Here is a 47,212-nt window from a genome sequence, read left to right as displayed (position 1 = left end):
ACAGAACCCGGAGGTCCCTCCTCACATCAAGATCAGCCTCGAACAGAGACCGTGCACCAACCTGTCCGGGCAGTACACCTAGCACGCCGAGCCCCGGATCGTGCGGACCTCGTCGAGCGGGACCCTCGATGCCTGCGCTGCGACCGCATGACACCGCCCGAACTGGTTGACGTACTGGAGGAAAACCGAAGACGCGCCGGAGCAGGTCAGGAGACCGAGCAACTCGACGACCGTCGGCCCCAGGTGATCAGGAGCTCGGACAGCAGGGACTGGAGAAAAACAGAAGCTCGGCCCGGCACTGTCACCAATGGGCCGGGATTGGCGCCTTCTCCAGGTAGGCGTGAGGCGCCGGCCGTCGCCGGCGCACGAGGCCACGCGCCGAGGAGGGCGAGATGAGCGACGCGCAGCGACCTCAGGAGCCGGTCTCCAGCAACCCGCTGCTCCTAACACCCGAGGAGGCCGCCACGGTGCTCCGCCTCGGGCGCACGACGGTCTACGCGCTGATGAAGGCTGGCGACCTGCGCCCCGTCCACATCGGCCGGAGCTGCCGCCTCTCCCGCAGCGAGCTCGAACGCTACGTTCGCGGCCTGGAAGCCCCCCGCACGCTGCGCCGGGCCCGGACCACCACGGACCAGCGTGAACTCTTCGAACTCGGCCCGACGTCGCCCGATGCCGCGTGAGTCCACAACCGCTCCGCCGGTGTCGGATCGCTCGGCCAGACTGACACTCCAGCCCACGACCCAGGGGTAACCGATGGCGGGACGCGCCTCGAACGGCGAGTCGACGATCTACCAGGACGCCGACGGGCGGTGGCATGGCTACGTCTCCGTCGGCTTCACCCTGACCGGCAAGGCCGACCGCCGGCACGTCACCGGCAAGACCCGGGCCGTGGTCGTCGCGAAGGTCCGCGACCTGGAACGCAAGCGCGACGCCGGGACCCTCAGCGCCGTCTCCACCCCGACCGTCGCTGACTGGCTGGAGCACTGGCTCACCACCATCGCCCCGCGCCGGGTGCGGCAGCGGACCCTGGAGAGCTACGAGTCCGCTGTCCGCAAGCACCTGATCCCCGGACTCGGACGGCACCGCCTCGACCGGCTGCGCCCCGAGCACCTCGACCAGCTCTACACCGCGCTCCTCGACGCCGGCTACTCCCCCGCCACCGTGCTGCGCCATCACCGCATCCTGTCCCGAGCGCTCACCGTCGCCATGCAACGGGGCCACGTCGCGCGCAACGTGGCCGGGCTCGTCGACCCACCAGCTCAGAAACAGAGCGACCTCGCCACCGCCCTCGACCTCGGCGAGGCCCGCGCCGTCCTGGGAGCCGCGGCTCATGTGCGCAACTCCGCGCGCTGGACCGTCGCCCTCGCCCTCGGCCTGCGACAGTCCGAGGCCCTGGCCCTGCAGTGGAAGGACATCGACCTGCTCACCGGCACGTTGACGGTCCGGCGGAGCATCCACCGGGTCCGCGGCGGCGGACTGATCTACGAGGAGCCCAAGACCCGCCGCAGCCAGCGCACGCTCGCCCTGCCGCTGCCTCTCGTCGACGAGCTGCACCGCCACAAGGCCGCGCAGCTCGGCGAGCAGATGCTGGCCGGCTCCGAGTGGCACGACGAGGACCTGGTGTTCGCCCAGCCCAACGGCCGGCCGATCGACAAGAAGACCGACCACGACGACTGGACCCGGCTGCTCCAGGCCGCCGGCGTGCGGCACGTCCGGCTGCACGACGGCCGGCACACCGCCGCGACGCTGCTGCTGAGCGAGAACGTCCACCCGAGGGTCGTCATGGAGCTGCTCGGCCACAGCCAGATGCGCACCACCATGGACATCTACAGCCACGTCATGCCGGCGCTGGCCCGTGAGGCCGCCGACCGGATGAGCGCCCTGCTGCTGCCAGGTAAGGGTGGGCAAACTGCAACCAGAACTGCAACCAGAGACGACTCAGGCCGTCCTCCAGATGGAGAACGGCCTGGTCATCGGGGTGGAGCTGAGGGGACTCGAACCCCTGACCCCCACACTGCCAGTGTGGTGCGCTACCAGCTGCGCCACAGCCCCTTGCGACCCGGTCTGGTGTGTCCGAGCCGTGGACAACCATACAGTCCCCGCGCGGCCTCCCCGGAGGGGGGTCCTGTCCACCTGCGTGTCGCCGAGTGACGGCCGAGGGGGCGCCGGGGCGTGCCGCACGCCCCCTCGGCCGTCGGTCAGTCGAAGGCCCGGTCCAGGGCGACGTTGAGCTCCAGCACGTCCACGTGCGGCGCGCCGATGAAACCCAGGTCACGGCCGTGGGTGGCCTCGGCGAGCAGGTCGGCCACCTCGGAGACGGGCACCCCGCGGGCCTCGGCGACCCGGGCCACCTGCAGCTGGGCGTAGGCCGGGGAGATGTGCGGGTCCAGCCCGGACGCCGACGTCGTCACCGCGTCGTCGGGCACGGCCGACTCGGGGACGCCGTTGAACGCGGCGACCTCGGCCCGGCGGGTGGCGACCGCCTCGGCCAGCTCCGGGGACGACGGCCCCAGGTTCGACCCGCCCGACGCCCGGCCGTCCCAGTCGCCTGCCGAGGGCCGGGACTGGAAGTACCGGGGCAGCGGGTCGCCGTCCGCGGACACGAAGCCCTGCCCGATGAGCGCGGACCCCACGACGGTCCCGTCGACGGTCACCAGCGAGCCGTCGGCCCGGGCCGGGGCGACCACCTGGGCCAGGCCGGTCATCAGCAGCGGGTACGCCAGGCCGAGGACCACGGTGGCCACCAACACGGCACGGACGGCGGCGAGGAGCTGTCGGAGCATCACGCGATCCCGGGGATGGAGGAGACGAGCAGGTCGATGGCCTTGATCCCGACGAAGGGCAGCACCACGCCGCCGACGCCGTAGACCAGCAGGTTGCGGGACAGCAGGGCCGAGGCCGTCCCGGGTCGGTAGCGCACGCCCCGCAGAGCCAGCGGCACCAGCGCCACGATGATCAGCGCGTTGAACACGACGGCCGACAGGATCGCCGACTCCGGCGAGGACAGCCGCATCACGTTGAGGGTGTCCAGGCCCGGGAAGGCCGGGGCGAACATCGCCGGCAGGATCGCGAAGTACTTGGCCAGGTCGTTGGCGATGGAGAACGTGGTCAGCGAGCCGCGGGTGATGAGCAGCTGCTTGCCGATAGCGACGATCTCGATCAGCTTGGTCGGGTCGGAGTCCAGGTCGACCATGTTGCCGGCCTCCTTGGCCGCCGACGTCCCGGTGTTCATCGCCACCCCGACGTCGGCCTGCGCCAGCGCGGGGGCGTCGTTGGTCCCGTCGCCGGTCATCGCGACCAGCCGGCCACCCTCCTGCTCGCGGGCGATGAGGGCCAGCTTGTCCTCCGGCGTCGCCTCCGCCAGGACGTCGTCCACCCCGGCCTCGGCGGCGATGGCCCGCGCCGTCGCCTCGTTGTCCCCGGTGATCATCACGGTGCGGATGCCCATCCGGCGCAGCTCGTCGAAGCGCTCGCGCATGCCGGGCTTGACGACGTCCTTGAGCTCGATGACGCCGAGCACCCGCGCGCCGTCCGGGCCGGCGGAGGCCAGCAGCAGCGGCGTCCCGCCGGCCGTCGAGACCTCGGCGACGACGCCGGGCACCTCGGTGGGCACCGCACCGCCCAGCGAGCGCACCCAGGCCTGCACCGCACCTGCCGCGCCCTTGCGCAGCTGCCGGCCGTCGGGCAGGTCGACCCCGCTCATCCGGGTCTGCGCGGTGAACTCCACGAAAAAGGCACCCTCGGGTCGCGGCACCGCTCCTCCACCGAGGACGACGACCGACCGGCCCTCCGGCGTCTCGTCGGCCAGCGACGCCAGCACCGCCGCAGCAGCGACGTCCTCGGGGGACGCGTCGCCGACGGGGCGGAACGACGCCGCCTGCCGGTTGCCCAGCGTGATGGTGCCGGTCTTGTCCAGCAGCAGCGTGCCGACGTCGCCGGCGGCCTCCACGGCCCGCCCGCTCATCGCCAGCACGTTGCGCTGCACCAGCCGGTCCATCCCGGCGATGCCGATGGCCGACAGCAGCGCCCCGATCGTCGTGGGGATGAGGCAGACCACCAGCGCGATGAGCACGGTCAGCGACTGCCCGGCGCCCGACCAGGCGGCGATCGGCTGCAGCGTCACCACGGCCAGGACGAAGACGATGGTCAGCGAGGACAGCAGGATGTCCAGCGCCGTCTCGTTCGGGGTCTTCTGCCGCGAGGCGCCCTCGACCAGGGCGATCATCCGGTCGACGAAGGTCTCCCCCGGCTTGCTGGTGATCTGCACGACCACCCGGTCCGAGAGCACCGTCGTCCCGCCGGTCACCGCACAGCGGTCGCCGCCGGACTCCCGGATCACCGGCGCGGACTCCCCGGTGATCGCCGACTCGTCGACGCTGGCGATGCCCTCGACGACGTCGCCGTCCCCGGGGACCACCTGGCCGGCGACCACCACCACCCGGTCCCCCGGGGTCAGCGAGGCCGCCGGCACCTCACGGCCGTCCTCCAGCACCGCGACCGCGGTGGTCTTGGCCTTCCGCAGGGACGCCGCCTGCGCCTTCCCGCGCCCCTCGGCGACGGCCTCGGCGACGTTGGCGAACAGCACGGTCAGCCACAGCCACACCGCGATCGCCCAGCCGAACACCGAGGGGTCGGCCACGGCGAGCACGGTGGAGAACACCGAGCCGACCCAGACGGTGAACACCACGGGCTGGCGGACCAGGCCCCGGGGGTCCAGCTTGCGGACGGCGCCGGCCAGCGCCGGCCCCCACTCGATGGTGGGCCGGGGCGCCTGCTCGGGAGCAGGTCGGTCCAGCACGACGGCGGTCATGAGAGTCCTTCGGCGAGAGGCCCGAGCGCGAGCACGGGGAAGTAGGTGAGACCGACGACCACGAGGACGACGGCGGTGAGCAGGCCGGCGAACAGCGGCCGGTGCGTGGGGAGGGTGCCGGCGGTGACCGGCGTGCGGCCCTGCTCGCCCAGGCGGCCGGCCAGGGCGAGGACCAGCACGATCGGCACGAAGCGGCCCAGCAGCATGGCCAGCCCGAGCGCGGTGTTGTAGAAGGTCGTGTTCGCGCTGAGCCCGGCGAACGCGGAGCCGTTGTTGTTGCCGGCGGAGGTGAAGGCGTAGAGCACCTCGGAGAGACCGTGCGGCCCGTCGTTGAGCATCCCGGCCTGCCCGGCCGGCAGGCTGACCGCGACCGCCGTCCCGACCAGCACGATCGCCGGGGTGGTGAGGATGTAGAGGGAGGCCAGGGTCATCTCCCGGCGGCCGAGCTTCTTGCCCAGGTACTCCGGCGTCCGGCCGACCATGAGGCCCGCGACGAAGACGGCGACGACGGCGAGCACCAGCATCCCGTAGAGCCCGGAGCCCACCCCGCCGGGCGCGACCTCGCCCAGCATCATGTCGAACAACGTGACCATGCCGCCGAGCGGGCTCAGCGAGTCGTGCTGGGCGTTGACCGCCCCGGTCGAGGTCAGCGTGGTGGACGCCGCGAAGAGCGCGGACAGCGGTCCGCCGAAGCGGACCTCCTGGCCCTCCGGGAGCGCCCCGGCCTGGAACCCGCTCAACAGCGACACCGAGATCGTGGCCAGCGTGGCCATCACGCCGAGGATCGCGTACCCCTGCTTCCGGTCGCCGACCATCGCGCCGAACGTGCGGGGCAGCGAGAACGGGATCAGCAGCATGAGGAAGACCTGGAAGAGCGACACCCAGGCGGTCGGCCCCTCGAAGGGGTGCGCGGAGTTGGCGTTGAAGAACCCGCCGCCGTTGGTGCCCAGCTCCTTGATCGCCTCCTGCGAGGCCACCGGCCCGCCGGGCACCCACTGGGTGCCCCCGGCCAGCGTCGACACGTCGGTGCCGGCCCGCAGGCTCTGCACGACACCGCCGAGGACCAGCACCACCGTGGCGAGCACGGCCAGCGGCAGCAGCAGCCGGACCACCGAGCGGGTGACGTCGACCCACGCGTTGCCCAGCCGGTCGGTGCCGGCCCGGGCGAACCCGCGGACCAGGGCCGCGAGCACCGCCAGCCCGACCGCGGCGGACACGAAGTTCTGCACGGCGAGGCCGGCCATCTGGACCAGGTGGCCCATCGTCGACTCACCCGCGTAGCCCTGCCAGTTCGTGTTGGTCACGAAGCTGACCGCGGTGTTCCAGGCACTGGAGGGCTCGACCCCGGCCATCCCGTTGCCCAGGGGCAGCAGCCCCTGCACCCGCTGCAGCGCGTACAGCGCCAGCACCCCGACCAGGGAGAACGCCAGCACGCTGCGCAGGAAGGTGGGCCAGCGCTGCTCGGAGTCGGCGTCCACGCCGACCGCCCGGTAGACCAGCTCCTCCACCCGCCAGTGCGCCGGGCTGGTGTACACCCGCGCCATCCAGTCACCCAGCGGCCTGTGGACGACGGCCAGCGCCACCACGAGCAGCCCGACCTGCAGCCAGCCGGTCATCAGAACCGGTCCGGGAACAGCAGCGTCGCCAGCAGGTAGGCGACCAGCCCCACGGCGACCGCCAACCCGACCCAGGTCTCGGTCACAGCCGCTCCACCCCGCGCACGGCCAGCGCCAGCAGCCCGAAGACCGCCAGCGTCAGGAGCACGTAGACCACATCGGTCACCTGAGTCGCACCTCTTCCTCCCGCGGGGCCGACCCGTCGTCGGGCCCTCGCGGTCGGCGACGTTAGGAGCGCCGGAGGCCCCCGAACGGCCTCTTGACGGGTCCTTGACGCCGCGGTGCCCGGCCCTTGACGCCGTCCTGACGGCGGGCGCGGGCGGGGAGCCGGGTCAGGCCACCAGGTCGGCGTAGACGACGACGTCGTCCAGGTAGTCCCCGGTGGAGCCGTCGAACTCCCCGCCGCAGGTGATCAGCCGCAGCCCGGCGTGCCCGAGGTCGCCGTACACCTCCTCGGTCGGGAAGTCGGCCTTGGCGACCTGGTCGACCAGGGTCACCACGAAGGTGGCGGTGCTGCCGTCGGTCCGGTCGACGAGCACGGCGTCCCCGGGTGCCAGCTGCGCGAGCTCGGCGAAGACGCCGGGCGACCCGGCCCAGTCGACGTGCCCGGCCAGCACGGCCGGGCCGCGCTCGCCCGGGGTCGGGGAGCCGGTGAACCAGCCCGCGGGGAAGCCCTCCGCGGGCACCTCCAGGGAGCCGTCGGCCTGCAGGCCCAGGTCCACCAGCCCGGAGTCGACGCCGATGGCCGGCACCCGGACCCGCAGCGGCCTCGACGCGGTGAGCACCACGGGCGCGGCGACCGTCGGGGCGGCTGCGGCCGCGGACACGGCCGCGGGCGCCGGTGCCGGGTCCGGGGCTGCCGCAGCCGACCCGCAGCCGGCCAGCAGCAGGGCGGCCAGCGCGGACAGGGAGGTCCGCCGAGCCCGGCCGTACCGGGTCACGGACGGACGGCGGAACCGTCGCCGGTGTCCACCGAGCCACGCGGGACCACGTCGACCTGCGAGTACCCACCGGAGCCGGTCGTGCCGCCGTCACCACGGCCGCCCGTGCCGCCACTCCCGCCGTTCCCGCCGTTCCCGCCCGGACGCGTCGCCGGGCCGGGTGCGGGAGTCGCGGTGGCGGTGGCCGCCGGGGTCGGCGCCGGGGAGGTCGCGGTCGGCGGGGTGACCACCGGCGGCGTCGTCGTCGGGCCGGCGCTGGTGGTCGGGGTGGTCGTCGGCGTGGTGGTCGGCGTGGTGGTCGGCGTGGTGGTCGGCGTGGTGGTCGGGGTCGTCACGCACGCCGGCCGGGTGATCGTGTTCGAGTCCAGGGTGACCGCGCCGTTGCGGGCCAGCAGCCGCCCCTCGACGACCGCCGAGGTCTGTGCGGTGATCGAGGTCAGCGCCAGCACCGTGCCGCGCAGCAGGCTGCCGGTGCCCAGCGTCGTGGAGGCCCCGACCTGCCAGAACACGTTGCAGGCCTGCGCGCCGTTCACCAGGTCGATGCGGCTGTTGCTGGCGGTCAGCAGGTCGCGACCGGCCTGGAAGACGAACACCGCCGACGGCGTCCCCCCGGCGTCCAGGGTGAGGACGCCGGACAGGTCGATGTCGACCGCCTGGGTGTAGACGCCGGGCACGAGGGTCAGCCCGGTGGGGTCGGCGGGCAGCGCCGTCGGCGGCTGCTGGGCGGCCGCGCTGTCGTAGGCGGTCACCAGGTCGGTCTTGGCCTGCTGGGTGACGGCGTCCCCGCCGTGCGCCGTCCCGGTCTGGGTGATCGAGGCGCCGCCGGTGACCGACGTCGTCGGGAAGGTGCCGGTGTCCCCGGTCAGCGTGGTCGGGCCGGTGTTGGTGATGCCGGCGCCGGCGAGCACGGCGAAGGAGTCCGCCGCACCCAGCCCGACGGCGGTCGCCGCCCGCGCCGGGGTGGCGGTGCCCAGCGAGCCCACGGTGACCAGCAGCAGCGCGGCGGCGAGGCTGCCGGCCACGGTGAGCCGCCGGCCGCGGGTGGACAGGGTGGGGTGGTCGAGGACCGACGTCACGTCGGCGCTCCCGTCTCCGGTCCGCGGGGGACCGGGTGCGTCGTTCACAGAAGACGACGCCGGCACGGTTGCCGAGGCTCGAGGGACCTTCGTCCCCCGCGAGTGCTCCGGAACCGGACCGTCCAGTCCTCGCGCGCCGTGGGTCGCACCGTCGGGGCGCGCCTGCCACCCGTCCGAGGACGCCGGTCGCCACGACGTGACCCGGAGTCACCCCCGCGGGGCAGATCCTGACGCGACCTTGACGCCGGGAGCACCGGCGCGGCCCGCGGCGGGGTGATCATGGAGCACATGGGCCGGGGCACGTTGCGCGTCTACCTGGGCGCCGCACCAGGCGTCGGGAAGACCTTCGCCGCCCTGGGCGAGGCGCACCGGCGCGCGGCCCGGGGCACCGACGTCGTCGTCGGTGTCGTGGAGACCCACGGCCGGGACCGCACCCGGGCCCAGCTCGAGGGTCTCGAGGTCCTCCCCCGCGCGACCGTCACCCACCGCGGCGTCACGCTGTCCGAGCTCGACGTCGACGGCGTGCTCGCCCGGCACCCCGAGGTCGTCGTCGTCGACGAGCTCGCGCACACCAACGCCCCCGGCTCCCGCAACCGGTTCCGCTGGCAGGACGTCGAGGAGTTCGTCGCGGCCGGCATCTGCGTGCTGACCACGGTGAACGTGCAGCACCTGGCCAGCCTCACCGACGTCGTCGCCCAGATCACCGGCGTCACCCAGGGCGAGACGGTGCCCGACGAGGTGGTCCGGCGGGCCGACCAGGTCGAGCTGGTCGACATGTCGCCGGAGTCGCTGCGCCGGCGGCTGGCGCACGGCAACGTCTACCCGGCCGAGCGCGTCGACGCCGCCATGGGCGCCTGGTTCCGGGTCGGCAACCTGACCGCGTTGCGCGAGCTGGCCCTGCTGTGGCTGGCCGACCGGGTCGACGAGGGACTGCGCCGCTACCGCGCCGAGCACGACATCGACCACGTCTGGGAGACCCGCGAGCGGGTCGTCGTCGCCCTCACCGGCGGCCCGGAGGGCGAGACGCTGGTGCGCCGCGCCGCCCGGGTCGCCCGCCGCGGTGGGGACGGCGTGCTGCTGGCCGTGCACGTGCTGCGCTCCGACGGCCTCACCGGGGCCTCCCCCGCGGCGCTGCGCGCCCAGCGCGCGCTCGTCGAGTCCCTCGGCGGCACGTACCACCAGGTCGTCGGGGACGACGTCGCCGGCGCCCTGCTGGAGTTCGCGCGTGGGGTGGACGCCACCCAGCTCGTCGTCGGCACCTCACGGCGCAGCCGCTGGGCGCGCGCCCTCCGGGGCGGCGTGGGCGGGGCGGTGGTCGCCCGGTCCGGCGAGATCGACGTGCACACCGTCACCCACGCCGCCGCCGGGTCCCGAGGGCTGCGACTGCCCCCGCTGACCGGCGCGCTCACCGCCCGCCGCCGCTGGGCCGGCCTCGCCGTCGCGCTGCTGGGCGTCCCGGCGGTCACCGCGCTGTGCCTGGCCGCCGGCCCCGCCCTGTCACTCGCCAGCGTGCTGCTGGTCTTCCTGCTGCTCGTCGTCGCCGTCGCCCTGGTCGGCGGGCTGTACCCCGCCCTGGTGGCGGCCGTCGTCGGTGGGCTGGCCGAGAACTGGTACTTCACCCAGCCCACCGGCCGGCTCACCGTCGACCAGCTCGACGACGTCGTCGCCCTCGGCGGGTACCTGGTCGTCGCGGTCGCCGTGGCCACCGTCGTGGACCGCTCCGCCCGCCGGGCCACCGCGGCCGCCCGGTCGCGCGCCGAGACCGCGCTGCTGGCCTCACTGTCACGCTCCGTGCTGGCCGGGGCCCAGGCGCTGCCCAGCCTGCTCGAGCAGGTCCGCGAGGCGTTCGGGCTGCACTCGGTCGCCCTCGTCGAGGACGGTGCGGTGGTCGGCTCCTGCGGCACCCCGGTCGGGGACGTCGACTCCCTGACCGTCACCGACACCCTGGACCTGCAGCTCACCGGCCGGGTGCTGACCCCCGGGGACCGCCGGGTGCTGGTCGCCTTCGCCGAGCAGGCCGCGGTCGCGCTGCAGCAGGGCCGGCTCGCCGTCGCCGCCGCCGAGGCCGACCGGCTGGCCGCCGGCAACAGCATGCGCACGGCCCTGCTGGCCGCCGTCAGCCACGACCTGCGCACCCCGCTGGCCGGCATCAAGGCCGCGTCCTCCGCGCTGCGCTCCACCCAGCTGGCGCTCACCGACGCCGACCGCGAGGAGCTCGTCGAGACCGTGGACGTCTCGGCCGACCGGCTCACCGGGCTGGTGGACAACCTGCTGGACATGAGCCGGCTGCAGGCCGGCGCCGTCACCCCGGTCACCGCACCCGCCGACCTGGTGGGCGTCGTGCACCGTGCCCTGACCTGGCTGGAAGACCCCGCCAGGGTCGCCGTCACCGCCCCCGACGACCTGCCGCCGGTGCTCGCCGACCCCGGCCTGCTGGAGCGCGTGGTCGCCAACCTGGTGGACAACGCCGCCCGGCACGCCCCCGCCGGGGCACTCGCCGTCACCGCCGGCACCGTCGGCGACCGGGTCGAGCTGCGGGTCGTCGACCGCGGTCCGGGCGTGCCCGCCGCCGACCGGGAGCGGGTCTTCGCCCCGTTCCAGCGGCTCGGCGACGCCCCGTCCGGGCACGGCGTCGGGCTGGGGCTGGCCGTGGCCCGCGGGCTCACCGAGGCCATGGGCGGCACGCTGGACGCCGAGGACACCCCCGGCGGCGGGCTGACCATGGTGCTGTCGCTGCAGGTCGCGGCATGAGCCGGGTGCTGGTCGTCGACGACGACCCCCAGCTGCTGCGCGCCCTGCGGATCACCCTGCGCGCCGCCGGGCACGAGGTCGTCGTGGCCCCCGACGGCGCCACCGCGCTCCGCGAGGCCGCCGCGTCGCACCCCGACGTCGTCGTCCTGGACCTGGGCCTGCCCGACCTGGACGGCACGGAGGTGCTCGCCGGGCTCCGGCCCTGGTTCACCGGCCCCGTGCTGGTGCTCACCGCCCGCACCGCCAGCGCGGACGCCGTCGCCGCGCTGGACGCCGGCGCCGACGACTACGTGACCAAGCCCTTCGACATGGACGAGCTGCTGGCCCGGCTGCGCGCGGTGCTGCGCCGGCGGTCCACCGAGACCACCGACCCCGTCGTCGTCACCGACCACTTCACCGTGGACCTGGCCGCCCGGCAGGTCACCGTCGACGGCGTCCCGGTGCGGCTGACCCCGACCGAGTGGGCGCTGCTGTCGGAGCTGGTGCGCGCGCCGGGCCGGCTGGTCGGCCAGCGGCAGCTGCTGCAGTCGGTGTGGGGCCCGGCGTACGAGACCGAGACCAACTACCTGCGGGTCTACCTGGCCCAGCTGCGCCGCAAGCTGGAACCCGACCCCGCCCACCCGCGGTACCTGCACACCGAACCCGGGATGGGCTACCGCTTCCGCCCCTAGGCGGGGGCGTCGGTCAGAGCTCGACGCCGCGCTCGCGGAGCCACTCGACCGGGTCGGTGGGCGGGCCGTTCATGCCGCCCACGTGCACCTCGAAGTGCAGGTGCGGTCCGGTGGACTGCCCGCGGCTGCCCAGCAGCGCGATCGTGTCGCCGGCCTGCACCGTGTCGCCGGCGGAGACCTCGATCTCCTCCATGTGGCCGTAGACGGTCACGTCGCCGCTGACGCCCAGGACGTAGACGGCCTGGCCGTAGCCGCTGGCCGCACCGGCCCGGACGACGACGCCGTCCTCCGCCGCGTACTCGGGGGTGAGCATCGGGGCGGCGAGGTCGATGCCCCAGTGCATGGTGCCCCAGCGCTGACAGAAGCAGGTCGTCATCCGGGCGCCGTCGACGGGCGCCACCGCGTCGGGCCGGGCGGCCTCGGCGGCAGCGACCGCGTCGGCCTCGCGCTGCGCCCGGGACGCCGCGACCTCGACCAGCCGCTCCTGCGCCTCGGCCTCGGTGATCGCCATCTGCGGCATGACCTCGTCGGCGAACGCCGCGTCCTCCGAGGCCAGCAGGACCTCGGCGACGCTGCTGTCGGCGGTCGCGGCGGGGACGGCGGGCAGTCCGACGACCCCGGCGAGGACACCGCCCAGGGCGAGTGCGACGAGCAGGGCGGCCGGTCGGCGGCGGAGCGCGCGTGCGCCGGTGGTGGCCCGTCCCGCGCTGCGACCTGCCGCCATGCTGCGTCCCCCGGTGTGTGCGTCCCCCGACCGCGCACCGCGACCGATGCCGCACAACGTAACGAGCCGTGACCTGCCTGTGACCCCCTGGACGGCGCGTCTCCCGAGACACGCCGTGTGCCAAATGACATCGCTGTCATTCGGGCCGATCCGGTCGGGAGGGTCAGCCCCGCCGGCGGGGGTGCGGGTGCGGGGCCGGTGCCGGTGCCGGGACGGCCAGCGGCACGCCCGTGGTCTCCCGGGCCGCGGTCCGCCGGGCCAGCACGGCCACCCCGACCACCAGCCCGACCACCCCGACGACCTGCCCGGTGGTCGCCAGGAACCCGGGTGCGAGCTGCTCGCCGTACACCGGCGCCGCCAGCCCGACCGCGACCAGCGGCTCCAGCACGGCCATCACCGGCAGGCATTCGATGAGCGCCCCGGACTGGTAGGCCCACTGGGCGAAGACGATGGAGGCCGCACCGGAGACCAGCAGCAGGTAGGTGGTCCAGCTGGTGAGCAGCTCCGCCGGCGGGTGCGCGACGACGTCCTTGAGCACCAGTCCGGTGATGCCGAAACCGCCACCGGCCGCCACCCCCAGGGCCAGCGCCTTGTGCGGGGCGTCCGGACGCAGCGCCCACAGGGCCGCGCCCACCATCAACAGGGCCGCTCCCCCGGCGCACGCCAGCAACGCGGTCGGGTCGGCGTAGGACGAGCCGTGCCGCGGCATGGCGGAGACGACGAAGAGACCGAGGGTCACCGCGACCACGCCGGCGGCGATCCACTGACCCCGCTCGGGCAGCACCCGGTCGGCGTGCCGGCGGTCCACCACTGCACCCAGGGCCAGGGAGATGACCAGCCCACCGCTGAGCAGCGGCTGCACGACGACGACCGGCCCGAACTTCAGCGCGGCGGCGTGCAGCAGGAACCCCGCCAGCGCGGCGCCCTGCCCGGCGATCCAGGCCCGGTTGCGGACCAGCTTGCCGACCAGCCGGAGGACCGCGCCCTGCGGCAGGTCCTCACCGGCCGCGGTGGCGGCCCGGTGCTGGACGACGGTGGAGACGGCGAAGGCGCACGCCGACAGCAGCGCCAGCAGGACGGCCAGGCCCAGGTTGGGCGCGGCGCCCGGCGGGGGACCCTGGGCTGCCAGCAGCTGCACCTGCGCGACCCCGCCCACGTCCCCGAGCCTGCCACGACCGGCGCTGATCCGCGGGGCGGGACCCCCGGCGGGTCAGCCCTCGTAGGGCACGGTCAGCGTCACGTCGCCGGAACGCTCGAAGACGAACGTGACCTGCAGGGCGTCCCCGACCGGCAGACCCGCGAGGAGCCCGGGGAGGGTGAGCGTGTCCGCCCCCGGACCACCGGCGGTCAGCTCGCCCCCGGCCGGCACCGTCCACGGGCCACCCAGGACAGCGCCGAAGCCGGTCCCCGTGACCGACACCAGCTCGTCGTCGGACCCGCCGGTGTTGCTCACCGTCAGCCCGAGGACGACGTCGTCACCGGCGGCCAGGTCGCCGTCGGCCGGGCGCTGCAGTCGCGCGGCGGTGACCGTGACGTCCTTGCTCACCTCGACCTGGGCAGCAGACTCGTGCCCGGGCCGCTCCTGGGCGGCGGTCTGCCCCAGGTCGTTCTCCGCAGCGCAGCCACCGAGCAGGGCCGTCGACGCGAGGACGGCGGACAGCACGCGGAGAGGTGTCACAGGTGGAGGGTGTGCCCACGCCGAAGGTGGTTGAACCCGTGACCATCCTCTCGGCGGGTCAGGCCGGGACGGTCTCGACCGCCCGCCACCGGCGGGCCGCCAGCGCACCGCCGACGACCAGGCCGAGTCCACCGGCCAGCAGCACCGCCACCGCGGCCCGGGCCAGCAGCGCGGGCCCGGTGCCCAGCACGTTCGCCGTCCAGAGCACGTCGACGTCGGGCAGTCCCTGAACCAGCAGCAGCCACCCGGCGACGACGGCGAGCACCCCGGTCAGCGAGCCGCGCCCGCGCGACGCGGCCCGGACACCCAGCAGCGCCACGGCCCCGACCAGCAGCGCAGGCAGCAGGGCGGAGGCCACGGCTGCCAGGTGCGAGCTCACGCTCACCGCCGGGGCCGGCGTGCTGAGCGCGTGCCACAGCGAGGCGGCGGCGCCGACGGCCAGGGCGGCGGCGAGGGCGCGGGGTGCGCGCAGGCCGGCGGCCACCACCAGCCCGAGGAGCAGCAGGTACACCGGCCACACCAGCCAGGCCGGTGGCGGCGGGGACCAGGTGAGCACCCCCTCGACGTCGACCGGGGCGCCGCCGAGGGACATCGGCACGGTCCAGGCGAAGACGGTGTGCTCGCTGGTCGGGTCCGCGGCCACCTCCGGGGGCAGCAGGCCCTCGCTCATCCAGTGCGTGCGGTGGTCGTGCCACACGTACTGCGGCTGGGTGGAGACCTGCTCCCAGACCGGGGTCGCCTGCGCGTCGGCGTCCTCGGGCAGCTCGGTGCGGGCGAAGCGGTCCAGGTTGATCGTGGTGGCCGGGCTGCGGCTGTTGCGCCAGACGCCGTCCGGGCCGATCCGCAGGTAGGGCTCACCGGAGTAGCCCGGCACGGAGAGCTCGGTGTCGGTGGTGTTGACCACCTCGATCTCGTCGCCGAACTGGAGCACCCGCACGGTGAGCCCCGGCACCGCGGGAGACACCGAGGTGACCCGGCCGTCGAAGTCGCTGCCCGCAGCGCCGCTGCCCACGTGCGCGACCGCCGGACCGGCCAGCGCGAGCACGGCGACGAGGCCGAGCAGCACGGTCAGCGCCCGCGCACCGGCCCGCCGCACCGCCCCGTCGCCCACGGCGCTCAGTCTGCCGTCACTCGGCGGCCACGAGGGACAGGTCGTGCGCGATGTCCCGGGAGGTGTTGCCGGCGTCGAAGGCGACGTCGGCCTCGCCGTCCGTGCCGTACAGCAGCAGCAGCGAGCTGTGCTGCTGGCCCATCTCCTCGGCCAGCGGCACGCCCGCGGACAGCTGGGCCGCGTCGACCTGCGACTGGTCACCGGTCAGACCGACGATCTCCGGGGCGATCCCGGTGGAGAACCGGCCCAGGTACTCCCCCAGCACCTCGGGGCTGTCCCGCGTCGGGTCGGTGGTCACGAACACCACGCGGGTCGCCTCGGCCACCGCCGGGTCGACGCTCTGCAGCGCGATGGCGACGTCGGCCATCGTCGTGGGGCAGATGTCGGGGCAGTTGGTGTAGCCGAAGAACAACAGCGTCGGCCCGTCCGCCGTCTGGGCGGCGAAGTCGTAGGGCGCACCCGTCTGGTCGGTGAGCGTGAAGTCCGGCTTCTGGTAGGCGTCGCGCAGGAACAGGCCGTCGTAGGGGTTCGACGGCCCGGACACGGTCGCCGGGGCCTCGCCCGCGGCGTGGTCGTGCCCGGAGCCCGCGGCACCACTGCCGCCCTCACCGCCGCTGCAGCCGGCCAGCAGGAGCAGTGCCCCCACCGCCGTCGCGGCCAGTCCGGTCCGGTGTCCGTGCACTGGTGCCCTCACGACCCCACGGTACGACGGCGCGCGGTGAGCCCCAGGGCGAGTCCGGCCAGGCCGGCGACCAGGCCGAGCCCACCCAGCACCAGCGCGGTGACCGCCAGGCCGTTGCCGTCCTCGTCGCCCGACGCCGCCTCGGTGGTGGTGCCGGCGTCGGCGTCCGCGGACCCCGAGCCGTGCGCGTCCCCGGCCGCCTCGGTCCCGGCGGCGAGCTCCAGCACCGGCGCGGGGTACTGCGGCTCGTCCTGGCCCTCCACGGTCGGCTCGATCCAGGCCGCCTCGCTGCCGTCGCTGTAGGTCTGCACCGCGGCGAAGGAGACGCTGTCGGCGTCCGGGAAGGGGCCGCCCAGCAGCGAGAACTCCTGGAACTGGCCGGGGGCGATCCCCCCGCCGGTCTCGGCGGTGAACTGCACGACGGTGACGGCCTGGGTGATCTCCTCGCCGTCGGACTCCACCGGCGGGTCCAGCTGGGTGGTGGTGGGGGTGATGGTCCAGCCGGCGACCGGCTCGGCCTGCACGAAGGTCAGCGGGGTGTCGGTGGGCAGCTGGATGCGCAGCGAGGTGGTGCTGGCCGTGTCGCTCTCGTTGGGCACCCGGAAGGTGAAGACGCCGTAGCCGCCCGGCGCGGCGTCGGCCGAGGAGACGTTGACGTGGGCGGACGCGACACCGCTGCCGGCGACCACGGCGATGCCGGTGGCCAACGTCAGGACGGCGAGACGGCGGGGTGCGGTGGACATGGTTCTCCTGTCGATCGGGTGTGCGCCGGTCAGCGCACGGGGAAGGTGGTGGCCGCCGTGAGGGCGGTGAACTCGTCGAGCCGCACGGTGACGGTGAGCGTCCAGGTGCCGGCAGTGGGCACCTGCGCGTCGCCGATGGTGTGGCCGGGCCCGGCCGGCTCGAGGTCGACGTCGAGCGGGCCGATCTGCTGCTGGGCCTCCGTCAGCGTGACCCGCAGCGCCTGCGGCTGGGTCAGCTGGCCGGTGTCGTCGAAGAGGTAGACGTGCAGCGTGTTCGGGCCCGGCGAGGCCGGGTCCAGCGACAGCTGCACGCTGCCGTCGGTCCCGGTGGCGCTCTCCAGCGGCAGGGTGACGTCGACCGGGTCCGCGACGGCGGCCTTGGCCGGCGGGGTGCCCACGAGCACCGCCGACAGCGCCAGCACGACGGCGGCGACGGCGAGCTCGATCAGCACCGACCGGCGGAACGGACCGACCTCGGCGACGGCGGCCTCGGCGCGACCGCGGGCGGCGGGGTCCTCGTCGTCGGCGTCCTCGCTGTAGGCGTGCGCGACCACCCGGCGCGAGCTGGTGCGCGGGGCGCCCAGGCGCTGCTGCACCCACACCCGGCTGACCCCGGCGACGGCGAGCAGGCCCAGGACGAGCACCAGCTTGGCGACCAGCACCCAGCCGTAGGTGGTCGAGAGCAGGGCGCCGAGGGTGCCGACCTCGCGGACGGACTGCACGACCCCGGTCACCACCAGCGCGGCCACCGACCCGGCGGCCAGCCGGCTGTACCGGGGCAGCGCGGTCGCCAGCCCCCCGGCGGCCACGCCGGGCCGCAGCACCACCGCCAGCAACACCGCCAGGCCGCCCAGCCAGGCGGTCATCGCGGCCACGTGCACGGTGGTGACGACGACGGCCAGCCCGGGCAGCGCCCCGGCGACCGGGTGCCCGACGGCCGCGGTGCTCAGCACGAGCCCGGACCCCAGCACCCCGCCCCCGGCCAGCAGCGGGACGGTGGGGCGGCCACGGAACGCCAGCACGGCCACCGCGGCCAGACCGGCGGCGAGCACGACCCGGACCAGCAGGGTCGCGCCGTACGCCGACCCGGCGGTGGTCGACAACAGCTGCGGGTCGACCACCCCGGTGAGCCCGACGGCGGCCGCGTACGGGCCCTGCAGCAGGAAGGACAGCAGCCCGCCGACGCCGACGGCGGCCAGCCCGGCCAGCGTCATCCTCCGGGCCCGGGGCGCGGCCCACCCGGCCGGCCAGCAGGCGACCAGGAACACCGGGACACCCACGCCCAGCGCGAGCCCGGCGAACCCGACCCAGCGGGCGACCGGCAGCAGTGCACCGACCACCGGGTCGACGTCGCTGCCGGCGTCGACGTCGGTGGCCGCGACCAGTTCGCCGTCCCCGACGACGAAGGCGTAGGCACCGGAGACGGGGTGCGAGTCCGCCGACACGACCCGGTAGGTGACGACGTAGCTGGCGTCGGGGAGGTCGGCGCGCAGCGGCACGGTGATCGTGGTGTCGGAGACCGTGGCCGCGCCGGTGTCGACCCGATCGCCGCCGGCGCCCAGCACCCGGGCGTAGCCGGCACCGAGCGAGATGCCCTCGTCGAAGGTCAGGGTCACCTCGTCGGGGGCGGCCTCCAGCCGGGCCCCCTCACCGGGCGAGGTGGTGACGACGGTGGCGTGCGCGCTGGCCGGACGGGCGGTGCCGACGTCGACGAGCAGCCCGCACGCGACCAGGCCGAGCAGCAGGAGGGCGACCCGCCTCACGCGAGCACCCGGAACCCGGCACCGACCGCGCGGCGCCGCCGCCCGCGCCAGGCCAGCACGGCGGTGACGACGAGCCCGGCCAGCAGCAGCAGGTGCCCGGTGGCCCGGTCGGCGGTGACGTGGCCGGCACCCAGGTCGGCGACGGTCATGACGGTGAGCACGCCGGTGAAGGTGGCCAGGAAGGGCAGTGCACCGGCGGCCAGCCGCGGCGCGGCGGCACAGGCCAGGAAGGCCACGGCCAGACCCAGGTTCCAGGCGCCGGTCTCGTGCGCCATGTGCACCGGGGCGCTCATCGCACCCTCGCCGAACACCAGCGACGGCGTGGCCAGCCCCACCTGGGCGACGCCGACGGCCAGCAGCAGCAGCCGCAGCGCCGTCGTCACCAGCCGGGAGCGGGCTGCGGCGGCGGCACCCGGCAGCCGGGCCGGCAGGGCGCCGAGGACGGCCGCGGTCAGGTCCGGGACGGCGGGGGCCGGGGCCAGCCGGGCGCGGCGGGTCACCAGTCCGGCGGCGGCCAGCCACCCGGTGCAGGCCGGGCAGCCGGCGAGGTGGGCGTCCAGGGCGGACGCGGGGACGGGTGAGCCCTCCCCGTCCATCCGGGCGGAGGCGGCCTCGCGGTAGACGTCGCAGTGCACGTCCTCCTAGTCGCCGCCGGGGCGTCCCGGGTTCCCGCAGCGACCACATGGGCTGGGTCACAGGTCAGACTGGGTGTGTGGACACCCCCTACGACGAGCTGGCGCGGGTCGCCGCGGCCGCCGTCGCAGGGGACCCGGTGGCCGCGGCGACGCTGGTCCGGGAGACCCAGACCGACGTCTGGCGGCTGTGCGCGCACCTCGGGGACCGGCAGTCCGCCGACGACCTGACCCAGGAGACCTACCTGCGGGCGTTCGGCTCGCTGCACCGCTTTGCCGGCCGCTCCACCGTGCGCACCTGGCTGCTCTCGATCGCCCGGCGGGTCTGCGCCGACGCCATCCGCAGCCGGAAGCGGCGACGGCTCACCCTGGTCGGGGACGACGAGCTGCTCGACCGCGCCGACGGCACCACCGACCGGGTCGGGGAGGGCGCGGTCGTGGAGGACCTGCTGGCCCGGTTGCACCCCGACCGGCGCGAGGCCTTCGTGCTCACCCAGCTGATGGGCCTGCCCTACGCCGAGGCCGCCGAGGTCGCGGGCGTGCCGGTGGGCACCATCCGGTCGCGGGTCGCCCGGGCGCGGGGCGACCTGGTGCAGGCAGTGGCCGACGAGCAGCGGGACGACCGCCACGACGGGCAGGGCGACGCCGGCGTCAGGTGACGCAGAGGTGAACGGTTGGTGGACGCAAGGGGTCGTAGGCTCTCCGCGGTCGTCCGACCGACACCCCACCTCCCCCGGAGTCGTCTCCCGTGGCCTTCAGCCTCAAGCCCAAGGACTCGCGCTTCTACGACATGTTCACCGCCTCGGCGACGAACCTCGTCGAGGCCACCGCCGTACTGGGCGACTTCGTGCACGACATCACCCGCCGCGAGGAGCTCGGCCGCGTCCTGCGCGACCTGGAGCACGCCGGCGACAACGCCACGCACGCGGTCTTCCGGCAGCTGAACTCCAGCTTCGTGACCCCGTTCGACCGCGAGGACATCTACAACCTGGCCAGCGACCTGGACGACGTCATGGACGCCATCGAGGCCGCCGCCGACCTCGTCGTCCTCACCGGGCTGGGCACGCTGCCCGCCGAGATGGGCCAGCAGGTCGCGCTGCTGCAGCGCTGCGCGCAGGTCACCGCCGACGCGATGCCCCGGCTGCGCTCGATGAAGGACCTCTCCGACTACTGGATCGAGGTCAACAGCCTGGAGAACGAGGCGGACAAGCTGTACCGCCGGCTGCTGTCCCGGCTGTACTCCGGGGAGTTCGACGCCCTGGAGATCCTCAAGCTCAAGGAGGTCGCCGACCAGCTCGAGGAGGCCGCCGACGCCTTCGAGCACGTGGCGAACGTGGTCGAGACCATCGCCGTCAAGGAGTCCTGAGCCCGCCGTGGACGGGTTGTTCCTCGCCCTCGTCGTCATCGTCGTCGTCGCCCTGGCCTTCGACTACACCAACGGCTTCCACGACGCGGCCAACTCCATCGCCGTCGCCGTCTCCACCAAGGCGCTCACCCCCAAGGTCGCGCTGGCCCTCGCCGCGGTGATGAACCTGGTCGGGGCGCTGATCTCCACCGAGGTCGCGCAGACCGTGGGTGCCGGCATCATCGACACCCCCTCGGGCGCCGGTGGCCTGCAGATCGTCTTCGCCGCCCTCGTCGGCGCGATCACCTGGAACCTGATCACCTGGTACTTCGGGCTGCCCAGCTCCTCCTCGCACGCCCTCATCGGCGGGCTGGTCGGCGCCGCGCTGGCCGCCGTCCACTCGGTGCAGTGGCTGGGCATCGTGGAGAAGGTCGTCATCCCGATGGTGCTCTCGCCGCTGGTCGGCTTCGGCCTGGGCTACCTGGTGATGCTCGCGGTGCTGTGGTCCTTCCGCGGCGCCAACGTCACCCGGGCCAACCGCGGCTTCCGGTACGCCCAGATCGTCAGCTCCGCGACCATGGCGCTGGGCCACGGCCTGCAGGACGCCCAGAAGACGATGGGCATCATCACCCTCGCGCTGGTCACCTCCGGCCAGATCGACACCTTCGAGGTCCCGCTCTGGGTGGTGATCGCGGCCGCCCTGGCGATCAGCGCGGGCACCTACGCCGGCGGCTTCCGGATCATGCGCACGCTGGGGCGGCGGATCATCCAGCTCACCCCGGCCGGCGGCTTCTCCGCCCAGACGGTGGCGTCGGGCGTCATGATCACCACGGCCACCGTGTTCGCGGTGCCGGTGTCCACCACGCACATCACCACCACATCGATCATGGGCGTGGGCTCCACCCGGCGGCTGTCGGCGGTGCGCTGGGGCGTGGCCGGGAACATCGTCGTGGCCTGGGTGTTGACGCTGCCGGCAGCGGGCGCCGTCGCCGCCGGGGTCTACTGGCTCACGCACGCGATCGTCGGATGAGGAACGGGGGCCCGGTGGCCAGGGACGACGCCCCGCCCGCTCCCCCGCCGACCGCCCTCGCGCTCGGCACGCCGCCGGCCCGCTGGGTGCTGCTGGCCACCGTGCTCGCCTCGGCGATGGCGTTCCTGGACTCCACCGCGGTCAACGTCGCCCTGCCCAGCATCGGGGCGGAGCTGGGCTCCTCGCTGTCGGGGCTGCAGTGGACCGTCACCGGCTACACCCTGGCGCTGGCCTCGCTGATCCTGCTCGGCGGCGCGCTCGGGGACCGGTACGGCCGGCGGAAGGTCTTCCTGGTCGGCGTCGTCTGGTTCGCCACCACCTCGCTGCTGTGCGGGCTGGCCCCCTCCACCGAGCTGCTGGTCGCCGCGCGGGTGCTGCAGGGCGTCGGCGGCGCCCTCCTGACGCCGGGCTCGCTGTCGCTGATCCAGTCCTCCTTCCGGCACGCCGACCGGGCCCGGGCGATCGGGCTGTGGTCCGGGCTCGGCGGCATCGCCGGGCTGGGTGGCCCGTTCCTGGGCGGGTTCCTGGTGGACGCCGTCAGCTGGCGGTGGGTCTTCCTGGTCAACGTGCCGCTGGCGATCGCCGTCGTCGTGGTGTCGGTCCGGCACGTGCCCGAGAGCCGGGACCCCGCCCACCACGGCCGCTTCGACGTCCCCGGGGCGGTGCTGACCGCGCTGGCGCTGGGCGGGGTCACCTACGCCCTCATCGACGCCGGCTCGGGGCCGGGCACCTGGGTCGCACTGGCCGTGGGCCTGGCCGCCGGCGTCGGGTTCGTCGTCCAGGAGCGGCGGACGGCGGACCCGATGCTCCCGCTGGGGGTCTTCGCCGACCGCCAGTTCACCGGCGCCAACCTCACGACGCTGGCCGTCTACGGCGCCCTGGGCGGGTTCTCCTTCTTCCTGGTGCTGCAGCTGCAGACCGTGCTGGGCTACGACGCACTGGAGTCCGGGGCGGCGATGGTGCCCTCGATCCTGGTGATCTCGCTGCTGTCCTCCCGGGCCGGCGCGCTGGCCACCCGGTTCGGGCCCCGGCTGCCGATGACCGTGGGCCCGCTGGTCGCCGCGTCCGGGGTCCTCTGGCTGTCCTTCGTCGGTGCCGGGACGTCGTGGCCCACCGGGGTGCTGCCGGGCTCGCTGCTGTTCGGGCTGGGGATGGCGCTCACCGTCGCGCCGCTGACCGCCACCGTGCTCGGTGCCGCACCCGACCACCTGGCCGGGGTGGCCAGCGGGGTGAACAACGCCGTCGCCCGCGCCGCCCAGCTGCTCTCGGTGGCCGCGCTGCCGCTGCTGGTGGGGTTGTCCGGCGACGACTACGCCGACGCCGGGGCCTTCACCGACGGCTACGCGCTGGCGATGCGGCTGTGCGCCGGCCTCGTCGCGCTGGGCGGTCTGGTGGCCCTGGTGACCATCCGGGCCGACGTCCTGGAACCCGATCCCACCTGACGGGACGGGGGTTTCCCCCCTTCTGCATCGGACTGGTAGACATTGCCCCGTGTCGGCGACCGGTGTGCTCCCAGGTGACCTCCTGGTGACCCGCATCCACGTCGACCTGGTGCGCGTCACCACCGCAGCCTGTCTGGCTCGCTGAACTCCCCCGGGGCCGTCTCCCTCTGCTGAGACGCCCTGCCCGACGCGGGTGCGCGGTCGGGCCCCTCCCCCAGCCAGACCCTCTTCCTGGAGCACCCCTGTGCGCACCCTGATCCTCTTCGCCCTCGTGGGCCTCGGCGCCCAGCTCGTCGACGGCAGCCTGGGCATGGCCTACGGCGTCACCTCCACGACGCTGCTGCTGGCTGTCGGCGCCAGCCCGGCCGCGGCGTCGGCCACCGTCCACCTCGCCGAGATCGGCACCACGCTGGTGTCGGGCGCCTCGCACTGGCGCTTCGGCAACGTCGACTGGAAGGTCGTCGCCAAGATCGGCATCCCCGGTGGCATCGGCGCCTTCGCCGGCGCGACCTTCCTGGCCTCGCTGGACACCTCGGTCGCCGCTCCGCTGATGAGCGCGATCCTGCTGGTCCTGGGCCTCTACGTGCTGATCCGCTTCACCTTCCGCGGGCTGAACAAGCAGAACCTCGGCAAGCCCATGCGCAAGCGCTTCCTGGGCCCGCTGGGCCTGGTCGCCGGCTTCGTCGACGCCACCGGCGGCGGCGGCTGGGGCCCGGTCGGCACCCCCGCCATCCTGGCCAGCGGCCGGATGGAGCCCCGCAAGGTGATCGGCTCCATCGACACCTCGGAGTTCATCGTCGCGCTCGCCGCCTCGCTGGGCTTCCTGCTCTCCCTGGGCTCCCAGGGCATCGACGCCACCTGGGTCGCCGGTCTGCTCATCGGTGGCGTCATCGCCGCCCCGATCGCCGCCTGGCTGGTCCGGCACGTGCCGCCTCGCCTGCTGGGCTCCGCGGTCGGCGGGATCATCGTGTTCACCAACACCCGGTCGCTGTTCAACGCCTTCGAGGTCGCCGACGCCGTCCGCTGGCCGGTCTACGCGGTCATCGTGCTCGGCTGGGTCGCCGCCGTCGTCCACTCGTGGCGGGTCTACCGGGCCGACACCGAGGCCGAGTCGGTCGAGGCCGCCGCCCGCCTGGAGCAGGAGCGCCGCGACGCCCTGGTCGCCGAGCTGTCGCGCGAGGACTCCGTCACCGCCGGCCGCCCGCAGGACCCGCGCGACTAGGAGGAGGACCACGGGTCGCGGCGCCGGGCGCGGGTAGGACCACCGGGACGGCGTCGCTCCCCGCGGCGCGCTCTACCCCGAGGTGGTCCCCCCGCATGTCCGTTCTCGCCATCGTCGGTGCCGGTCGCGGCCTCGGCGCGGCCGTCGCCCGCCGCTTCGGCGCCCAGGGCTTCGACGTCGCCCTGATCGCCCGCAACCAGACGCGCGTCTCCGGGCTCGCCGCCGACCTCGCCGCGGAGGGCATCACCACCGGCGGCTTCGTGGCCGACGTCCGTGACCCGGAGTCGATCACCCACACCCTCGCCCGGATCGGCGAGACGATGGGGCCCATCGAGGTGCTGCAGTACAGCCCGCTGCCGGACAAGACCTTCCTGCGCCCGGTGCTGGAGACCACCGCAGCCGACCTCGTCGGTCCGGTCGAGTTCTCCGTCTACGGGCCGGTCGCTGCGGTCCGGCAGGTGCTGCCGGGCATGCGCTACCTGCCCGAGGGCAGCAACCCCTCGATCCTCTTCGTCAACGGCGGCTCGGCCGTCGTCCCGAACTCGGCGGTGGCGGGGACCAGCATCGCCTTCGCCGGGCTCAGCGCCTACGCGCAGCTCCTGCACGAGGTGCTGGGAGCCGAGGGCATCCAGGTGTCCCAGCTGGTCATCCCGGGGGCCATCGTCGACGGGGACCCGGTCAAGGGACCCGAGGCGATGGCCGGGCACCTGTGGGACCTGCACAGCCGCCGGGACCGCTTCCGCCACCAGGTGCAGGGCAGCGACTGACCCGCCCCGTCCCGGGCGGCCACGTGCCGCCCGGGACCCGGGTCAGACCGCCAGGACCGCGCCGTCCTCCGTGGGGAGGGCGGTGCCGCGGGTGAGCGGGGTCTTCTCCCCCGCCTCCACCGCCACCGGCAGCCGGTTCTCCGCCGGCGGCAGCGGGCAGGTGGCCAGGTCGGTGTAGGCGCACGGCAGGTTGGCGGCGCGGTTGAGGTCCACGACCACCTCGCCGTCGGCACCCGGCGCCTCCAGGGTCAGCGACCGGAAGGCGTAGGTGCTCCGGCCCGACGTGGCGTCGGAGAACAGCACCATCAGCCGGCCCTCGCCGTGGCCGGGGAAGGCGCGCAGGGAGTACGTCTGCCCGTCGAGGGTGAACTCGACCGTGCCCGGGGCGTCGTAGACGTGCTCGACGCCCTCGAACGCGCCGCCGACGGTCGTCGGCACGGGTGCGTCGAAGGCGGTGAAGCGGCCGGTGACCGCCCAGCGCGGGTCGGCCGGGAAGACCGGCGTGCCGGGGTGGCCCAGGCGCAGCGGCGACCGGGGGTCACGCAGCCGGACGACGTACCGGCCACCGCGCTCGGCCAGCTCCACGGCGGTGTCCCCGGCGGTGGCCAGCACGCTCTCCCGCAGGGACAGGTGGCCGAACACGTGCTCACCGGCGACGGCGGACCCGTCGACCTCCAGGTGCTCACCCTGGGTGAGGGTGACCACGACGCCGCGGTCGCCCACCACCCAGGTGCCCGGCACCCCGGGGACGACGACCGGCCGGTCGGACAGCCAGGCCAGCGAGGTGACCGAGAGGAAGCCGTGCGGTGAGGTCAGCGTCGCCTCCTTGGCCTGGTGCCAGGTGGCGTGCTCGCGGGCGAAGGCGCCCACGTCGGGCAGGGTGCTGGTCATCGGGTCCTCCGGCGGGTCGGTGGTGCGGGCCTCCCCCGGCCCAGCGACGGGCACCGCCGCGGCATTCCCCACCGGGACGGTGGGGTTCAGCCGGCGGTCGGGAGCGGCAGCGACGCCACCCGGAGTGCCGGGTGCCGACCGGCGGCGGTGAGCACGGCCCGGGGACTGCGGGCCGTGCCCGGGCAGGAGGCCAGCCGCATGGCCCGGGCGCTGAAGAGCGCCTCGGTGTCCGGCGGGACGACCAGCAGCTCCAGCTGCAGAGCGCCGGGGCCGCAGGTCACGGTGACCAGCTGCGGGTCGCCGGTGCTGAACCCGCCGACCCGGACCACCCGGTCACCGACGGCGAGCTTGCGCGGGACGGCGTGCCAGGTGGCGAAGGGGTAGGTGAAGCGCTGCACCGCGACGCCACGCCGGTCCAGCGCGGCGACCAGCTCGGGCAGCTCGACGGCGAGGTCGGTCGAGCGCGGCCACCAGGCCCCGTGCAGCCCCTCCCCGGCGTCCGTGCGCAGGCTGACCCGCACGTCGATGCCACCGCGGAAGCCGGGGAGCTCCTGCTCCCCGACCCATGCTGCACGGTTCGTCGTCACCCGCACCGCCTCTCGTCCACCGGGGCCGGCGACCTGCTGCCGGACGACCCCGGGGACGACGCTAGGCAGCCCGTGCGCGTCGTCCCACCGGACACGCCGTGCCCCAGCGGACCCGTCCGTCACACGGCTCGTCCTCACCCAGCGTGACGGGTCCTCACACCGACGGCGGGGGCACGAACCGGCCGGTGACGAGGTCGGTCCACAGCCGCCGGATGGCCAGGGAGTTCCGGTCGGCCCGGGCGTGCGCGTTGAGGTGCGGGGCCAGCGGGAAGTCCGCGGGCAGGGACTCCAGCAGGTCGCGGTCCTCCCCCTCCACCTCGTCGTCGAAGGCGAGGATCTCCGCCGCCGGCCGGTCGGCCTCGGAGTCGGTGCGCAGCACCGTCTGGGTCAGCAGGCAGCGCCGGTCGTCCACCGGGGTGATCGCCTTGACCATGACGTGGCCCAGCCCGTCGGGGTAGGTGATGTGGATGTGGCCGAAGAAGGGGGACCACAGCTGGGAGACCGTCCGGCGCACCGTCGTCCCGACCTCCCCGGGGCGCCCCTCGACCGGGATCTCGCCGTAGGTCGACAGACCCCACGGGGTGCGGGTGACCTCGGTGTCGGTCACCTCCGGCTTGTCGATGTTGCCGAACGTGTTGCGGTGCACGAAGGCGACGTGGCCGGGGTCGAAGTTGTTCTCCAGCAGGTGCATGGCGGTGCAGTCGAAGGCCCACTCGTACTCCGGCACCACCCGCCAGGCCGGGTCGTCGAACTGCGGGACCTCCGGCAGGCCGGTGATCGGGCCGCCCTCGGCCTCGCTCGCGAGGCACACCCAGACCATCCCGTAGCGCTCCTGGCTGGCCACCATGGTGAGCCCGGACTTCGTGGGGTGCGGGGAGTCCGGGAACTGCGGGATGCGCTGGGTCCGGCCCTGGGCGTCCCACTCCCAGCCGTGGTACGGGCAGACCAGGTGGCAGTCGGTGACCCAACCGCGGGACAGCGGGGCGTCCCGGTGCGCGCAGCGGTCCAGGGCCACGCTCACCGGACGGCCCGGCGCCGGCCGCCACAGCACCAGGTCCACGCCCAGCACCGTGCGCTTGACCGGACTGCCGTCGACGGCGGCGGCGAAGCCGGTGGCGTACCAGAACCGGCGGAGGACCGGGTGCTCGGACAGCACCAGGTGGTCGGGGCCCGCGTGGCGGGTGGATCGGGTGGTCTGCTCCAGGGTGGTCACGGTGGCTCCACAGCCCGGCCCGTCGCGGAGGCGGGTCGGACCCCACCGGCTGCCCGCGACGCCGTCGCCGACCACACCACCACGCGACGACGACGCCCCCGTCACCTGCAGGTGACGGGGGCGTGACACCGCAGCCCGGTGGAACGGCCTCGTCCCAGGGGCCCGCGACGCGCGGAGCGTGTCGTGGGGTGGGACGAGGTCCTCCCTCAGACGGGCTTGGGCTTGCGGTTCTTGCTCTTGCCGCGCTCGGTCTGGTCCAGCACGACCTTGCGCACCCGCACGGTCGCGGGGGTGACCTCGACGCACTCGTCCTCGGCGCAGAACTCCAGCGCCTGCTCCAGGTTGAGGATGCGCGGCGGGATGAGCCGCTCCAGCTCCTCGGAGGTGGACTTGCGCATGTTGGTGAGCTTCTTCTCCTTGGTGATGTTCACGTCCATGTCGTCGGGACGCGAGTTCTCACCCACGAGCATGCCCTCGTAGACCTCGGTGCCGGGCTCGACCATCATCTGGCCGCGCTCCTGCAGGGAGAACATCGAGTAGGTGGTCGCGACGCCGGAGCGGTCGGCGACCAGCGAGCCGGTGGGCCGGGCGCGCATGTCGCCCAGCCACGGCTCGTAGCCCTCGAGGACGTGGTTGAACACGCCGGTGCCGCGGGTCTCGGTGAGGAACTCGGTGCGGAACCCGATCAGGCCGCGGGAGGGGGCGACGTACTCCATCCGCGCCCAGCCGGTGTCGTGGTGCACCAGGTTCTCCAGCCGGCCACGACGCACGGCCAGGGCCTGGGTCAGCGTGCCGACGTACTCACCGGGGGTGTCGATGGTGACCCGCTCGACGGGCTCGTGCAGCGTGCCGTCGATCATCTTGGTGACGACCTGCGGGCGGCCGACGGTGAGCTCGAAGTCCTCGCGGCGCAGCTGCTCGACCAGGATGGCCAGGGCGAGCTCGCCACGGCCCTGCATCTCCCAGGTGTCGGGGCGCTCGGTGGGCAGCATGCGCACCGAGACGTTGCCGACCAGCTCCTGGTCCAGGCGGTTCTTGATCAGGCGGGCGGTGACCTTCTTGCCCGACTTGCCCGACAGCGGCGAGGTGTTGATGCCGATGGTGATCGAGATCGAGGGCTCGTCGACGGTCAGCGCCGGCAGCGGGCGCGGGTCGTCGGGGTCGGCCAGCGTGTCGCCGATGCCGATGTCCTCGATGCCGGCGATGGCGACGAGGTCGCCGGGGCCGGCGCTCTCGGCCGGCACGCGGGTCAGGCCCTCGGTCGACAGCAGCTCGGTGATCTTGACCTTGGTGATGGTGCCGTCGACCTTGCACCAGGCGACCTGCTGGCCGCGCTTCATCTCACCGGAGTGGATGCGCAGCAGCGCGAGGCGGCCCAGGAACGGGGAGGCGTCGAGGTTGGTGACCTGCGCGCGCAGCGGCTCCTCGGCGTCGTACTCCGGCGCCGGGATGGTGTCCAGCAGCGTCTGCACGAGGGGGCCCAGGTCCGGGCTGTCCGGGACGGTGCCGTTCTCGGGCTTGTTCAGCGAGGCCTGACCGGTGCGGCCGTTGCAGTAGACGATCGGGAACTCGAGGGTCTCCGCGGGCAGGCCGGCGTCCTCGAGGAGCTCCATGAAGAGCTCGTAGCACTCGTCGACGACCTCCTCGATGCGCGCGTCGCCACGGTCGGTCTTGTTCACCGCGAGGATGACCGGCATCCCCTTGGCCAGCGCCTTGCGCAGCACGAAGCGGGTCTGCGGCAGCGGCCCCTCGGAGGCGTCCACGAGGAGCACGACGCCGTCGACCATGGACAGGCCGCGCTCGACCTCGCCACCGAAGTCGGCGTGGCCGGGGGTGTCGACGATGTTGACGACGACGGGGTTGCCCTCGGCGTCGGCCAGCCGGATGGCGGTGTTCTTGGCCAGGATGGTGATGCCGCGCTCGCGCTCCAGGTCCATCGAGTCCATGACCCGGTCCTGGGTGGAGTCGTTGTCGGTCCCCTCGCCCTTGGAGCGACCGAGGGCACCGGCCTGGCGGAGCAGGGCGTCGACCAGCGTGGTCTTGCCGTGGTCGACGTGGGCGACGATCGCCACGTTGCGCAGGTCATTGCGGGTGGGCATGCGGAGAGGCACCTCAGGAGATCGGGGTTCGCGGCGCTGGTGGGATCCCCCGAGCACCGCCCGTCGCCGACCGGCGACCCTCCCATGGTAGGCGCTCCTGGGGCAGCTCAGTGCCGCTGTGACCGGTCAGCCACCCCGGAGGAGATGCCGGCGGCCACGATCGTGACGACGCCCACAGCCAGCCACGCCGGCCAGCCCACCCCGATGGCCAGCACGTGGGCCAGCACGAAGGCCACCAGGTAGACCGCGGCGAGCCCGGCGGTGACCGCCCAGCCGCGCCGGCGCTGCCACAGCCAGCCGGCGGCCACCCCACCGGCGAGGAAGACCGCGCCACCCAGCGCACGGACGCCGGTGCCCTGGGCGATGCCGAAGCCGGCGGCCAGGCCGACCGCGACGGGCAGCGCGCTCGGGAGCCCGGCGAGCCGGGTGGTGCCACGGGAGAGGGTGCTGGTCGACATGGCCCCCAGTGTCCCCGCTCAGCCCGTCGACAGGGCCCAGGGGGCGACCTCCCAGGTGCCGCCGTCGGCGATGTCGAAGGGCGCCGAGCCGTACGCAGAGACGACGGGGACGTCGACCGACCCGTCCCCCAGGTCGACCGTCACCGACTGCGGGGTCTCGGCGTCGGCCCACCCCGCGTAGGTGCGCCAGCCGAGCAGGACGAAGGCGGAGTCACCGGGTGCCAGGCCGATCGGGGCCACCACGCCGGGCAGGCCGGAGGGGTCGCGCCCGGGCTCCACCACCAGGGTCAGCGGCGTGCCGCCCTGCAGGAGCGTGACCGTGGGCGTCCCGGTCAGCAGGCAGGCCGCGGCGCCGGTGTTCGTGGCCGTCACCGCGGCGGCGCGGGCACCCATCGCGGCGTCGAAGCCGCCGACGGTGAGTGCCAGGTCGGCCGTGGCGCAGGGCACCTCCGCCGCCACCCCGGTCGGCGCGGCCGTGGGAGCGGGCTCCGGGACCACCGTCGGCGGAGGCGACGGGGTGCTGGGGGTCGGCGGTGGGGCGCTGGTCGGCGCGGCCTGGGTGACGGCGCTGGGCACCGTGGCGTCCTCGGCGGGCAGCACGGCCGACAGGCCCGCCGCCAGCAGCGCGACGACCGCGGTCACCCCGAAGCCGGCGGTGGCCCACCGCGAGGCGCGGTGCCGGTCCCGGACCGCCCAGCCGACGGCCACACCGGTGAGCGTGACCAGCCCGGTGACAGCACTGCCCCGGGCGACCGCGTCGACGCCGTCCGCAGCGCCCAGCAGCACGACCGCAGCACCTGCGGCCAGGCCGAGCGCGGCCACCACCAGGGCGTCCACGGCGCGCCCGCGGGGCGAGGTCACCGCCGGCCCGCCCAGCGACGACGTCCCGGCCAGGAACCACGCGGTCAGCACCCAGAGGAGGAGCGCAGCGGGCAGGACGGCGTGCTGGGAGAAGAAGCTGGCGACCAGGACCACCGGCGCCGCGACGGCCCCCAGCACCCCCGCGCCGGCGCCGGCGACGAGGAGGTCCAGCCACGGCCGTCGGCCACGCGCCACGGCAGCGGCCGTCCCCTCCCCGTCGGTCGCCGTCGACAGGCCGGACACGACGGTGCCCACCCCGACGAGCACGACCAGGGACGTCAGGCCCACCCACCACCAGAGGCCGGCCGAGGCCGCGGCGAGGTCGGCGGGGCAGGTGCCCGAGGACGCGCAGGGCAGCGGGTCGTCGGGGTCGAACCAGCTGGGACGCCACGGTCCGCTCCGCAGGGAGGTCACGACCGTGGCCACCCACCCCGCCAGGGCGAGGACCACCCCGACGGTCGCGCGCGACGTGCCTCGCGGTCCCTCTACCTCCTCCACGACCCCAGCCTGCCGGTGGTCGACCCCGCGGTGGACCACCGACACCCGCGGGTGTCGCTGCGCGACGCGGACGAGGGGCCCCGGGGTGTGGTCACCCGGGGCCCCTCCTCGCGTGCAGTCCCCGCCGTGCGGCGGGGCGGTGGATCAGGCGGTGCGGAGCACGGCCTCGATCTCGAGCTCGACGGAGATCTTGTCGCCGACGACGACGCCGCCACCGTCCATGGGCATGTCGATGTCCACGCCGAACTCCTTGCGGGAGATGTCGGTCTTGCCGGAGAAGCCGGCGCGCGTGCCGCCGTAGGCGTCCGGACCGAAGCCGTTGAGCTCCAGGTGCAGCGTGGTGGGCTTGGTGATGCCCTTGATGGTGAGCTCGCCCTCGACGGTCCAGTCGTCGCCCTTGGGCTTGATCGTGGTCGACCGGAAGGTCATGACGGTGTGGTTGCCGGTGTCGAAGAAGTCGGCGGACTTGATGTGCGCGTCGCGCTGCTCCTGGCGGGTGTCGATCGAGTCCATGTCGACGGTGGCCTCGACGGTGGAGGCGGCCGGGTCCTGCGCGGTGATGACGACGCCCTCGAACTTCGTGAAGTAGCCGCGGACCTTGCTGACCATCATGTGGCGGACGGAGAAGCCGACCGTGGAGTGGGTGGCGTCGATGTCCCAGGTGCCGACGACGTAGCCGGGGATCTGCGTGGTGCTGCTCATGGTCTCTCCAAGTGGTTGAGCGCTTGACTGCTTCGCTGGACCGTAGCGTAGTTGAAGCCTTGAGCATTCCGCCAGTACCCTGAGCACATGACATCAGAGGTGTCGTCCCCACCACCCGCCGACGGCGGGACCCGGTGGTTGGACGAGGGTGAGCAGCAGGCCTGGCGGGCCTGGCTGTACAGCACGCAGCTGCTGGCCGACCGGCTCGACCGGGAGCTGACCCGGGAGACCGGCATCTCCCACGCCTACTACGAGATCCTGGTCCAGCTGTCGGAGACGCCGGGCCGGTCGCTGCGCATGAGCGAGCTGGCCGAGCGGTGCCTGTCCTCGCGCAGCCGGCTCTCCCACGCCGTCTCCCGGCTGGAGGAGCGCGGCTGGGTGCGCCGGCAGGTCTGCGAGTCCGACGGCCGCGGGCAGCTCGCCGTCCTCACCGACGACGGGTTCGCCGCCCTGGAGAAGGCCGCCCCGGTGCACGTGGAGAGCGTCCGCACGCACCTGTTCGACCAGCTCACGCCCGAGCAGGTCGCCGCGATGCAGGACCTGGGACAGACGCTGCTGGCCCACCTGGGCCAGCAGCGCTGATCCTCACTCCCCCCGGAAGAACGCCTCCGGGGTGATCGGCAGGTCGCGCACCCGCCGTCCGGTGGCGTGCCAGTAGGCGTTGCCGATCGCGGCGGCGGCACCGACGATGCCGATCTCCCCGATGCCCTTGGCACCGAGGGGGTTGACGTGTTCGTCGACCTCGTCGAGCCAGCTGATGTCCATCTCGCCGACGTCGGCGTTGGTGGCCACGTGGTACTCGGCGAGGTCGTGGTTGGCGAAGTGCCCGTGGACGGCGTCGAGCACCGACTCCTCGTGCAGCGCCATCGACAGCCCCATCGTCATCCCGCCCAGGAACTGCGAGCGGGCGGTGGTGGCGTTGACGATCCGGCCGGCGGCGAACACGCTGGTCATCCGGGGCACCCGCACCTCACCGGTGTCCCGGTCGACCCGGACCTCGGCGAAGTGCGCCCCGAAGGCGTGCATGGAGAACCGCTCGACCTCCTCCCCCGGCCCGGACGAGCCGGTGACCACCACGCCGCCGGCGGGCAGCTGCCCGCCGTGCTCGGCGTCCACCCGCTCACGCAGCGCCTGCGCGGCGGCCTGGATCGCCGGGCCCCAGGACGTGGTGCCGGTCGAGCCGCCCGCACCGGAGGCCTTCGGCAGCCGGCTGTCCCCGATCCGCAGGTCGACCTCGGCCATCGCGACGCCGAGGGCGTCGGCCGCGATCTGGGTCAGCGCCGTCCACGCGCCGGTGCCGATGTCGGAGGCGTCGATGGAGACCACCGTCGCCTTCCCGGGCACGGCCTCGATCCGGCACTGCGAGGGGCGCCGCCGGGTCGGGTACGTCGACGCGGCGACCCCGGTGCCGACCAGCCGGCGGCCGACCTCGCGGACCCGCGGGCGGGGGTCCCGGCCGGCCCAGCCGAACCGCTCCGCCCCCTGGCGCAGGCAGGCCACCAGGTTGCGGCTGCTCCAGGGCACGTCCCGCTCGGGGTCACGGGCGGGCTCGTTGTGCACCCGCAGCTCGACCGGGTCCATGCCCAGGGCCACGGCCAGCTCGTCCATCGCCGACTCCAGCGCGTAGACCCCCGGGGTCTCCCCCGGGGCCCGCATGATCGTCGGCGCCGAGACGTCGAGGCGCGCCAGCCGGTGCGTCGTCCGGCGGGCGGGCGCGGCGTAGAGCAGCCGGGTCGCGGTCGCCGTCTGCTCGGCGAACTCCGCGTTGCGCGAGGTGTGCTCGACGACCTCGTGGCTGATCGCGGTCAGCGTCCCGTCGGCCTCGGCGCCCAGGCGCAGTCGCTGGATCGTCGGGGTGCGGTGCCCGACCAGGCTGGACATCTGCTGCCGGGTCAGCTCCAGCTTCACCGTCCGCCCGGTCACCCGGGCGGCCATGCCGGCCAGCAGCTGGTGCACGTGGGTGAAGGCCTTGGAGCCGAACGCGCCGCCCACGTAGGGGGACACGACGTGCAGCTGGTCCTCGGTGATGCCGAACGCCGAGGTGAGCACCGGGACCAGGTTGTGCGGGCCCTGGTTGGCGTCCCACATCCGCAGCACGTCGCCGTCCCAGCGGGCGACGGTCGCGTGCATCTCGATGGGCTGGTTGTGCTGCACGGGCGTGGCGTAGGTGACGTCGACGGCCACCGGGGCCGCGGCCAGGGCGGCGTCGACGTCGCCGATGACGGAGTCGGTCTCGAAGCCGGCCATCAGCTGCTCGGGGGCGTACAGGTCGTCCCGGTCGACGGACAGCACGACGTCGGGGGCCTCGCTGTCGTAGCGGACCACCACCCGGCCGATCGCGTCCCGGGCGACCTCGGAGGTCTCGGCGACGACGGCGGCCACCGGTTCCCCGGCGTACTGCACGGTCGCCGACTGCAGGACCCGGATCTCCTCCACGACCTCGCCGAGCCGGGGCGCGTTCTCGTGGGTGAGCACGGCCAGCACGCCGGGCAGCGCCTCGGCGGCCGAGGCGTCGATCGACACCACCCGGCCCCGCGCGACCGGGGACTGCACGATCGCCACGAACGCCGGGGAGCTGTCCAGCTCGTGCTCGTAGGCGTAGGGCGCGCGGCCACGGACCTTGGCCGGGCCGTCGATGCGCCGCACGTCGCTGCCCACCGCGGGCGCGTGCGTCGTGGGCCGGTCGCTGAGCGCAGTCACGCGCGGGCCTCCCCGGAGATCTGCAGCAGGGTGCGGGTGACCAGGTTGGTCGCCATCGGCAGCTTGAAGGCGTTCTCCGGCAGCGGGTCCGCCGCCGCCAGCTCCGCGGCCGCCGCGGCCGCGAAGGCCTCCTCGGTGGCCGGTCCGCCGCGCAGCGCGTCCTCCGCGACCGTGGCCCGCCACGGCACGTGCGCGACCCCGCCCAGCGCGATCCGCACGTCGGCGACGACGGCGTCCGGGCCGGTGCCCCGCAGGTCCATCGCCGCCGCGACGCTGACCAGGGCGAAGGCGTAGGAGGCCCGGTCGCGGACCTTGCGGTAGCGCGAGCGGGTCGCCCACGGCAGCGCCGGGACGTCGATCGCGGTGATCAGCTCGCCGTGGGCCAACGTCGTGTCCCGGGAGGGGTCCTCGCCGGGCAGCCGGTGCAGCTCACCGATCGGGACGGCCCGCTCGCCCTCGGCACCGAGCACCCGGACGGTGGCGTCCAGGGCGCGCAGCGCCACGGCCATGTCCGAGGGGTGCGTGGCGATGCAGGTGTGCCCGTCGTCCCCACCCCGGTTCGTGGCTCCCAGCACCGCGAGGTTGCGGTGGTACCCGGCGACCGCGCCGCAGCCCGAGCCCGGCGCCCGCTTGTTGCACGGCATGGTCACGTCGGTGAAGTACGTGCAACGGGTGCGCTGGAGCAGGTTGCCGCCGGTGGTGGCCCGGTTGCGCAGCTGCCCGGACGCCCCGGCCAGCAGCGCCTGGGCCAGCAGCGGGAAGCGCTCGCGCACCCGGGGCTCGGCCGCCAGGTCGGCGTTGGGGACGGCAGCCCCGATCCGCAGGCCGCCGTCGGGGAGGTCCTCGACCTCGGTGGAGGTCAGCTGCCGGACGTCGACCAGCACGTCGGGGGTGGCCACCCCCAGCCGCATCAGGTCGACCAGGTTGGTGCCACCGCCCAGGTAGGCACCCTCGGGGGCCGCGGTCAGCGTGGCCACGGCCCCGGCGGGGTCGGTGGCCTTCTCGTAGCGGAACTCCCTCACGCGCGCACTCCCTGCTCGGTGGCGTACTCGGCGACTGCCGGGACGATGTTCGCGTACGCGGCGCAGCGGCACAGGTTCCCGCTCATCCGCTCCCGGATCTCGTCGTCGGTCAGGTCCACCTGGTCGCCGACCAGGTCCTCGGTGACGGCGCTGGGCCAGCCCGCCCGCGCCTCGGCGACGACGCCCGCGGCGGAGGTGATCTGCCCCGGCGTGCAGTAGCCGCACTGGTAGGCGTCGTGGTCGACGAAGGCCTCGTGCAGGGCGTGCGGCTGCCCGTCCACCGCGAGCCCGTCCGACGTCGTCACCTCCTGCCCCTGTGCGGTGACGGCGAGGACCAGACAGCTGTTGACCCGGCGGCCGTCCAGCAGCACCGTGCAGGCCCCGCACTGGCCGTGGTCGCAGCCCTTCTTGGCACTCGTCGCGCCGAGGCGCTCGCGCATCGCGTCCAGCAGGGAGGTGCGGGTGTCGACGATCAGCGGCCGGTCGGCCCCGTCGACCCGCAGGGTGATCTGGGTGTCCACCGTCCGGTGGTCCCCGTCCTCCCCCCGGCCGAAACCGCCCCCCGCTCAGGCCAGGTCCTCCGGTGGTGCCGGCCAGCCCTGCCCGACGCCGTCCAGCGGGGCGGTGAAGACCGCCGGGCGCTTCTCCAGGAAGGAGGCCACCCCCTCCGCGGCGTCCGGACCGCTGCCCAGCTCCACCAGCGCCCGGGACTCCGCGCGGTGGGCGTCCCACGGGCTGGCCGCCGAGAGCATCGACCACAGCAGCTGCCGGGACGCGGCCACCGAGACCCCGGAGGTGTTGTCGGCGATCTCGTGGGCGAGGGCGTAGGCGGTGTCCAGCAGCTCGGCGTCGGGGACGACGCGGGACACCAGCCGCCCGCGCAGCGCCTCCGCGGCGTCGAACACGCGGCCGGTGGCCACCCACTCCATCGCCTGGCTGATGCCCACGACCCTGGGCAGGAACCAGCTCGACGCCGCCTCCGGCACGATGCCGCGACGGGCGAACACGTAGCCGAAGCGCGCGGACTCCGCGGCGATGCGGATGTCCATCGGCAGGATCATCGTGGCCCCGATGCCGACCGCCACGCCGTTGACCGCGGCGATCACCGGCTTGCGCAGCGCCGCGAACGGCAGCGCCCCGATGCCGCCCCAGTCCCGGGCGACGCCGTCGATGGTCCCGGCGTCGGCAGCGGAGGCGCTGCGGTCGAAGGTCCCCGCGCGCTGCAGGTCGGCGCCGACGCAGAAGTCCCGCCCCTGCCCGGTCACCACGACCACCCGGACGGCGGCGTCGGAGTCGGCGACCGCGGCCACCTCGCCGAGCTCGCGGGCCATCTGCGGGGTGTAGGCGTTGCGCCGGTCGGGCCGGTCCAGGGTCAGCGTGCCGACCCCGCCGTCGACGACCCAGGAGACCTGCTCCCACTGCCTCACGACAGCGCCCCGGCCAGCACGAGCCCGGCGACGACGTCGTGGTGCCCGGCCGCGTCGCCCAGCACCAGCCGGTCGACCTTGGCCCGCCGCCAGTACAGGTGGGCGTCGTGCTCCCAGGTGAACCCGATGCCGCCGTGCACCTGGATGCAGGTCTCGGCGGCCCGCTCCAGGGTCTCCGCGGCGAACGCGGCCACCGAGGCGGCGGCCAGCGGCAGCTCCTCGGGCGCCCGGTCGGCGGCCCAGGCCGCCCACCAGACCAGCGACCGCAGCTGCTCGACGCCGACCCAGGCGTCCACCAGGGAGTGCTTGACCGCCTGGTAGGAGCCGATCGGCCGGCCGAAGGCGTGCCGCTCCTTGGCGTAGGCGACGCCGACCTCGACCGCGCGGCCGGCGGTGCCCAGGTCCTCGGCGGCCAGCGCGACCAGCGCGACGTCCCGGGCCCGCGCCCAGAGCGCACCGGCGTCGGGCGTGAGCACCCGGGTGTCGGTCGGCGTGACGACGCCGAGGCCGCGGGTGGCGTCCATCGGCTGCCCGGTGACCACCGCTCCCCCGCCGACGACCAGGTCGCCGTCGACCAGGGCCAGGAAGGTGTCTGCACCGACCGCGTCCAGGGCCGGCCGGTCGCCGTCGACGACCGCGAAGGCCCGCGACCCGTCGGCCAGCGCCTGCGCCAGCTCGGGGTGGTCGGCCAGCAGCACCGCGGCCCGCGCAGCGGTGACCAGCGACGGCCCGGCCAGCACCCGGCCGGCCTGCTCGGCGACGACGGCGAGGTCCAGCAGCGACCCGCCCGCCCCGCCCGCGGACTCGGCGACCGTGATGCCGGTGAACCCGATGTCGGCGAGCGCCCGCCGCCCGGGCGCCACCGGCCCCTCCTCCAGCGCGGCCCGCGCCTGTGCCGGGGACGCCTGGCCGGTGAAGAACTGCTCCGCCCCGGCCGCGGCGTCGAGCTGGTCGGTGTCGAGGTCGAAGTTCACCGGGTGCTCCCCGCGGCGTTGAAGGGACGGTGCTTGTCCTCACGCGGCTCCGGCGGCAGCCCCAGCACCCGCTCGCCGATGATGTTGCGCAGCACCTCGTCGGTGCCGCCGGCGATGGCGATGCCCGGCAGCCAGGCCTGGTTGCGCTGCCAGCGGCCGGCTCCGCCCTCCCTGCCGTCGTCCCCGGGGCCGACGGCGAACACCGCGTCGTCGCCGAGCAGCCGGACCCCGGCGTCGGAGACCAGCTTGGCCGCGGCCGTGCCGGCGAGCTTGCCGGCGCTGGCCTCGGGGCCGGGCAGCCCGCCCTGGCTGATCGCGGTGAGCCGCCGGTAGCCGGTGTACCGGTTGGCCAGCGCGGCGACCGCGGCCCGGCCGACCGCCTGGCGGGCCAGTACCTGCCGCTCGGCCGGCAGTGCCGGCACCGCCTCCCGGGCCAGCCGGGCCAGCGACTCGACCGACAGGCCCAGGTCGTTGCCGCCGCCGCCGACCGCGACCCGCTCGTTGAGCAGCGTGGTCAGCGCGACCCGCCAGCCCTCACCGGGCTCGCCCAGCCGCTCGGAGTCCGGGATGCGGACGTCGTCGAAGAACACCTCGTTGAAGTCCGACTGCCCGCCCATCTGGCGCAGCGGTCGGACCGTCACCCCCGGGGCGTGCATGTCGACGACGAACATGGTCAGCCCGCCGTGCTTGGGGCGGTCGGGGTCGGTGCGGGTCAGCAGGATGCCGAAGTCGGCGACGTGGGCCAGCGTCGTCCAGACCTTCTGCCCGTTGACCACCCAGTCCTCGCCGTCCCGGACGGCGGTGGTGCGCAGCGCGGCCAGGTCCGACCCGCTGGCCGGCTCGCTGAACAGCTGGCACCACACGTCGTCGGCCCGCAGCAGCCGGGCCAGGTACCGCTCGTGCTGCTCGGGGGTGCCGTGCGCGACGACGGTCGGCCCGCACATGCCCAGGCCGATGTGGTTGATCAGGCTGGGCACCCGGGCGCGGGCCAGCTCCTGGCCGACGATCGCCTGCTGGGCCAGCGTGCCGGCCTGCCCGCCGTGCTCGGCGGCCCAGGCGACGCCGACCAGGCCGGCGTCGGCGAGCACCCGCTGGGTCCGGCGCAGCGCCTGCTCCTGCTGGCGGGCGTCGGCGGCCTCCTCGCCGGCGTCCAGGTGCACCAGGTCGGCCGCGTGCTCGGCCAGCATGTCCCGGACGCGCGCCCGGTAGGCGGCCTCGTCCGGTGTGTCGTCGAAGTCCACGCGGGACACCTCTCCTCGTCGAGTGGTGGTGCTGGTGCGCATCCTCCGGTCGGGTCAGGGAACGGTCAACCCTGACTGTCGCTGCGTAGGCTGGTCCCCGTGGAGACCCGCAGCCGGAGTGAACGCAGCGCCGACAGCCGTGCGCTGATCCTCGACGCCGCCGTGGCCTGCCTGGTGTCCGACGGCTACGCCGGGGCCTCGACGCTGGCCGTCCAGGCCCGCGCCGGGGTGTCCCGCGGCCGGCTGCTGCACCACTTCCCCTCACGCGAGGAGCTGCTGGTCGCGGCCACCTCGCACCTGGCCGAGACGATGCTGACCGAGGCCGCCGACCACGCCGTCGCGGTCGGGGCGGGCATCGCCGACGAGGCCGAGCGGGTCGACCGGTGCGTCGAGCTGATCTGGGCGACGTTCTTCGAGCCGCCGTTCTGGGCGGCGATGGAGCTGTGGAACGCCGCCCGCACCGACGAGGCGCTGCGGGCGGCGCTGCGGCCCCAGGAACGCCGGCTGCGGATCGCGATCCGCGGCGTGGCCGACCGCATCTGGGGGCCGACCGTCACCGCGCACCCGCGCTACCCGGTGGTCTCCGAGCTGCTGTTCACCTCGATGCGCGGCGTGGCGATGGCCTACGCCTTCGAGGACCGCCCGCCGGCCACCGACCCCCACGTCGCGCTGTGGCAGTCGCTGGCCCGCGAGCTGGTCCCCGGCTGAGTCAGCGGGGCGCCATCCGGATGGCGCCGTCGAGCCGGATGACCTCGCCGTTGAGCATCGGGTTCGCCACGACGTGCGCGACCAGCGAGCCGTACTCGTCGGGCTCGCCGAGCCGGGCCGGGTGCGGCACCTGGGCACCGAGGGAGGCCTTGGCCTCCTCGGGCAGCCCGGCCAGCAGCGGGGTGTTGAACAGGCCCGGGGCGATGGTGACCACCCGGATGGCCTCGCTGGCCAGGTCGCGGGCGATCGGCAGGGTCATGCCGACGATGCCGCCCTTGGAGGCCGAGTAGGCCGCCTGCCCGATCTGGCCGTCGAAGGCCGCGACCGAGGCGGTGTTGACGATGACACCGCGCTCCTCGCCCAGCAGGTCCACCGACAGCATCCGCTGGGCGGCCAGCCGGATGACGTTGAAGGTGCCGACCAGGTTGACCTGGATGACCTTCTGGAACGCCTCGAGCGGGAAGGCGCCCTTCTTGCCGGCGGTCTTGATGCCGTTGCCGATGCCGGCGCAGTTGACGGCCACGCGCAGCGGGCCCAGCTCCACGGCCTGGTCCAGGGCGGCCTCGACCTGCTCGGGCGAGGTGACGTCGGCGGCGACGAAGTGCCCGCCGATCTCCCCGGCGACCTGCTCGCCGGCCGAGCTGGGCAGGTCCAGCAGCACGACCTGCGCACCGGCCGCACGCAGCCGCTTCGCGGTGGCCAGGCCCAGGCCCGAGGCCCCTCCGGTGATGACTGCTACGGCATCGGTGACGTCCACGGGCGTTCCTCTCGATCGATGACAGTCAGGGTTGACCGTCCACGGCGGTGCCGACAGCATGACCCACGCCACCCACCCGCCGCGCAGCAGGGAGCCCCCGATGACCACCGACCAGCAGACCTGGCGCGGCATGACGATCTCCGACCAGCTGGCCCGGCACGCCCGCTCCACCCCCGACGCCGCGGCCCTCCGGTTCGCCGGCACCGGGCGCACCTACCGCGAGCTGGAGGACCGGGTGACCCGGCTGGCCGCGGTCCTCGCCGACCGCGGGGTCGGCCACGGCGACCGGGTCGCCGTCCTGGCGCTGAACGGCCTGGAGGTGGTGGAGACCTTCCTGGCCACGGTCCGGCTGGGCGCGATCGCCGTCCCGGTGAACTTCCGGCTGGTCGCCGACGAGGTGGCCTACGTGCTGGCCGACTCCGGCGCCGTCGCCCTCGTGGTGGACCCCGCCACCGCCGGGACCGCCGCGAAGGCCCGGGACCGTGCCCCGGCCCTGACGACGGTGCTGACCGTGGGTGCCGACTACGAGGCCGCCCTGGCCGGCGCCGACCCCACCCCGGTCGAGCGCGCCGTCGAGGAGTCCGACCCGGCGTTCCTGATGTACACCTCGGGCACCACCGGCAAGCCCAAGGGCGCCGTCCTCACCCACCGGAACCTGCTGATGCACGCCTTCAGCCACGTCGCCCACCTCGGCTGGAGCAGCGACGACCGGGTCAGCCTCTACGGGGCGCCGCTGTTCCACATCGCTGCGGTCTCCGGGATGCTCCCGACCCTGCTCTACGGCGGCACGTTCGTGCTCACCCGCTCGGGCGCCTTCGACCCGGCCGCCACCCTGGACGAGATCGTCGCCGAGCGGGTGAGCTCGTGCTTCTTCGTGCCCGCGGCGTGGCAGGCGGTCGTCGCCGTCCCCGGGATCGCCGAGCGGGACCTCTCGGCCCTGCGCCGCATCTCCTGGGGCGCTGCGCCCGCGTCGACCACCCTGCTGCGGTCGATGATGGCGGCCTTCCCCGCCGCCGAGCTGGTCACCGCCTTCGGGCAGACCGAGTGCGCGCCGGTGACCTGCTTCCTGCGCGGGGAGGACGCCCTGCGCAAGATCGGCTCGGTCGGCACCCCGATGCTCAACGTCGAGGTCCGGGTGGTCGACGAGGCGATGGTCGACGTCCCCCGCGGCGAGGTGGGCGAGATCGTCTACCGCTCCCCCATGGTCATGCGCGGGTACTGGGGCAAGCCCGACGCCACCGCCGAGGCGTTCACCGGCGGCTGGTTCCACTCCGGGGACCTGGTGCGGCAGGACGAGGACGGCTACTTCTTCGTCGTCGACCGCAAGAAGGACATGATCATCTCCGGCGGGGAGAACGTGTACTGCGCCGAGGTCGAGGACGTCCTCGCCGCCCACCCCGGCGTCGCCGAGGTCGCCCTCATCGGGGTGCCCGACGCCCGCTGGGGCGAGGCACCGCTGGCCGTCGTCGCCCCGCGCGACCCGGCCGCACCGCCGTCCCCGGCCGAGCTCACCGCCTGGTGCCGCGAGCGGCTGGCCGGCTACAAGTGCCCGCGCGAGTTCACCGTCGTCGGCGCTCTGCCCCGCAACCCCAGCGGCAAGGTGCTCAAGACCCAGCTCCGCCAGCAGCACTCCGCCGGCAGCCTGGTCGCCGACCCGGCCGTCTGACCGCCCCGCGCTGCGCCGAGTGACACGTCAGCGTGGACGTGCAGCCTCGTCGTCCACGCTGACGTGCCACTCGGCGTCGTCCACAGGCCCGACCCGGCGGGGACGGCGCTGCGGTTGGCTCCCCTGGTGCCACCCACCAGCCCCCGACCGGCCCTCCGGGGGCTGGTGTTCCGTGGCAGCACGGCCGTCCGGGACGGCCTGGTGTCCGCCAACGACCTGCGCGGGCCCGCCTGGCTGCGTCTCTTCCCGGACGTCTACTGCGACGCAGCCCTCACGGTCGACCACGGGCTGCGGGTGCGGGCCGCCGTCGACCTGCTGGTCCCGGGCGCGGTGGCCTCCGGCGCCAGCGCTGCCGTGCTCTGGGGCCTCACCGACCTCGCCGGGGACGACGACCCCGTCGAACTGACCGTCCCACCGCGCGCCCGCCGCAGCGCCTGCGCAGGTGTCTCGGTCCGGCGCCGCACCCTGCCGACCGGTGCCGTGACGACGCGGGCCGGCGTCCCCCTCACCACGGCCGAGGTGACGGCCCTCGAGCTGGCGGCGCGGCTGCCGCTGGTCGAGGGCGTGGTCCTGCTGGACCGGTTCCTGGACGCCCGCGTCACCCGCCTGGACTGGCTCCACGACGCGGCGGGCGGCGCCACCGGCCGCGGCTGCCGGCGGGCGCGCTCGGCGCTCGCGCTGGCGGACGGCCTGGCGGGCTCGCCACAGGAGACCCGCCTGCGCCTGCTCCTGCGCGCCGCCGACGTCCCCACGCCGGTCGCCCAGTTCGAGGTGCGGGCGCACGGCCGGTTCCTCGCCCGCACGGACTTCGCCTGGCCGCAACAGCGGGTCGCCCTGGAGTACGAGGGCGCGTGGCACACCCGGCAGGTGGCCACCGACCGCCGGCGGATCGAGGCACTGCAGCAGGCCGGGTGGCGGGTCCTCTTCGTGACCGCCGCCGACCTCCACCACCCGCAGCAGCTTCTCGGCCGCATCCGCGAGGCGCTCGCCGAGTGACAGCCCAGCGTGGATGCAGGACCGCGACATCCACGCTGGCGTGTCACTCGATGCGGCTCAGACGCCGCGCCAGACGGGGGCGCGCTTCTCGGCGAAGGCGCGGGCGCCCTCCTGGGCGTCGGCGGAGGAGAACACGGCCTCGGTGACGGTGGCCTGGTGGTCGAGCAGCTCCCGGTCGGTCCAGCGGACGGCGCCGGCGACGAGCTGTTTCGTCGCCCGGATGGCCAGCGGCCCGTTGGCGGCGATCCGGGAGGCGAGGGCGCGGGCGCCCTCGAGCGCGCCGCCGGGCTCGGTGAGGGTGTTGACCAGGCCGAAGCGGTGCGCCTCCTCGGCGCCCATCGGGTCACCGGTCAACGCCATCTCCATGGCCCGCTGGTAGGGCAGCGCCTTGGGCAGCCGCAGCACCCCGCCGCCGGCGGCGACGAGCGAGCGCTTCACCTCGGGGATGCCGAAGCGGGCCTCGCGGGAGGCCACGACCAGGTCGCAGGTGAGCACCAGCTCGAACCCGCCGGCCAGCGCCCAGCCCTCGACGGCGGCGATCAGCGGCTTGGTGGGCGGGGCCTCGGTGAGGCCGGCGAACCCGCGGCCGGGCAGCGAGGGCCGCTCCCCGCGGGAGAAGGCCTTGAGGTCCATCCCGGCGCAGAAGGTCCCCCCGGCGCCGGTGAGCACCAGCACGACGACGTCGTCCCTGGCCTCGAAGTCGTCGACGGCCGCCGCGAGCTCCTCCGTCGTCGCCAGGTCGACGGAGTTCTTCGCCTCCGGCCTGTTGATCGTCAGGACGCCGACGCCCTCGGACACCTCGGTCAGCACCGTTGCCATGGGGTGAGTTCTGCCAGGTGCGGCCGGAACGGTCAACCCTGACCGTCCCGGCCGCCTCGACTCAGTGCGAGGGGGAGAGCTCCCGCTCGATGTCGGACAGGCTCCGGCCCTTGGTCTCCGGGACCGCCTTCACCACGTAGACCAGCGACAGCACGGTGACCACGGCGTAGATGCCGAAGGTCGCGGTCTCCCCGATCGCGGAGATGATCGACAGGTAGCTGACCGCGACCACGAAGTTCGCCACCCAGTTGGCCATCGTGGCCACCGACGAGGCCCGACCCCGGACGGCCAGCGGGAAGATCTCGCTGATCAGCAGCCAGACCACCGGCCCCAGGCTGATGGCGAAGGACCCCACGTAGAACGCCAGCACGATCGTGGTGACGACGGCGCCGGCCCCGGCGATGTCGAACAGGAACGCCACGGCCAGCCCGGCCAGGCCCAGGGTCATGCCGCTCATGCCCCAGATCAGCAGCGCCCGCCGGCCGACCCGGTCGATCACCTTGATGGCGACGATCGTGGCGAGCACGTTGGTGAGCCCGACGACGATGAGCGCGAGCAGCGCGGCCGAGGAGCCCAGGCCGGCGTTCTCCAGCACGGTCGGGGCGAAGTAGATGACGGTGTTCACGCCGGTGATCTGCTGGACCACGGCGAGGGTGACACCCAGGATGAGCGCCGGGCGGAGCTTGGCGGCCAGCAGGGAGCGCTTGGCGCCCTTCTCCTCCTCGGTGGCGGTGCCGCGGATGTCGTCGATCTCGGTGGAGATCGCCTCCTCGGAGTCGCGCAACGTGCGGAGGACCTCGCGCGCCTCGTCCTCGCGGCCCTGCCGGACCAGCCAGGCCGGGCTCTCGGGTTCGCGGATCATGCCCAGCCCCAGCACGACGGCGGGCAGCAGGGCCAGGCCCACGCTGATCCGCCAGTCACCGCTGCCGGCCAGGAAGTAGGCGACCAGCTGGCTGACCAGGATGCCCATGGTCACCGACAGCTGGTTGAGGCTGACCAGCGCACCGCGCCGCTCGGGCGGGGCGATCTCCCCGATGTAGACCGGGACGACGAAGGACGCCGAGCCGACGCCGACGCCGATCAGGAACCGGGACAGCAGCAGCACCCAGAACGTGGGCGCGAAGATCGAGAGGAGCAGGCCGACGACGAAGACCAGCGAGGTGGCGATGATCGCCTTGCGGCGGCCCAGGGAGTCCGCGACCCGGCCGGCGACCAGCGCCCCGACCGCGGCCCCGATGAGCAGGATCGAGACGACCGTGCCCTGGCTGAAGGGCGTGTCCAACGTGAAGTCGTCGCTGATGTTGGGCAGGACGCCACCGATGACGCCGGTGTCGTAGCCGAACAGGATGCCGCCGACGGCGGTCAGGGCCGAGGCCTTGGTCACCGCCCGCCGGTGGGTGGCCGAGTCCCTGCTCGCCTGGCGGGAGGCCTCGGTACCGGTGTCGCTCATGCTGCCTTCTTCCCCGGAGTGCGGTTGCAACTCTCAACCAAGTGATCATCCGCCCGCTCGCGCGGTCCGGCATCCGCAGACGGGGTGATCACCCGGACAGCTCCCCCGGGGAGGGGAGCCGTCCGGGTGTGGGGGTCAGCGGGCGGTGCGGCGGGCGGCCAGGGTGGTGAGGCCACCGAGCACCAGGAAGGCGCCGGCGAGCAGCAGCAGGCTGCTGGACTCCGAGCCCGTCCGGGCCAGCGCGGTGGGTGCGGCGGCGTGGGTGGTGGCAGCGGCGTGGGTGGTGGCGGCGTGGGTGGTGGTGGCGGCCGGCGTGGCGACCGGGTGGACCGGTGCCACGGGGGCGACCGGTGCCGGGGTCACGGCGGGTTCGGTCGGGACGACGCAGGTCGCCAGGTGGACCTCGTCGGCGAAGGCCACGGCCAGGGTGTCCCCGTCGACGACGAGGGAGATGCCGTCCAGCTGGCCCAGCGGGATCGACCCGTCGGCGCTGCGCAGCGGGAAGACCCCGGAGACGGTGCCGTCGACCGCGGTGACGACGTCGCTGGCCAGCAGGACGTCGCGCTCGCCGCTGGTGCCGAGGAAGCCGATGACGTGCTCGGTGCCGGAGAGGCCGTCGACCTCGACGGTGGCGACGACGACGTCCGGGGTGGCGCAGTCGCGGTCCAGGACGATGACGCCGTCACCGGTGCACTTGTCGACGATCGGGAGCTCCGACTCCTCGGTGAGGATGTCGCCGCCGAAACCGACCGACACGGTCAGCTCGTCGTCGTCGGAGAGGACGCCCTCCACGAGCACGACGGTCTCGCCGGCGACGGTGGTGACCACCGTGGAGACGGTCGAGTCGCCGTCCTCGACGAAGACCTCGATCTGCTCACCGGCGGGGAGCCCGGTCACGACCAGGTAGCCCGTCACGACACCGTCGCAGCCCAGGCCCAGCTGCCCGGCGACGTCCGGGGCGATCGAGGGCGGCGTCTCGACCGGCGGGGTGGTCGTCGGCGGCGTGTGCGGAGTCGTCGGCGGGGTCGTCGGCGGGGTGGCGGCCGGCTCCGTGGTCGTCGGCGGGGTGGTGGCCGGCTCCGTGGTCGTCGGCGGGGTGGTCGTCGGCGGGGTGGTCGTCGGCGGGGTGGTCGTCGGCG

Annotated in this window: 45 protein-coding genes, 1 tRNA gene and 1 pseudogene; 15 read left to right on the top strand and 32 right to left on the bottom strand. The window is 74.5% G+C overall.

Annotated elements, in window-relative coordinates; translation table 11 throughout:
• Window positions 1-392: 392 nt before the first annotated feature.
• Together AC0IVP_RS01855 and AC0IVP_RS01850 are read left to right on the top strand one after the other, a co-directional pair.
• Window positions 393-680 (top strand): helix-turn-helix domain-containing protein, encoded by a 288-nt coding sequence (locus AC0IVP_RS01855; protein ID WP_471754165.1) that lies wholly within the window; start codon window positions 393-395, stop codon window positions 678-680.
• Window positions 681-753: 73 nt separating this feature from the next.
• Window positions 754-1,827 (top strand): annotated as a pseudogene (locus AC0IVP_RS01850) (tyrosine-type recombinase/integrase); the annotation flags it as partial.
• A gap of 152 nt (window positions 1,828-1,979) precedes the next feature.
• Here AC0IVP_RS01850 and AC0IVP_RS01845 read toward each other — a convergent pair.
• The 7 genes from AC0IVP_RS01845 to AC0IVP_RS01815 form a co-directional block, all read right to left on the bottom strand.
• A tRNA-Ala gene (locus AC0IVP_RS01845) sits at window positions 1,980-2,052 on the bottom strand.
• A gap of 146 nt (window positions 2,053-2,198) precedes the next feature.
• Window positions 2,199-2,783 carry a potassium-transporting ATPase subunit KdpC gene (gene kdpC / locus AC0IVP_RS01840; protein ID WP_056298104.1) on the bottom strand — a complete coding sequence of 195 codons (585 nt, stop codon included), beginning with the start codon at window positions 2,781-2,783 and terminating at the stop codon, window positions 2,199-2,201.
• Complete coding sequence (kdpB, locus tag AC0IVP_RS01835; RefSeq protein ID WP_471754163.1) at window positions 2,783-4,810, bottom strand: potassium-transporting ATPase subunit KdpB; 2,028 nt, start codon at window positions 4,808-4,810, stop codon at window positions 2,783-2,785. The genes kdpC and kdpB overlap by 1 nt, the downstream gene beginning before the upstream one ends.
• The gene (kdpA, locus tag AC0IVP_RS01830; RefSeq protein WP_471754161.1) at window positions 4,807-6,426 is read right to left on the bottom strand and encodes a potassium-transporting ATPase subunit KdpA; all 1,620 of its coding nucleotides are present in this window, start codon (window positions 6,424-6,426) and stop codon (window positions 4,807-4,809) included. The genes kdpB and kdpA overlap by 4 nt, the downstream gene beginning before the upstream one ends.
• Window positions 6,426-6,512, bottom strand: coding sequence for a K(+)-transporting ATPase subunit F (gene kdpF, locus AC0IVP_RS01825; RefSeq protein WP_082557003.1), 87 nt, complete (start codon window positions 6,510-6,512; stop codon window positions 6,426-6,428). Before kdpF ends, kdpA begins: the two co-directional genes overlap by 1 nt.
• A gap of 246 nt (window positions 6,513-6,758) precedes the next feature.
• Window positions 6,759-7,367, bottom strand: coding sequence for a class F sortase (locus AC0IVP_RS01820; protein ID WP_471754159.1), 609 nt, complete (start codon window positions 7,365-7,367; stop codon window positions 6,759-6,761).
• Complete coding sequence (locus tag AC0IVP_RS01815; RefSeq protein ID WP_471754157.1) at window positions 7,364-8,443, bottom strand: ice-binding family protein; 1,080 nt, start codon at window positions 8,441-8,443, stop codon at window positions 7,364-7,366. Before AC0IVP_RS01815 ends, AC0IVP_RS01820 begins: the two co-directional genes overlap by 4 nt.
• A gap of 288 nt (window positions 8,444-8,731) precedes the next feature.
• Here AC0IVP_RS01815 and AC0IVP_RS01810 point away from each other — a divergent pair, with 288 nt between their 5' ends.
• Both AC0IVP_RS01810 and AC0IVP_RS01805 read left to right on the top strand, forming a co-directional pair.
• Window positions 8,732-11,194, top strand: a complete 2,463-nt coding sequence (locus tag AC0IVP_RS01810) for a sensor histidine kinase (RefSeq protein WP_471754155.1) — start codon at window positions 8,732-8,734, stop codon at window positions 11,192-11,194.
• Window positions 11,191-11,865 (top strand): response regulator, encoded by a 675-nt coding sequence (locus tag AC0IVP_RS01805; protein WP_471754153.1) that lies wholly within the window; start codon window positions 11,191-11,193, stop codon window positions 11,863-11,865. Before AC0IVP_RS01810 ends, AC0IVP_RS01805 begins: the two co-directional genes overlap by 4 nt.
• A 13-nt stretch (window positions 11,866-11,878) precedes the next feature.
• Here the strand turns inward: AC0IVP_RS01805 and AC0IVP_RS01800 are convergent, their stop codons facing one another.
• The 8 genes from AC0IVP_RS01800 to AC0IVP_RS01765 form a co-directional block, all read right to left on the bottom strand.
• The gene (locus AC0IVP_RS01800) at window positions 11,879-12,589 is read right to left on the bottom strand and encodes a M23 family metallopeptidase (RefSeq protein WP_056296883.1); all 711 of its coding nucleotides are present in this window, start codon (window positions 12,587-12,589) and stop codon (window positions 11,879-11,881) included.
• Window positions 12,590-12,752: 163 nt separating this feature from the next.
• The gene (locus AC0IVP_RS01795; protein WP_056296880.1) at window positions 12,753-13,745 is read right to left on the bottom strand and encodes a DMT family transporter; all 993 of its coding nucleotides are present in this window, start codon (window positions 13,743-13,745) and stop codon (window positions 12,753-12,755) included.
• A gap of 54 nt (window positions 13,746-13,799) precedes the next feature.
• Complete coding sequence (locus AC0IVP_RS01790) at window positions 13,800-14,267, bottom strand: copper chaperone PCu(A)C (RefSeq protein WP_471754151.1); 468 nt, start codon at window positions 14,265-14,267, stop codon at window positions 13,800-13,802.
• A 58-nt stretch (window positions 14,268-14,325) separates the two neighbouring features.
• Complete coding sequence (locus AC0IVP_RS01785; protein ID WP_471754149.1) at window positions 14,326-15,378, bottom strand: hypothetical protein; 1,053 nt, start codon at window positions 15,376-15,378, stop codon at window positions 14,326-14,328.
• A gap of 16 nt (window positions 15,379-15,394) precedes the next feature.
• Complete coding sequence (locus tag AC0IVP_RS01780; protein WP_471754148.1) at window positions 15,395-16,072, bottom strand: SCO family protein; 678 nt, start codon at window positions 16,070-16,072, stop codon at window positions 15,395-15,397.
• A complete protein-coding gene (locus tag AC0IVP_RS01775; RefSeq protein ID WP_471754146.1) occupies window positions 16,069-16,803 on the bottom strand; it encodes a YcnI family copper-binding membrane protein in 735 nt (244 codons plus the stop codon). The genes AC0IVP_RS01780 and AC0IVP_RS01775 overlap by 4 nt, the downstream gene beginning before the upstream one ends.
• Before the next feature lie 29 nt (window positions 16,804-16,832).
• Window positions 16,833-18,566 carry a copper resistance CopC/CopD family protein gene (locus AC0IVP_RS01770; RefSeq protein WP_056296869.1) on the bottom strand — a complete coding sequence of 578 codons (1,734 nt, stop codon included), beginning with the start codon at window positions 18,564-18,566 and terminating at the stop codon, window positions 16,833-16,835.
• Window positions 18,563-19,201 carry a zf-HC2 domain-containing protein gene (locus AC0IVP_RS01765; protein ID WP_471754144.1) on the bottom strand — a complete coding sequence of 213 codons (639 nt, stop codon included), beginning with the start codon at window positions 19,199-19,201 and terminating at the stop codon, window positions 18,563-18,565. Before AC0IVP_RS01765 ends, AC0IVP_RS01770 begins: the two co-directional genes overlap by 4 nt.
• A 77-nt stretch (window positions 19,202-19,278) precedes the next feature.
• Here AC0IVP_RS01765 and AC0IVP_RS01760 point away from each other — a divergent pair, with 77 nt between their 5' ends.
• The 7 genes from AC0IVP_RS01760 to AC0IVP_RS01730 all read left to right on the top strand — a co-directional run bounded on the left by AC0IVP_RS01760 (window position 19,279) and on the right by AC0IVP_RS01730 (window position 25,004).
• A complete protein-coding gene (locus AC0IVP_RS01760; RefSeq protein ID WP_235564838.1) occupies window positions 19,279-19,857 on the top strand; it encodes a sigma-70 family RNA polymerase sigma factor in 579 nt (192 codons plus the stop codon).
• Between the two features lie 89 nt (window positions 19,858-19,946).
• On the top strand, window positions 19,947-20,564 hold the full coding sequence (locus tag AC0IVP_RS01755) for a DUF47 domain-containing protein (protein ID WP_056296862.1): 618 nt from the start codon (window positions 19,947-19,949) through the stop codon (window positions 20,562-20,564).
• A gap of 7 nt (window positions 20,565-20,571) precedes the next feature.
• On the top strand, window positions 20,572-21,573 hold the full coding sequence (locus tag AC0IVP_RS01750) for an inorganic phosphate transporter (RefSeq protein ID WP_200938999.1): 1,002 nt from the start codon (window positions 20,572-20,574) through the stop codon (window positions 21,571-21,573).
• A gap of 14 nt (window positions 21,574-21,587) precedes the next feature.
• Window positions 21,588-23,015 (top strand): MFS transporter, encoded by a 1,428-nt coding sequence (locus AC0IVP_RS01745; protein WP_471754142.1) that lies wholly within the window; start codon window positions 21,588-21,590, stop codon window positions 23,013-23,015.
• 49 nt (window positions 23,016-23,064) lie between these two features.
• On the top strand, window positions 23,065-23,160 hold the full coding sequence (locus AC0IVP_RS01740) for a putative leader peptide (RefSeq protein ID WP_369800043.1): 96 nt from the start codon (window positions 23,065-23,067) through the stop codon (window positions 23,158-23,160).
• Between the two features lie 99 nt (window positions 23,161-23,259).
• The gene (locus tag AC0IVP_RS01735; protein ID WP_056296857.1) at window positions 23,260-24,237 is read left to right on the top strand and encodes a sulfite exporter TauE/SafE family protein; all 978 of its coding nucleotides are present in this window, start codon (window positions 23,260-23,262) and stop codon (window positions 24,235-24,237) included.
• A 95-nt stretch (window positions 24,238-24,332) separates the two neighbouring features.
• Window positions 24,333-25,004 carry an SDR family NAD(P)-dependent oxidoreductase gene (locus AC0IVP_RS01730; protein WP_056296854.1) on the top strand — a complete coding sequence of 224 codons (672 nt, stop codon included), beginning with the start codon at window positions 24,333-24,335 and terminating at the stop codon, window positions 25,002-25,004.
• Between the two features lie 42 nt (window positions 25,005-25,046).
• On the opposite strand, the gene AC0IVP_RS01725 is transcribed toward AC0IVP_RS01730, so the two are convergent.
• From AC0IVP_RS01725 to AC0IVP_RS01695, 7 genes are all read right to left on the bottom strand, one after another.
• A complete protein-coding gene (locus tag AC0IVP_RS01725) occupies window positions 25,047-25,895 on the bottom strand; it encodes a DUF1684 domain-containing protein (protein WP_471754140.1) in 849 nt (282 codons plus the stop codon).
• An 86-nt stretch (window positions 25,896-25,981) separates the two neighbouring features.
• A complete protein-coding gene (locus tag AC0IVP_RS01720; RefSeq protein ID WP_056298083.1) occupies window positions 25,982-26,482 on the bottom strand; it encodes a DUF5994 family protein in 501 nt (166 codons plus the stop codon).
• A 154-nt stretch (window positions 26,483-26,636) separates the two neighbouring features.
• Window positions 26,637-27,695 carry an aromatic ring-hydroxylating oxygenase subunit alpha gene (locus AC0IVP_RS01715; RefSeq protein WP_056298081.1) on the bottom strand — a complete coding sequence of 353 codons (1,059 nt, stop codon included), beginning with the start codon at window positions 27,693-27,695 and terminating at the stop codon, window positions 26,637-26,639.
• Between the two features lie 206 nt (window positions 27,696-27,901).
• Window positions 27,902-29,794 (bottom strand): translational GTPase TypA, encoded by a 1,893-nt coding sequence (gene typA / locus AC0IVP_RS01710; protein WP_056296852.1) that lies wholly within the window; start codon window positions 29,792-29,794, stop codon window positions 27,902-27,904.
• A 107-nt stretch (window positions 29,795-29,901) separates the two neighbouring features.
• A complete protein-coding gene (locus AC0IVP_RS01705) occupies window positions 29,902-30,252 on the bottom strand; it encodes a hypothetical protein (protein WP_471754137.1) in 351 nt (116 codons plus the stop codon).
• Window positions 30,253-30,270: 18 nt separating this feature from the next.
• Window positions 30,271-31,527, bottom strand: a complete 1,257-nt coding sequence (locus AC0IVP_RS01700) for a DUF4232 domain-containing protein (RefSeq protein ID WP_471754134.1) — start codon at window positions 31,525-31,527, stop codon at window positions 30,271-30,273.
• Window positions 31,528-31,755: 228 nt separating this feature from the next.
• Complete coding sequence (locus AC0IVP_RS01695) at window positions 31,756-32,313, bottom strand: YceI family protein (protein WP_056296842.1); 558 nt, start codon at window positions 32,311-32,313, stop codon at window positions 31,756-31,758.
• 87 nt (window positions 32,314-32,400) lie between these two features.
• Between AC0IVP_RS01695 and AC0IVP_RS01690 the strand changes: the two genes are divergently transcribed.
• Window positions 32,401-32,895 carry a MarR family winged helix-turn-helix transcriptional regulator gene (locus AC0IVP_RS01690; RefSeq protein WP_056296838.1) on the top strand — a complete coding sequence of 165 codons (495 nt, stop codon included), beginning with the start codon at window positions 32,401-32,403 and terminating at the stop codon, window positions 32,893-32,895.
• Between the two features lie 3 nt (window positions 32,896-32,898).
• Here the strand turns inward: AC0IVP_RS01690 and AC0IVP_RS01685 are convergent, their stop codons facing one another.
• Genes AC0IVP_RS01685 through AC0IVP_RS01660 form a run of 6 tightly spaced genes read right to left on the bottom strand, consistent with a single transcriptional unit; the run spans window position 32,899 to window position 39,677 of the window.
• Complete coding sequence (locus tag AC0IVP_RS01685) at window positions 32,899-35,013, bottom strand: xanthine dehydrogenase family protein molybdopterin-binding subunit (protein ID WP_471754132.1); 2,115 nt, start codon at window positions 35,011-35,013, stop codon at window positions 32,899-32,901.
• On the bottom strand, window positions 35,010-36,035 hold the full coding sequence (locus AC0IVP_RS01680; RefSeq protein WP_471754130.1) for an FAD binding domain-containing protein: 1,026 nt from the start codon (window positions 36,033-36,035) through the stop codon (window positions 35,010-35,012). The genes AC0IVP_RS01685 and AC0IVP_RS01680 overlap by 4 nt, the downstream gene beginning before the upstream one ends.
• Entirely contained in the window at window positions 36,032-36,556 is a 525-nt protein-coding gene (locus tag AC0IVP_RS01675; RefSeq protein WP_471754128.1) for a 2Fe-2S iron-sulfur cluster-binding protein, read from the bottom strand. Before AC0IVP_RS01675 ends, AC0IVP_RS01680 begins: the two co-directional genes overlap by 4 nt.
• A gap of 45 nt (window positions 36,557-36,601) precedes the next feature.
• The gene (locus AC0IVP_RS01670; RefSeq protein WP_056296825.1) at window positions 36,602-37,462 is read right to left on the bottom strand and encodes an enoyl-CoA hydratase-related protein; all 861 of its coding nucleotides are present in this window, start codon (window positions 37,460-37,462) and stop codon (window positions 36,602-36,604) included.
• Entirely contained in the window at window positions 37,459-38,436 is a 978-nt protein-coding gene (locus AC0IVP_RS01665; protein WP_471754126.1) for an acyl-CoA dehydrogenase family protein, read from the bottom strand. The genes AC0IVP_RS01670 and AC0IVP_RS01665 overlap by 4 nt, the downstream gene beginning before the upstream one ends.
• On the bottom strand, window positions 38,433-39,677 hold the full coding sequence (locus tag AC0IVP_RS01660; RefSeq protein ID WP_471754123.1) for an acyl-CoA dehydrogenase family protein: 1,245 nt from the start codon (window positions 39,675-39,677) through the stop codon (window positions 38,433-38,435). The genes AC0IVP_RS01665 and AC0IVP_RS01660 overlap by 4 nt, the downstream gene beginning before the upstream one ends.
• A 99-nt stretch (window positions 39,678-39,776) precedes the next feature.
• Between AC0IVP_RS01660 and AC0IVP_RS01655 the strand changes: the two genes are divergently transcribed.
• The gene (locus AC0IVP_RS01655; RefSeq protein ID WP_235564837.1) at window positions 39,777-40,385 is read left to right on the top strand and encodes a TetR/AcrR family transcriptional regulator; all 609 of its coding nucleotides are present in this window, start codon (window positions 39,777-39,779) and stop codon (window positions 40,383-40,385) included.
• Window position 40,386: 1 nt separating this feature from the next.
• On the opposite strand, the gene AC0IVP_RS01650 is transcribed toward AC0IVP_RS01655, so the two are convergent.
• Window positions 40,387-41,142: a 3-hydroxyacyl-CoA dehydrogenase gene (locus AC0IVP_RS01650; RefSeq protein ID WP_056292389.1), complete on the bottom strand. Its 756-nt coding sequence runs from the start codon at window positions 41,140-41,142 to the stop codon at window positions 40,387-40,389.
• A 100-nt stretch (window positions 41,143-41,242) separates the two neighbouring features.
• Between AC0IVP_RS01650 and AC0IVP_RS01645 the strand changes: the two genes are divergently transcribed.
• Together AC0IVP_RS01645 and AC0IVP_RS01640 are read left to right on the top strand one after the other, a co-directional pair.
• Window positions 41,243-42,808: a long-chain-fatty-acid--CoA ligase gene (locus AC0IVP_RS01645; RefSeq protein WP_471754120.1), complete on the top strand. Its 1,566-nt coding sequence runs from the start codon at window positions 41,243-41,245 to the stop codon at window positions 42,806-42,808.
• A 201-nt stretch (window positions 42,809-43,009) separates the two neighbouring features.
• Complete coding sequence (locus tag AC0IVP_RS01640; protein WP_471754118.1) at window positions 43,010-43,804, top strand: endonuclease domain-containing protein; 795 nt, start codon at window positions 43,010-43,012, stop codon at window positions 43,802-43,804.
• A 57-nt stretch (window positions 43,805-43,861) separates the two neighbouring features.
• Here AC0IVP_RS01640 and AC0IVP_RS01635 read toward each other — a convergent pair whose 3' ends face one another.
• The 3 genes from AC0IVP_RS01635 to AC0IVP_RS01625 form a co-directional block, all read right to left on the bottom strand.
• A complete protein-coding gene (locus AC0IVP_RS01635) occupies window positions 43,862-44,623 on the bottom strand; it encodes a crotonase/enoyl-CoA hydratase family protein (protein ID WP_471754115.1) in 762 nt (253 codons plus the stop codon).
• 61 nt (window positions 44,624-44,684) lie between these two features.
• Window positions 44,685-46,073 carry a sugar porter family MFS transporter gene (locus tag AC0IVP_RS01630; RefSeq protein WP_082556704.1) on the bottom strand — a complete coding sequence of 463 codons (1,389 nt, stop codon included), beginning with the start codon at window positions 46,071-46,073 and terminating at the stop codon, window positions 44,685-44,687.
• 135 nt (window positions 46,074-46,208) lie between these two features.
• Window positions 46,209-47,212: hypothetical protein (locus tag AC0IVP_RS01625; RefSeq protein WP_471754113.1), on the bottom strand; the 1,004-nt coding region annotated here is incomplete at its 5' end.

Source organism: Klenkia sp. AC732 (assembly GCF_979256525.1).
This window is presented reverse-complemented; position numbering and strand designations above follow the sequence as displayed.

Excerpts from the sequence above, each read along its gene's own strand:
- AC0IVP_RS01855 (WP_471754165.1), top strand. The coding sequence starts at position 393 with ATGAGCGACGCGCAGCGACCTCAGGAGCCGGTCTCCAGCAACCCGCTG.
- kdpC (WP_056298104.1), bottom strand. The coding sequence starts at position 2,783 with ATGCTCCGACAGCTCCTCGCCGCCGTCCGTGCCGTGTTGGTGGCCACC.
- kdpB (WP_471754163.1), bottom strand. The coding sequence starts at position 4,810 with ATGACCGCCGTCGTGCTGGACCGACCTGCTCCCGAGCAGGCGCCCCGG.
- kdpA (WP_471754161.1), bottom strand. The coding sequence starts at position 6,426 with ATGACCGGCTGGCTGCAGGTCGGGCTGCTCGTGGTGGCGCTGGCCGTC.
- AC0IVP_RS01810 (WP_471754155.1), top strand. The coding sequence starts at position 8,732 with ATGGGCCGGGGCACGTTGCGCGTCTACCTGGGCGCCGCACCAGGCGTC.
- AC0IVP_RS01805 (WP_471754153.1), top strand. The coding sequence starts at position 11,191 with ATGAGCCGGGTGCTGGTCGTCGACGACGACCCCCAGCTGCTGCGCGCC.
- AC0IVP_RS01800 (WP_056296883.1), bottom strand. The coding sequence starts at position 12,589 with ATGGCGGCAGGTCGCAGCGCGGGACGGGCCACCACCGGCGCACGCGCG.
- AC0IVP_RS01775 (WP_471754146.1), bottom strand. The coding sequence starts at position 16,803 with ATGTCCACCGCACCCCGCCGTCTCGCCGTCCTGACGTTGGCCACCGGC.
- AC0IVP_RS01730 (WP_056296854.1), top strand. The coding sequence starts at position 24,333 with ATGTCCGTTCTCGCCATCGTCGGTGCCGGTCGCGGCCTCGGCGCGGCC.
- AC0IVP_RS01725 (WP_471754140.1), bottom strand. The coding sequence starts at position 25,895 with ATGACCAGCACCCTGCCCGACGTGGGCGCCTTCGCCCGCGAGCACGCC.
- typA (WP_056296852.1), bottom strand. The coding sequence starts at position 29,794 with ATGCCCACCCGCAATGACCTGCGCAACGTGGCGATCGTCGCCCACGTC.
- AC0IVP_RS01705 (WP_471754137.1), bottom strand. The coding sequence starts at position 30,252 with ATGTCGACCAGCACCCTCTCCCGTGGCACCACCCGGCTCGCCGGGCTC.
- AC0IVP_RS01695 (WP_056296842.1), bottom strand. The coding sequence starts at position 32,313 with ATGAGCAGCACCACGCAGATCCCCGGCTACGTCGTCGGCACCTGGGAC.
- AC0IVP_RS01690 (WP_056296838.1), top strand. The coding sequence starts at position 32,401 with ATGACATCAGAGGTGTCGTCCCCACCACCCGCCGACGGCGGGACCCGG.
- AC0IVP_RS01645 (WP_471754120.1), top strand. The coding sequence starts at position 41,243 with ATGACCACCGACCAGCAGACCTGGCGCGGCATGACGATCTCCGACCAG.
- AC0IVP_RS01635 (WP_471754115.1), bottom strand. The coding sequence starts at position 44,623 with ATGGCAACGGTGCTGACCGAGGTGTCCGAGGGCGTCGGCGTCCTGACG.
- AC0IVP_RS01630 (WP_082556704.1), bottom strand. The coding sequence starts at position 46,073 with ATGAGCGACACCGGTACCGAGGCCTCCCGCCAGGCGAGCAGGGACTCG.